The 57,671-nt window shown below is 55.5% G+C and carries 40 protein-coding genes (1 of these 40 running past the window's edge); 30 read left to right on the plus strand and 10 right to left on the minus strand.

Annotation, left to right across the window (positions count from 1 at the left end; translation table 11 throughout):
* Positions 1-1,118 precede the first annotated feature (1,118 nt).
* The 12 genes from dppA (at position 1,119) to RT340_RS01235 (ending at position 18,897) form a co-directional block, all read left to right on the plus strand.
* Complete coding sequence (dppA, locus tag RT340_RS01180; protein ID WP_034827775.1) at positions 1,119-2,729, plus strand: dipeptide ABC transporter periplasmic-binding protein DppA; 1,611 nt, start codon at positions 1,119-1,121, stop codon at positions 2,727-2,729.
* Between the two features lie 198 nt (positions 2,730-2,927).
* Complete coding sequence (gene dppB / locus RT340_RS01185) at positions 2,928-3,947, plus strand: dipeptide ABC transporter permease DppB (RefSeq protein WP_034827777.1); 1,020 nt, start codon at positions 2,928-2,930, stop codon at positions 3,945-3,947.
* Positions 3,948-3,957: 10 nt separating this feature from the next.
* Entirely contained in the window at positions 3,958-4,860 is a 903-nt protein-coding gene (gene dppC, locus RT340_RS01190) for a dipeptide ABC transporter permease DppC (protein ID WP_034827779.1), read from the plus strand.
* A gap of 12 nt (positions 4,861-4,872) precedes the next feature.
* Positions 4,873-5,859: a dipeptide ABC transporter ATP-binding protein gene (dppD, locus tag RT340_RS01195; RefSeq protein WP_038643846.1), complete on the plus strand. Its 987-nt coding sequence runs from the start codon at positions 4,873-4,875 to the stop codon at positions 5,857-5,859.
* Positions 5,849-6,856 (plus strand): dipeptide ABC transporter ATP-binding subunit DppF, encoded by a 1,008-nt coding sequence (dppF, locus tag RT340_RS01200; protein WP_160833351.1) that lies wholly within the window; start codon positions 5,849-5,851, stop codon positions 6,854-6,856. The genes dppD and dppF overlap by 11 nt, the downstream gene beginning before the upstream one ends.
* Positions 6,857-7,333: 477 nt before the next feature.
* Positions 7,334-8,122, plus strand: a complete 789-nt coding sequence (gene bcsO, locus RT340_RS01205; RefSeq protein ID WP_160833352.1) for a cellulose biosynthesis protein BcsO — start codon at positions 7,334-7,336, stop codon at positions 8,120-8,122.
* A complete protein-coding gene (gene bcsQ, locus RT340_RS01210) occupies positions 8,113-8,913 on the plus strand; it encodes a cellulose biosynthesis protein BcsQ (RefSeq protein ID WP_160833353.1) in 801 nt (266 codons plus the stop codon). Before bcsO ends, bcsQ (RT340_RS01210) begins: the two co-directional genes overlap by 10 nt.
* A 62-nt stretch (positions 8,914-8,975) precedes the next feature.
* Positions 8,976-11,081 (plus strand): UDP-forming cellulose synthase catalytic subunit, encoded by a 2,106-nt coding sequence (gene bcsA / locus RT340_RS01215; RefSeq protein WP_160868680.1) that lies wholly within the window; start codon positions 8,976-8,978, stop codon positions 11,079-11,081.
* Positions 11,078-13,621: a cellulose biosynthesis cyclic di-GMP-binding regulatory protein BcsB gene (gene bcsB, locus RT340_RS01220; protein WP_097118490.1), complete on the plus strand. Its 2,544-nt coding sequence runs from the start codon at positions 11,078-11,080 to the stop codon at positions 13,619-13,621. Before bcsA (RT340_RS01215) ends, bcsB (RT340_RS01220) begins: the two co-directional genes overlap by 4 nt.
* Before the next feature lie 11 nt (positions 13,622-13,632).
* Positions 13,633-17,436 (plus strand): cellulose biosynthesis protein BcsC, encoded by a 3,804-nt coding sequence (locus RT340_RS01225; protein ID WP_313373597.1) that lies wholly within the window; start codon positions 13,633-13,635, stop codon positions 17,434-17,436.
* A complete protein-coding gene (gene bcsD / locus RT340_RS01230; protein WP_034827794.1) occupies positions 17,437-17,883 on the plus strand; it encodes a cellulose biosynthesis protein BcsD in 447 nt (148 codons plus the stop codon).
* 9 nt (positions 17,884-17,892) lie between these two features.
* Entirely contained in the window at positions 17,893-18,897 is a 1,005-nt protein-coding gene (locus tag RT340_RS01235) for a glycosyl hydrolase family 8 (protein WP_160833357.1), read from the plus strand.
* 107 nt (positions 18,898-19,004) lie between these two features.
* On the opposite strand, the gene bcsC is transcribed toward RT340_RS01235, so the two are convergent.
* From bcsC to bcsR, 5 genes are read right to left on the minus strand one after another with little or no spacing between them, the layout of a single operon-like run.
* Positions 19,005-22,478: a cellulose synthase complex outer membrane protein BcsC gene (gene bcsC, locus RT340_RS01240; RefSeq protein WP_313373601.1), complete on the minus strand. Its 3,474-nt coding sequence runs from the start codon at positions 22,476-22,478 to the stop codon at positions 19,005-19,007.
* A complete protein-coding gene (gene bcsB, locus RT340_RS01245; protein ID WP_283216164.1) occupies positions 22,471-24,774 on the minus strand; it encodes a cellulose biosynthesis cyclic di-GMP-binding regulatory protein BcsB in 2,304 nt (767 codons plus the stop codon). Before bcsB (RT340_RS01245) ends, bcsC begins: the two co-directional genes overlap by 8 nt.
* Positions 24,775-24,783: 9 nt before the next feature.
* Entirely contained in the window at positions 24,784-27,399 is a 2,616-nt protein-coding gene (gene bcsA, locus RT340_RS01250) for a UDP-forming cellulose synthase catalytic subunit (protein ID WP_313373605.1), read from the minus strand.
* Positions 27,396-28,127, minus strand: coding sequence for a cellulose biosynthesis protein BcsQ (gene bcsQ / locus RT340_RS01255; protein ID WP_160833361.1), 732 nt, complete (start codon positions 28,125-28,127; stop codon positions 27,396-27,398). Before bcsQ (RT340_RS01255) ends, bcsA (RT340_RS01250) begins: the two co-directional genes overlap by 4 nt.
* Positions 28,127-28,321, minus strand: coding sequence for a cellulose biosynthesis protein BcsR (bcsR, locus tag RT340_RS01260; protein WP_313373608.1), 195 nt, complete (start codon positions 28,319-28,321; stop codon positions 28,127-28,129). Before bcsR ends, bcsQ (RT340_RS01255) begins: the two co-directional genes overlap by 1 nt.
* Positions 28,322-28,514: 193 nt before the next feature.
* Here bcsR and bcsE point away from each other — a divergent pair, with 193 nt between their 5' ends.
* The 6 genes from bcsE (at position 28,515) to RT340_RS01290 (ending at position 37,482) form a co-directional block, all read left to right on the plus strand.
* On the plus strand, positions 28,515-30,062 hold the full coding sequence (bcsE, locus tag RT340_RS01265; RefSeq protein WP_313373611.1) for a cellulose biosynthesis protein BcsE: 1,548 nt from the start codon (positions 28,515-28,517) through the stop codon (positions 30,060-30,062).
* Positions 30,062-30,250, plus strand: coding sequence for a cellulose biosynthesis protein BcsF (gene bcsF / locus RT340_RS01270; RefSeq protein WP_038643825.1), 189 nt, complete (start codon positions 30,062-30,064; stop codon positions 30,248-30,250). The genes bcsE and bcsF overlap by 1 nt, the downstream gene beginning before the upstream one ends.
* Positions 30,250-31,890 (plus strand): cellulose biosynthesis protein BcsG, encoded by a 1,641-nt coding sequence (bcsG, locus tag RT340_RS01275; protein ID WP_097118499.1) that lies wholly within the window; start codon positions 30,250-30,252, stop codon positions 31,888-31,890. Before bcsF ends, bcsG begins: the two co-directional genes overlap by 1 nt.
* Positions 31,891-32,198: 308 nt before the next feature.
* Positions 32,199-34,211 carry a biofilm formation regulator HmsP gene (gene hmsP / locus RT340_RS01280; RefSeq protein WP_182057602.1) on the plus strand — a complete coding sequence of 671 codons (2,013 nt, stop codon included), beginning with the start codon at positions 32,199-32,201 and terminating at the stop codon, positions 34,209-34,211.
* A gap of 230 nt (positions 34,212-34,441) precedes the next feature.
* Positions 34,442-35,722, plus strand: coding sequence for a dicarboxylate/amino acid:cation symporter (locus tag RT340_RS01285; RefSeq protein WP_034827821.1), 1,281 nt, complete (start codon positions 34,442-34,444; stop codon positions 35,720-35,722).
* A 245-nt stretch (positions 35,723-35,967) separates the two neighbouring features.
* Positions 35,968-37,482: a pitrilysin family protein gene (locus RT340_RS01290; RefSeq protein ID WP_313373614.1), complete on the plus strand. Its 1,515-nt coding sequence runs from the start codon at positions 35,968-35,970 to the stop codon at positions 37,480-37,482.
* A gap of 279 nt (positions 37,483-37,761) precedes the next feature.
* On the opposite strand, the gene RT340_RS01295 is transcribed toward RT340_RS01290, so the two are convergent.
* Both RT340_RS01295 and RT340_RS01300 read right to left on the minus strand, forming a co-directional pair.
* Positions 37,762-38,634: an alpha/beta hydrolase gene (locus RT340_RS01295; RefSeq protein WP_034827823.1), complete on the minus strand. Its 873-nt coding sequence runs from the start codon at positions 38,632-38,634 to the stop codon at positions 37,762-37,764.
* A gap of 434 nt (positions 38,635-39,068) precedes the next feature.
* Complete coding sequence (locus RT340_RS01300) at positions 39,069-40,001, minus strand: sugar kinase (protein ID WP_313373616.1); 933 nt, start codon at positions 39,999-40,001, stop codon at positions 39,069-39,071.
* 284 nt (positions 40,002-40,285) lie between these two features.
* On the opposite strand from RT340_RS01300, the gene pdeH reads away from it, so the two are divergent.
* Both pdeH and RT340_RS01310 read left to right on the plus strand, forming a co-directional pair.
* Positions 40,286-41,059, plus strand: a complete 774-nt coding sequence (pdeH, locus tag RT340_RS01305; RefSeq protein WP_038643818.1) for a cyclic-guanylate-specific phosphodiesterase — start codon at positions 40,286-40,288, stop codon at positions 41,057-41,059.
* Positions 41,060-41,120: 61 nt separating this feature from the next.
* Positions 41,121-43,181 (plus strand): AsmA family protein, encoded by a 2,061-nt coding sequence (locus RT340_RS01310; RefSeq protein WP_313373619.1) that lies wholly within the window; start codon positions 41,121-41,123, stop codon positions 43,179-43,181.
* On the opposite strand, the gene ppiC is transcribed toward RT340_RS01310, so the two are convergent.
* Positions 43,182-43,463 (minus strand): peptidylprolyl isomerase PpiC, encoded by a 282-nt coding sequence (gene ppiC / locus RT340_RS01315; protein WP_097118505.1) that lies wholly within the window; start codon positions 43,461-43,463, stop codon positions 43,182-43,184.
* A gap of 196 nt (positions 43,464-43,659) precedes the next feature.
* Here ppiC and rep point away from each other — a divergent pair, with 196 nt between their 5' ends.
* Complete coding sequence (gene rep / locus RT340_RS01320) at positions 43,660-45,681, plus strand: DNA helicase Rep (protein ID WP_313373621.1); 2,022 nt, start codon at positions 43,660-43,662, stop codon at positions 45,679-45,681.
* Between the two features lie 158 nt (positions 45,682-45,839).
* Here the strand turns inward: rep and gppA are convergent, their stop codons facing one another.
* Together gppA and rhlB are read right to left on the minus strand one after the other, a co-directional pair.
* The gene (gppA, locus tag RT340_RS01325) at positions 45,840-47,324 is read right to left on the minus strand and encodes a guanosine-5'-triphosphate,3'-diphosphate diphosphatase (RefSeq protein WP_097118507.1); all 1,485 of its coding nucleotides are present in this window, start codon (positions 47,322-47,324) and stop codon (positions 45,840-45,842) included.
* Between the two features lie 7 nt (positions 47,325-47,331).
* Positions 47,332-48,627: an ATP-dependent RNA helicase RhlB gene (rhlB, locus tag RT340_RS01330; RefSeq protein WP_038643814.1), complete on the minus strand. Its 1,296-nt coding sequence runs from the start codon at positions 48,625-48,627 to the stop codon at positions 47,332-47,334.
* Between the two features lie 116 nt (positions 48,628-48,743).
* Here rhlB and trxA point away from each other — a divergent pair, with 116 nt between their 5' ends.
* The 9 genes from trxA to rffC all read left to right on the plus strand — a co-directional run.
* On the plus strand, positions 48,744-49,076 hold the full coding sequence (gene trxA / locus RT340_RS01335) for a thioredoxin TrxA (protein WP_003851963.1): 333 nt from the start codon (positions 48,744-48,746) through the stop codon (positions 49,074-49,076).
* Between the two features lie 343 nt (positions 49,077-49,419).
* Complete coding sequence (rho, locus tag RT340_RS01340) at positions 49,420-50,679, plus strand: transcription termination factor Rho (RefSeq protein ID WP_034827837.1); 1,260 nt, start codon at positions 49,420-49,422, stop codon at positions 50,677-50,679.
* 278 nt (positions 50,680-50,957) lie between these two features.
* Entirely contained in the window at positions 50,958-52,034 is a 1,077-nt protein-coding gene (gene wecA, locus RT340_RS01345) for a UDP-N-acetylglucosamine--undecaprenyl-phosphate N-acetylglucosaminephosphotransferase (protein WP_097118545.1), read from the plus strand.
* A gap of 36 nt (positions 52,035-52,070) precedes the next feature.
* Positions 52,071-53,120, plus strand: a complete 1,050-nt coding sequence (gene wzzE, locus RT340_RS01350) for an ECA polysaccharide chain length modulation protein (protein WP_160833368.1) — start codon at positions 52,071-52,073, stop codon at positions 53,118-53,120.
* 10 nt (positions 53,121-53,130) lie between these two features.
* A complete protein-coding gene (gene wecB / locus RT340_RS01355) occupies positions 53,131-54,255 on the plus strand; it encodes a non-hydrolyzing UDP-N-acetylglucosamine 2-epimerase (RefSeq protein WP_034827841.1) in 1,125 nt (374 codons plus the stop codon).
* Positions 54,256-54,257: 2 nt separating this feature from the next.
* Complete coding sequence (wecC, locus tag RT340_RS01360) at positions 54,258-55,517, plus strand: UDP-N-acetyl-D-mannosamine dehydrogenase (RefSeq protein WP_313373627.1); 1,260 nt, start codon at positions 54,258-54,260, stop codon at positions 55,515-55,517.
* A complete protein-coding gene (gene rffG, locus RT340_RS01365) occupies positions 55,514-56,590 on the plus strand; it encodes a dTDP-glucose 4,6-dehydratase (protein ID WP_313373629.1) in 1,077 nt (358 codons plus the stop codon). Before wecC ends, rffG begins: the two co-directional genes overlap by 4 nt.
* Positions 56,591-56,613: 23 nt before the next feature.
* A complete protein-coding gene (gene rfbA / locus RT340_RS01370) occupies positions 56,614-57,495 on the plus strand; it encodes a glucose-1-phosphate thymidylyltransferase RfbA (RefSeq protein WP_097118511.1) in 882 nt (293 codons plus the stop codon).
* Positions 57,473-57,671, plus strand: the start of a protein-coding gene (gene rffC / locus RT340_RS01375) for a dTDP-4-amino-4,6-dideoxy-D-galactose acyltransferase (protein ID WP_313373632.1). 500 nt of this gene lie beyond the right edge of the window; only the first 199 of its 699 coding nucleotides appear in the window; it begins with the start codon at positions 57,473-57,475; its stop codon lies beyond the right edge, outside the window. Before rfbA ends, rffC begins: the two co-directional genes overlap by 23 nt.

Consider the following 57,671-nt stretch of genomic DNA (forward strand, 5'->3'; position numbering starts at 1 on the left):
ACACGCCATCCATGGCGTGTAACGCTTTACTCCGCGGCCCCGCATTCCCTCCTTCATCTGATTCTGTGCGCGCTTTTGGAAGTGAACATTTGGCTTTGTGTTTGTTGCCAGGGGCGGAGTTGTTAAGTTTGTGCGGGGTTTTAAAAGCGGAGCTGGTGCAGCCAGGAGTGAATACGGGGCCGCTGCGTAAAGTCGCTGTCTCGTCCCTGATCGCTCGACACACGCCATCCATGGCGTGTAACGCTTTACTCCGCGGCCCCGCATTCCCTCCTTCGTTTGATTCTGTGCTTGCTTTAGGAAGCGAACATTCGGCTTTGTGCGTGCTGTCATAAAGAAAACATGCTGTTGCTTAGATGCGTGCTGTTTTTCAAAACAGCGGCATCATTGCTGATGAGCGATGGGAAGGCGGCTCGGGGAGCAAAGCGTTCGCCGCAGGGATGCGGCGACCGAGGCTACAGGGATGTATTTACGCCGTCTTTGCGATCGAGCCGCCTTCCCTGAGCAGCGCACCATTTAAAAGCGATGCTGTTTGCACCTAACCTTAGAATTCACCCATCCCATCCGACAAATCACATTTACCCGCCATTATTCCCACTTTACCGACTCGACCCCTCACGCAATCAACCCTGCACGCTTAATTCGCGACACATTCTTCTTATGACCGATTAATGCTTTTTGCTGATTTCTTATGCCATTACACCAGCATATTTCGCTGCCAGAACGTCATAACGCACGGCGAATCGTTCAGTTATTCGACATTTACTAATAACTTTTGTGTGTTTTTTAGCGGTGATAATCACTGTCATTTGACTGTATAGCCAGACAATCACGCGGCATTGCGCGCTTTATCACCTTTTTAAATTTTGGCTCAGCGCAATAACCCTGTTTTTTATCGTTGCTTGCACTTACTCACACTCTGTGTAAATAACCCCACCTTGTATTGACGTTCTTTGCAACTGTTGACAAATTGATGCGTCAATAACATGCAGAGTAGGGCGATTCTGAGGAGCCATTGGCTATCGGATGACAAAAAAAACCACTCGCATGCTGCCCGAACCGCATAAAAAAATTCAGAGGTCGGGCGACGCACACAACATCACATCACAATGGAGCAAAACATGATCAACTCCCTGGCTAAATCCAGGATGCTGAAGGTCGGTCTTAGCCTGATTGCTATGACTGTTGCCGCGGGTGTCCAGGCGAAAACCCTCGTATATTGTTCAGAAGGTTCGCCGGAAGGCTTCAACCCACAGCTCTTCACATCGGGTACCACTTACGATGCCAGCTCCGTGCCGATCTACAACCGTCTGGTTGAGTTCAAAACCGGTACTACCGAGCTGCAGCCTGGCCTGGCTGAAAAATGGGACGTTAGCGAAGATGGTAAAACCTATACCTTCCATCTGCGTAAAGGCGTGAAGTGGCAAACCACCAAAGACTTTAAGCCAACGCGTACCTTCAACGCTGACGACGTCGTGTTCTCCTTCGAGCGCCAGCTCGACAAAAACAACAAGTACCACGGTGTATCGGGCGGCAGCTACGAATACTTCGAAGGTATGGATATGCCGAAGCTGATCGAGAAAATCGAGAAAGTTGACGACTACACCGTACGCTTCACCCTGAGCCGTCCTGAAGCACCGTTCATTGCTGACCTCGGCATGGACTTCGCCTCGATCCTGTCAAAAGAGTATGCGGACAACATGCTGAAAGCCGGCACGCCAGAGAAGCTGGACCTCAATCCAGTGGGCACCGGTCCATTCGTGCTGCAGCAGTATCAGAAAGATTCACGCATTCTGTATAAAGCCAACCCGGACTTCTGGGGCACCAAGCCGAAGATTGATCGTCTGGTATTCTCTATCACGCCTGATGCGTCTGTGCGTTACGCCAAACTGCAGAAGGGTGAGTGCCAGGTGATGCCGTACCCGAACCCGGCTGACATCGCCAGCATGAAGAAAGATGACAAAATTAACCTGATGGAGCAGCCTGGTCTGAACGTCGGTTACCTGTCATTCAACACCGAGAAAAAACCGCTGGATAACGTGAAAGTGCGTCAGGCACTGACCATGGCGGTGAACAAACAAGCCATCATCGACGCTGTGTATCAGGGCGCTGGCCAGGCCGCGAAAAACCTGATCCCACCAACAATGTGGGGCTACAACGACGATGTGAAAGATTACGCTTACGATCCTGCCAAAGCGAAAGAGCTGCTGAAAGAAGCCGGCATGCCGGATGGTTTCTCTATCGACCTGTGGGCGATGCCGGTACAGCGTCCTTACAACCCGAACGCCCGTCGTATGGCGGAAATGGTTCAGGCTGACTGGGCGAAAATTGGCGTGAAAGCCAAGATCGTCACCTTCGAGTGGGGCGAGTACCTGAAACGCGCCAAAGCCGGTGAACACCAGACTGTCATGATGGGCTGGACCGGTGACAATGGGGATCCGGACAACTTCTTCGCCACCCTGTTTAGCTGTGCCGCCGCCAAAGACGGCTCTAACTACTCACGCTGGTGCTACAAGCCGTTTGAAGATCTGATTCAGCCTGCACGTGCTGAAGCCGATCACAACAAACGTATTGAGCTCTACAAACAGGCTCAGGTAGTGATGCATGACCAGGCTCCGGCGCTGATTATTGCTCACTCCACCGTGTATGAGCCGGTGAGCAAGAAAGTGACTGGCTATGTGGTTGATCCATTAGGTAAACATCACTTCGAAAACGTCGATATCCAGGAATAACCTTTCGGATTATCGCGGTCTGGGCCAGCGCTGCTGGCCCTCGGGCGGCACCTTTGCCGCCCGGTCTCCGCACTTTTTTTCCGGCTAATTTCTTATATTGAAGCGCTTCTTGCGTCGCGTCCGGCATTGTCGGCTGCGTGTTGTGAGCAATGTAGTCCCTGGCGGCAACGCCACGGGAAATGACTGAGAATCCGGCTTATGCTGCAATTCATACTCCGACGTCTGGGCCTTGTCATCCCAACGTTCATCGGTATTACCTTACTGACCTTTGCGTTTGTCCATCTGATCCCCGGTGACCCGGTGCTGATCATGGCTGGCGAACGCGGTATCTCTCCCGAGCGTCACGCCCAGCTGATGGCCCAATTTGGCCTCGACCAGCCGATGTGGAAACAGTACATCACCTACATTAATGGTGTGCTGCACGGCGATCTCGGCATCTCGCTGAAAAGCCGCATCCCGGTATGGGATGAGTTCGTCCCTCGTTTCAAAGCCACGCTGGAACTCGGCATCTGCGCGATGCTCTTCGCGATTGCGGTGGGCATTCCGGTTGGCGTGCTGGCGGCGGTAAAACGCGGTTCGGTGTTTGACCACACTGCAGTGGGCATCTCCCTGACCGGTTACTCCATGCCGATTTTCTGGTGGGGCATCATGCTGATCATGCTGGTATCGGTGCAGCTCAACCTGACACCGGTATCCGGGCGTGTCAGTGACACGATTTTCCTTGATGACAGCCACCCACTCACCGGTTTTATGCTGATTGATACGCTGCTGTGGGGTGAAGAGGGCGATTTCAAAGATGCGGTGATGCACATGATTTTGCCGGCCATTGTGCTGGGCACTATCCCGCTGGCGGTGATCGTGCGTATGACGCGTTCTTCAATGCTGGAAGTGCTGGGTGAAGATTATATCCGCACTGCGCGCGCTAAAGGCCTGACGCGTATGCGCGTCATCGTAGTGCATGCACTGCGCAACGCGATGCTGCCGGTGGTAACGGTTATCGGTTTACAGGTCGGCACCCTGCTGGCCGGTGCGATTCTGACAGAAACCATCTTCTCGTGGCCGGGACTGGGTCGCTGGCTAATCGAAGCATTGCAGCGCCGTGACTATCCGGTGGTGCAGGGCGGCGTGTTGCTGGTGGCAATTCTGATCATCGTGGTCAACCTGCTGGTTGATCTGTTGTACGGCGTGGTCAATCCGCGCATTCGACATAAGAAATAAGGGGGGCATCATGACAACTGTTGATCCCGCAAGCGTAAGCGCTGCACCCAAGCCGATGACCCCGATTCAGGAATTCTGGCACTACTTCAAACGCAATAAAGGCGCGGTGATTGGCCTGGTTTACATCATTCTGATGCTGCTGATCGCCATCTTCGCCGATGTGCTGGCGCCGCATGCGCCGTCAGAGCAGTTCCGTGATGCGCTGCTGCATCCGCCGGTGTGGCAGGAAGGCGGCAGCTGGAAATTTATCTTTGGCACCGATGACGTGGGCCGTGATGTGCTGTCACGCCTGATGTTCGGCGCACGTTTATCGCTGCTGGTTGGCTGTCTGGTGGTAGTGCTGTCGCTGATCCTTGGCGTGGTGTTTGGTCTGATGGCAGGTTACCTCGGCGGCGTCGTCGACGCGGTGATCATGCGTCTGGTGGATATCATGCTGGCGCTGCCAAGCCTGCTGCTGGCATTGGTGCTGGTGGCGATTTTTGGTCCGTCGATTGTCAACGCCTCGCTGGCGATCACCTTCGTCGCGCTGCCGCACTATATCCGTCTTACGCGTGCTGCGGTGCTGGTGGAAGTGAATCGCGATTACGTCACCGCCTCCAGCGTGGCGGGTGCCGGTACGCTGCGCCAGATGTTCGTCAATATTCTGCCTAACTGCCTGGCACCGCTGATCGTGCAGGCGTCATTAGGTTTCTCCAACGCCATCCTCGATATGGCGGCGTTGGGCTTTCTCGGAATGGGGGCGCAACCGCCAACGCCGGAGTGGGGCACCATGCTCTCCGACGTGTTGCAGTATGCGCAAAGTGCCTGGTGGGTGGTGACGTTCCCTGGTGTCGTCATCCTGCTCACCGTGCTGGCATTCAACCTCATGGGCGATGGTTTGCGTGATGCACTCGACCCGAAACTCAAGCAGTAAAGAGGCACCGAGATGGCACTATTAAATGTAGAAAAACTGTCGGTGCACTTCGGCGACGAAAAAACACCGTTCCGTGCAGTAGACCGTATCAGCTACCAGGTTGAACAAGGCCAGGTGGTGGGGATTGTGGGTGAATCCGGCTCGGGTAAGTCGGTCAGCTCGCTGGCGATTATGGGCCTGATTGATTATCCCGGTCGTGTGATGGCGGAAAAGCTGGAGTTCAACCAGCGCGACTTGCAGAAGATCTCTGAAAAAGAGCGCCGCCAGTTGGTGGGCGCAGAAGTGGCGATGATCTTCCAGGACCCGATGACCAGCCTCAACCCGTGCTACACCGTGGGCTTCCAGATCATGGAAGCGCTGAAGGTGCATCAGGGCGGCAGCAAAAGCACGCGCCGTCAGCGTGCTATCGACCTGCTGGATCAGGTCGGTATTCCCGATCCGGCCTCTCGTCTTGATGTTTATCCGCATCAGTTGTCGGGCGGTATGAGCCAGCGCGTGATGATCGCGATGGCGATCGCCTGCAAACCCAAGCTGCTGATTGCTGATGAACCGACAACTGCACTGGATGTGACCATTCAGGCGCAAATCATCGAACTGCTGCTGGAGTTGCAGAAGCAGGAGAACATGGCGCTGATCCTGATTACCCACGATTTGGCGCTGGTGGCAGAAGCCGCGCAGCACATCATCGTGATGTACGCCGGACAGGTGGTGGAAAGCGGGAAAGCGGTGGATATCTTCAAAGCCCCGCGTCATCCCTACACCCAAGCGCTGCTGCGCGCGTTGCCGGAGTTTGCCGCAGATAAAGCGCGTCTGGCTTCGCTGCCGGGTGTGGTGCCGGGCAAATATGATCGTCCTACCGGCTGTCTGCTCAATCCGCGCTGTCCGTATGTGACCGAACGCTGCCGTCGTGAAGAACCTGAACTGCGTGACATTCCGGGTCGCCAGTCTAAATGCCATTTCCCACTGGATGATGCCGGGAGACCGACTTATGAGTCTTGATAACACTAAGCAGGATTACCTGCTGCAGGCGATCGACCTGAAAAAACACTACCCGGTGAAGAAAGGGCTGTTTGGCCAGGAGCGTCTGGTGAAAGCGCTGGATGGCGTCTCGTTCAACCTTGAACGCGGCAAAACGCTGGCGGTGGTCGGTGAGTCGGGCTGTGGTAAATCCACACTTGGTCGCTTGCTGACCATGATTGAAACGCCAACCGAGGGCCAGCTCTACTGGCATGGTCAGGATTTGCTGAAGCACGATCCGCAGGCGCAAAAGCTGCGTCGTCAGAAAATCCAGATCGTGTTCCAGAACCCGTATGGCTCACTCAATCCGCGTAAGAAAATCAGCCAGATTCTCGAAGAGCCGTTATTGATTAACACTTCGCTGAGTAAAGCGGAACGCCGTGAGAAGACGCTGGAGATGATGGCGAAGGTGGGCCTGAAAACCGAGCACTACGATCGCTATCCGCATATGTTCTCCGGTGGTCAGCGTCAGCGTATCGCCATTGCGCGTGGTTTGATGCTCGATCCCGATGTGCTGATTGCCGATGAACCGGTTTCTGCGCTCGACGTTTCCGTACGTGCGCAGGTGCTGAACCTGATGATGGATTTGCAGCAGGATTTGGGTTTGTCGTATGTGTTCATTTCTCATGATTTGTCGGTGGTGGAGCATATCGCTGACGAAGTGATGGTGATGTATTTAGGTCGTTGCGTTGAGCGCGGCGGTAAAGAGGCCATTTTCAGCAATCCGCGTCATCCTTATACGCAGGCCTTGTTGTCAGCCACGCCACGTTTGAATCCAGATGAGCGTCGTGAAAGGATTAAATTGACCGGCGAACTGCCAAGTCCACTCAATCCGCCGCCGGGCTGTGCGTTTAACGCGCGCTGCCGCCGCCGCTTTGGTACCTGCGTCCAGTTGCAGCCCAAACTTAAGCAATATGGCGAGCAGCAAATTGCCTGTTTCGCGGTGGATCAGGACGAGAATCAGCCAGTGGGCGTGTAATTAACAACGCCAGAAATGAATGAAGGCTCCTGCGGGAGCCTTTATTTTTTCCTGCGTTATACTTCAGGAATGCTAACAAGAAAAATGTTTCTGCCAGAACCGCCAGGAAATGTATTACTCCAGTGCATCAGTAATCGATTGGTCCTGATTAGGAGGGAGAATCGTTAAGGCAAATTCTGAATAGCGTCAGGATTATGTGAGTGTAATCACACAGCTGTTAAATCCGTAACTTGAACCACTTTCTCATCATATCAGTAGCTTAGGTGAATGTTTTTGCCGTTATTATTTCAGTTAATCGATATTAATAAATCTCCGGCCTTAAATATCTGCACGCTTTTTGCATTGCCAGATTTTCAATCATATTGATAAAAGTCTTTTGTTGAATACGCCGTTTTTATAATCAGAATTCTCTCACTCTCTTTTAATGTGTGTGATATATTCGCGGAAAATTCCCTCCCGCTTTTACAGGCTCTGATCATGAAGAATTACGACGATCTGCAGCGTTTTAAAGAAAAGACCAAAACGCTTGATATCGCTTTTAAGGACATGTCTGGGCAATCGCAGGAAGCGGATCACAGCCAGTGGGCGATCATACGCCAATTAGCGAACGATAATGAGCCAGACCTGGGTAGCGGCCAACGTATTGATCTGCCACAGCCACAGCCGATTCGCGGCAATGAGTTCAGCGCGCCCGCAGCGCCGATGCAGAGTGCGCCAGCAGCAATTTCCTCTGCGGCCAGCTCTTCACGCAGTTCAATTCCCGACAGCCTGGCGGCCACTGCGCCTACAGAACCTGCGCCATCCACGCCGCCTGCGGGAGTCTCATCACTTTTCCCGCCTGCACCAGCGGCTAAACCGGCGCCTTCTGTGATCTCACAGGCACCGAAAGCGACCCATGTTGAGCGGCAGGCCACGACGTCGCTGTTTCCACCGCCGCCAGCGAAACCGGCGGCTGCACCTTTATCTGCATCCGCACCTATCGCTGCGGTACCTACCGTGACGCCGGCTCCCGCACCTGTAGCGAACCCTGCTCCAGCGCCTTTAGACTCACCGATTGCCGCGACATCGGCTGAAGCGCCGCAGGCTACAACAACGTTCAGTGCGCCCGCGTCTACCTTCACCGCTCCGGTTGAACCGGCGCGTCCGGCAGCTTCTGCACCCTCACGTTTTGGTGCCCTGTTCCGCTCGCGTGCGACGGAACCTGCTCATCTTTCAAAAGAAACACCCTTAAAACCGCTATTGGAGAAGATTGCGCTATGCCGTTAGTTTGTGTGTGCTCGCCAAAAGGGGGAGTAGGGAAAACCACCATGGCGGCCAACCTTGCATGGAGCCTGGCTCGCGCTGGCAGCAAGGTGTTGGCAATCGATTTCGATGTCCAGAACGCCTTGCGTCTGCATTTTGGTGTGCCACTGCACGATGGTCGCGGCTTTGTTGCGCGTTCTGAAGAGCAGGCTGACTGGAGCCAATCCATCCTCACCACCGGCGGTAATATTTTCGTCATGCCTCATGGCGATGTGACCGAAGATCAGCGTGAGCGTTTTGAAGAGAACCTGATTAAAGATCCGCATTTCCTGCGCCGCGGTCTGGACACAGTTTTAAATTATCCGGGACTGGTGATTATTGCCGATTTCCCGCCAGGCCCCGGTCCTGCACTTAAAGCCATGGCCGCTTTGGCCGATATGCATCTAGTGGTGATGCTGGCAGATACCGCCTCGGTCTCTTTACTGCCGCAAATTGAAAATGACCGCATGATAGGTAAGCCGCTCAATAATAAGCGTGGTCACTATTTCGTACTTAATCAAAGTGACAATCGCCGCAATATTAGTCGCGAAGTCACCGGCTTTATGCAGCAGCGTTTGGGCGAAAATTTATTAGGCGTGGTGCATCGTGATGAAAGCGTCGCGGAAGCCAATGCTTCACAACAATCAGTTTATGATTTCAGCCCGGCATCAGCCGCAGCCTTTGATATTGAACTGGTGGCGAAGCGCGTAGCCAATATCCTGAATATTACTGTGGGTAACGGTGAAGTTCAGGCACCTATCCGCAGCCATTATTAATCGCCAGGCATTTGCCTGGCGGTATTAGCAATAATAACAACACAGCTTCTTTAGGGTGAATCATGAGTAAACTCGGGTTTTACCTGCTGCTGCTGGTGCTTGCACCTGTGGCTGCGGTAATCGTCATCACGCCTATGGACAGCCAAAAACAATATATTTTTGGCTTAATCAGCATCGGGATGATGTTTTTACTGGGCTTCAGCAAAAGCCGCAAAATAACTGTCATCATGGTTATCCTTTCTGCGCTGATGTCGACCCGATATATCTGGTGGCGCACCACGGAGACGCTGCAGTTTAATTCCGAGATTGAAGCGATTCTCGGCATCGGCTTATATCTGGCCGAACTGTATGTCTGGCTGATTCTGATTCTCGGCTTCCTGCAAACCACCTGGCCATTAAAACGCACCATTGAACCGTTGCCGGACGATACCAGCCTGTGGCCTACCGTTGACGTCTATGTCCCGACCTATAACGAAAGCCTCGACGTAGTGCGTGATACCGTGCTGGCGGCGCAGTGCATCGATTATCCGCGTGACAAGCTCAAGGTCTATCTGCTGGATGACGGCAAGCGCAGCGAGTTTGCGGTTTTTGCCGCCGATGTAGGGGTGGGCTATATCACCCGTGACGACAACAGTCATGCGAAAGCCGGTAACCTCAACCATGCGATGAAAATCACCAAGGGTGAGCTGATTTGCATCTTTGACTGTGACCACGTCGCCACCCGTACTTTCCTGCAGGCGACCGTCGGTCCGTTCCTGAACGATCCCAAGCTGGCGCTGTTGCAGACGCCACACTATTTCTATTCACCGGACCCGTTTGAACGTAACCTGCGTGCAGCGCGTACCATTCCGAACGAAGGCGCGCTGTTCTACGGCCCGGTTCAGCAGGGTAACGACAACTGGAACGCCACCTTCTTCTGCGGTTCCTGTGCGGTGATTCGCCGTAGCGCGCTGGAAGAGATTGGTGGATTTGCGGTTGAAACCGTGACCGAAGATGCGCACACCGCATTGAAAATGCAGCGCCTGGGTTGGGGGTCTGCCTTCCTGGCGATTCCGCTGGCTGCGGGTCTGGCCACCGAGCGTCTCGGTCTGCACGTGGTTCAGCGTAACCGCTGGGCGCGTGGCATGACGCAGATCTTCCGTGTGGATAATCCGCTGTTTGGCCGTGGTCTGAAATGGCAGCAGCGTCTCTGCTACCTCAACGCCATGCTGCACTTCCAGTTCGGTCTGCCGCGCGTGGCATTCCTGACCGCGCCGCTGGCGTACCTGCTGTTCAACCTGAACATCATTCACTCGTCGGCGTCGCTGATCTTCGCCTACGTATTACCGCATCTGGTGATGTCGCTGTACGTCAACTCCCGCATGAACGGCAAGTTCCGTTACACCTTCTGGGGTGAAATCTACGAAACCGTGATGTGCTTCCACCTTGTGATCCCGACGTTGCTGACCATGCTGGCACCAAAGCGCGGTAAATTTAACGTAACGGATAAGGGGGGCCTGCTGGACCAGGGCTTTTTCGATTTCCACATCGTCCGCCCCCATGTGATTGTCGCGGTACTGCTGACCATTGGTATCGTCGCGGGTGTGGTTCGTGCAACGGCACATGATTACTTCGGTGTTGATCCCTATGTTATCGCCCTCAACGTCGGCTGGGCGGTGTTCAGCCTGATCATCCTGATGGCGGCGATTGCCGTGGCGCGCGAAACCAAGCAGGTACGTAAAACCATTCGTATCGAAGTGCAGATTCCGGCGGTGATTCACTACGCCAGCGGTATCTCATCACGCACCCAAACCAGCGACCTGTCGATGGGCGGCGCGCAACTGGATGCGCCGGACAACCGTCATGAGCATGATGAAATTGAAGAGATTGATCTGCTGCTGAAATCCGGTGCCATCACTATTCCGGTGAGCAAAATCTCCGGCGATGAAGAGACCATTCGTCTGCGCTTTGGTGATATGCCGCTATCGCGTCGTCGTGAGCTGGTGCGTGTGGTACTGGCGCGCGCCGATGCGTGGATCCAGCCCGAGTATAAGCAGGACAACCCGCTGGTATCGTTGGGCACTATTATTCGTACCGTATTTGAGCTGTTCTGGCTGACCTGGAAAGATCGCCGTGAGAAGCATAAGCGTGAAAACCAGTCGGCAGTGAAAGAGGACAGCGCAGTATGAAGAATTTGACGCAAACGTTGCTGGCAAGCTCGCTGGCGACGGCGCTGATGCTCGCCCCGGCCTGGGCAGAAACCCCTGCGGTAACGCAGGATAGTTCGGCCTTGTCCAACGTGCCGCCACCGCAAGGCATCCAGAGTGAAGCGGATGCCCAGTTGCAGCAGGCGGCGGGTGCAACACCTTATGCGCCCACTGAAAATGCACCAGCAACTGAAAATACTGCCCCGGCTGCGACGGATATGCCAGCAGCCAACGCCACGAATTCGGCTGCACCACAGACGGAGCCGCCTGCTACCACGCCAGCGCCAGAGATGGTGCTGCCTGATGTGGCACCTGCAGCATCAGTCGCCGCACCCGTGGTTTCCGCTTCTGCGATGCTCAATCAACCTATCAGCAGCACCATTTCCGTGGCGCAGATGGGCCAGCCGCAGGGCATCACCTTAACGGGCGGTCAGCTGCAATCGGGCATCGTGTTTACTCTGCCGAGCGATGAAGTGATCACCAACGCGCGTCTGAATTTGTCGCTGCGCGTTTCAGCAGCACTGGCGGCGCGTAATACCTCGTTGCAGCTGATGCTGAATGGTCAGCCGCTGGGCACTTTGCCGCTGGGTTCAAGCGACAGCGATGTCAGCGACTATCAGCTGGATATTCCAGCGGCGATGGTGGTCTCAAGCAACAACCTCAGCTTCAAAATTAACGATGCCGACAAACTGCTGTGCGAAAAAGAGAGTGCACAGCAGTATCAGGTGTCGATTCTGCCTAAAACCACGCTGAGCCTCGAAGGCCAGCAGTTGAATATCGGCACCAGCCTGCGCAACTTCCCGCGTCCGTTTATGGATGCGCAGCGTATGACGCCAGCCAGCGTGACCTTTGGCTTTGCCGCCAATGCCACGCCGGACAGCATCAGCGCGGCGGCGTTAGTGGCATCATGGATGGGTATTCAATCGGACTATCGCGGCATTCGTTTCCCGGTGGTGCGTGGCGATCTGCCTGAGCACAACGGCATTTTGATTGGTCATCCCGGTGAGAAGATCGGTTCTGTGACTTTACCTGCCACCAACGGTCCGCTGTTGCAGGTGATTGATAACCCGAACAACCCGGTTTACAAACTGCTGTTAGTTGTCGGTGCGGATGATGCTCAGCTGCGTCAGGCGGCAAACCGTTTGACCACGCAACCGCTGGCGACCGATGCCAGCAGCCTGAACGTGCAGCCGCAGCCGATTGGCCTGCGTAAGCCGTATGACGCGCCGCGCTGGATCAATACCACTCGTCCGGTGCGGTTGAGCGAGCTGCTGCGTAAAGATCAGAGTCTGACCACCACCGGCATCTGGCATGATGCGCTGAGCGTGAACTTCCGCGCGGCACCCGATTTGTTCATGTGGGATGGCGACACTATTCCGGTCGAGCTGCACTACCGCTTCCCGTCGGAAAGCTGGATTGATGAGAACAAATCGTTCCTCAACGTGATGCTTAACGGCACCTTCCTGCGCAACCTGACCGTAAACAAAGTCGGCTTGCTGGAGAGCGCCTGGCATCGTCTTGGCGGCGACGCCCGTCAGGAGCACTACACCCTGAAGCTGGAGCCGTATCTGATTTACGGTGATAACCAGCTGGCGTTGTACTTCAACATCAAACCGAAAGCGGACGCGCCATGTGGTGTGTTGCTCAACAACAACATCAAGAGCCGCATCGAAGATGATTCGTGGATCGATCTGAGCCACACGCGTCACTTCACCATGCTGCCGAACCTGTCGTACTTCGTTGGCGCATCATTCCCGTTCTCGCGTCTGGCGGACTTCTCGCAGACCACCTTGCTGCTGCCAGAAAAACCGACCGATGCAGAGATCTCCACGCTGCTGGATATGTCTTCACGTGCGGGTAACGCGACCGGTGTACCGCTGGTGCAGAATCAGGTGCTGTTTGGTTTGCCAAATGGTGGCACTAACCTGACACGCCTGCAGGACAGTGATCTGCTGGCGGTGAGCACCACACAGAACAGTGAATTCAATCAGCAGATGCTGGCTAACACGCCTTATCAGACCAGCGGTAATACGTTGGGCGTGAAAGATCCGACGACCTGGGACAAGCTGCGTGGCTGGCTGACCGGCGACTGGAACCTTCAGCAGCTGGATGCCGATCGTTACTTCTCCTCCAACGAAGCGTGGCGTGGCTTTGTCAGCTACCGCTCGCCGTGGAATGCCGATCGCCTGGTGGTGATGACGGTGGCAACCAGCGATCAACAGCTGCTGCGTTTGCATGAAGATCTCAACTCGGCGCGCATTAACGCGGGCATTCGTGGCGATACCGCCATCATCACTGATGAAAACGGTATTCGCAGTTTCCGCGTCGGTCCACAGTTCCCGAGTGGCGAAATGCCGTGGTACATGATGGTGGTGTGGTATGCCAACCAGCATTCGGTGCTGATGGCGCTGGCCGCTCTGGTGCTGGCAACGCTGGTCGGCGGTAGCGCATGGGCGATGCTGAAGCGTCATGCATGGCGACGCCTCAACCCGAAAGCTGATAGCAAGTCCGGCAAGAAGTAAGGATAAAAACAATGAAAAAAAATCTGTTGAGTGCCGGTATTCGTCATGCCCTGATTCTGGGTGGGGCACTGGCGTTCTCTCAGCCGCTGCTGGCGGCGGAGAGCACCAATCCTGCGTTACAAGCGTTGTTTGATCAGGCGGCTTACTGGCATCAGAAAGCGCATGACGATTTGGCCAAATCTTCGCTGCAAAAAGTGTTGATGGTGGAACCCAACAACACTCAGGCGCTTTATTTGCTGGCGCTCTATTCCCAGCAGAGCGGCAGCAGCGCGGAAGCGGCGCAGTGGCGCGCGCGACTGAGTGCCGCATCGCCGAACGATCCGCACCTCACCGAACTGGATAATGCGCGTCAGCTGCAAACCATCCCACAGGCGCAGCTGTCGTTAGCGCGCCAGCAGGCCCGCAGTGGCAATATTGCAGCTTCGCTGCAAACCTGGCGCAATACCTTTAATGGTAATGAGCCACCACCGAGCGTGGCGGCGGAATATTACCTGACCATGGCCGGAGACCGCTCGCTGCTGCCGCAGGCGGTCGAAGCGCTGCGTCAATTCGCGGCCGATCATCCACAAGATACCGGCGCGAAGCTGGCACTCGGCAAAGCACTGACCTATCAGGAATCGACCCGTCGTCAGGGTATTGATCTGCTGGGCACGCTGGCGGATGGCAATAAAGACGCTGACCGTTCACTGCGCCAGGCGCTGCTGTGGCTCGAGCCGCAGGCGTCCGATGCTTCCCTGTACCAGACCTGGCAGCAGCGCCATCCGCAAGACAATGCGGTGATGGATTACTACCGTAAAAATGTTGGCGGCGCTGAGAAGGGGGCTGGCTTTACCGCACTGAACAGTGGTGACGTCAGCAACGCGCAGAACAACTTTGAGAAAGTGCTGCAGGCGAACCCGCAGGATGCCGATGCACTGGCAGGTATGGGCTATGTGGCTCAGCGTGCCGGGCGCTATGCCGAAGCGGCTGATTATCTGACGCGCGCCGCGCAGATGGGCGGCGATCAGAGCGAGACGCGCCAAAAGCAGGCAGCCGATGCGCGCTTCTATGCTCAACTGGCGACCGCGCAGCAGGCGCTGAAAAACGGTGACAGCGCGCAGGCATTGGCCTTGAGTGAACCCCTGGCGCAGGCCGATGGCGAGAAAGGCGTTTCAGCTAAGCTGTTCCGCGCGGACGTGCAGCGTCGCAACAATCAACTCGACCAGGCAGAACAAACTTATCGCTCTATCCTGCAAGCCGATCCGAACAACCGTAACGCCAAAGAAGGCCTGTTCTACGTGCTGCGTCAGCAGAATCGCAGTGCCGAAGCCAACACGCTGCTGGCTTCTCTGCCGGATAGCGTGCGCCAGAGCGTGGCCCCGCGCGGCAGCAGCACCGATCCGATTCGTGCGCAGGCTAAGCGTGAGCTGGCGGCGGGCAACAACAGCGCCGCGATAGCCACCTTGAACAGCGGTATTCAGCGCTTCCCGAATGATGGCTGGTTACGCCTCGACCTGGCGCGTATTTATCGCGCACAGGGCGATAATATGATGGCCGCCAATATCATGCAGCCGTCGATGCGCAGCGGCGCCAGCACGGCAGAGCTGTATGCTGGCGCATTGAACGCCAGCGAGAGCGGTGCCTGGCAGCAGGCGAGTTTACTGCTGTCACGCATACCGAACGGCAGCAAGAGCAGCGATATGCGCGAGCTGGCGCAGCGTGTGAACTTCAACCTGCAGATGACCACCGCCGATCAGTATCTGGCGCAGGGCTCGAATGCTGCAGCGGCGAATACCCTGCGTGCGCTGGCCTCGTCACCTCCGTCCAACCCGGTGGATGCCGGTAACCTGGCACAGAAGCTGGCGAAAGCGGGCGATCTCACCACCGCTGTCTCTGTGGTGCGCAGTAATATGCAGCGCGGCATTCAGGGGAATGCCGGTGATTACGCTGCACAGGTTGCGGTGCTCAACCAGGCGGGTCTGAATACCGAAGCGCAGAGCTTCCTCAGCAGCCCGGAGTTGCAGGCGCGCAGTACACCAACGCAGCTGGCGGGTATTCGCAACGGTTACGTGATCAACGAAGTGGATCGTCTGCGTGAGCAGAAGCAGTACGCCGCGGCTTACGACAAGCTGGTGGGCGCACTGCAGCACGATCCACAGAACCGCGATCTGATGTTCGCCATGGCGCGACTGTATCAGTCCGGCAAGATGAACAAAGAAGCGGGTGTGGTGTATGACTACCTGATGACCCAGGATACGCCAACGCAAGATGCGCGTACCGGTGCCATCAACGTGGCACTGGCGAATAATGACGTCAATAAAGCCAATACCCTGACACGTGGCCTGAACAATGAGCAGTCACCGGATCGCCAGCTGTTACTGGCGCGCGTGGCTGAAGCCAACGGCAATCACAGCCAGGCCATGAGCTATCTGCGCAGCGCGCGCGGGCAGTTGATTGGTCTGCAGGGTGCCACCAACGGTGATACGCCAAGCGTGGGTGGTCTGGCATTGGCGGATAACCCGTTCATCAACCGGGGTACTTCGCCGGTGGGGCGTTCTCCGTCTGCTTATGGCGCGGTGATGCCATGGCAATCGGCACCGGATGTCACCAGCAGCGCAACGGGGACCACGCTGGCCAGCAATACACCGGCAATCCAGCAGAGCCAGACGCTGCGCCAGATCGACAGTATGATGGACGATCTACAAGAGAAAACCGGCACCTGGATTCAGGGTGGCATGCAGGTACGTGGTCGTGACGGCGAATCGGGTCTGAGCAAACTGACCGAAGCCAAAGCGCCACTGACTTTCTCCACCGTCCCGTTTGGCGAATCGCGCTTTGACTTTACTATGACACCTGTCTCGCTCACGGCGGGCAGTGCGGCGGGCGACGCGTGGCGTCGTTTCGGCACCAATGCCCTGGTGCAGGGTAATGTGGTGGCGTCTGGCGATGCCAAAATTGACGATGTCCCGTCTTCATCCACTGATTCGCAGAAAGCCACCGGTGTTGAGCTGAACCTGGCATTGAAAGGCGACAGCTACAAGATCGACCTCGGCAGTACGCCACTGGGACAGGATTTGAGTACCCTGGTGGGGGGCGTGCAGTGGTCACCGAAACTCACTGACTTCCTGACGCTGATCCTCACCGGTGAACGTCGTGCGATGACCGACAGCCTGCTCTCCTATGTGGGCGTGGAAGATAAAACCAGCGGTAAGCGCTGGGGTCGCGTGACCAAAAACGGCGGTAATGCGTTGCTGAGCTACGATAACGGCGATGCCGGTTTCTACGTCGGCGGCGGCGCTTACAGCTACATTGGTGAAAACGTGGCGAGTAACAACAGCGTGCAGGCGACTGCCGGTGCGTATGTGCGTCCGTTCCACTACGACGATCGCGAGCTGAAGGTGGGCATGAGCCTGTCGTGGATGGATTACTCGAAAAACCTGAGTTACTTCAGCTACGGTCAGGGCGGTTACTTCAGCCCGCAGAACTATGCATCGGTCTCGTTCCCGATTGAGTTCTCCCGCAAGTTCGACGATCTGAAAGTGAACGTGGGCGGTTCGGTGGGTTATCAATCCTACAGCCAGGATAAGAGCGCTTACTTCCCGAACGATCCGACTTACCAGGCACAAATGCAGAGTCTGGCCGATCAGGGTTACGTGAAAAGCGCTTACTACAGCGGCGAGAGCAAGAACGGTATTGGCTACAACTTGCACGCCGGTGCGGATTACAAGATCAACAAAGATGTCACTGTGGGTGGGCAATTAGGCTACGACACCTTTGGCGATTACAACGAGAGCACAGCGAATCTGTACTTCCGTTATCTGTTCGGAGACAACTAAATGAGTGAGCAGGCAACCGCGCGCGTCAGCCATCCGCATCAGCCGGGTTGGTTTGATCTGGTCAGCGTGATGATTGAAGGGATGCTGGACAACGCGGGCGAGGAAGCCGAAGGCTTCCTCAACAATGTGGGCGCATCGCTGGCAGCGCGCTATCCTTTAGCGGAAGCGCGCACCGTGCAGGATCTGGAACGCGAGATGAATCTGCAACTGGCGCGCTTTAGTTGGGGGTTCACCCAGCTTCAGCCGCTGGAAAATGCCATTCTGATTCAGCATCATGCGCTGCCGCAGGGCGACAGCAAGGTGGGTGCAGAGCGCTGGCAGCTGGCGATGAGCGCCGTGCTGGCCGGTGTTTATTCACAGTGGCTGCAGGCACAGGGCGGCAGCGCTGCGGTGCCGGTTACCTTCGAAAAGAATGACGGCAACACGCTGCATTACCGATATCAATAGGATTGTTTGATGAGAGTCATGCGCTTCTGGCGTCAATGGATGCTGTGTTTCATGGTGATGTTTTTCAGCGCCCAGGCTGCTGCAGATGGCTGGAGCACCTTCAAAGGCCGCTTTATGAGCGGCGATGGACGTATCAGTGATACGGCCAACAATAATGTCAGCCATACCGAAGGTCAGGGTTATGGCATGCTGCTGGCCGTCGCGAACGACGACCGCACCACGTTTGATCTGCTGTGGAAGTGGACGCGCACTCATCTGCGTAATCCGCAAAACGATCTGTTCTACTGGCGTTACACGCCGGGTGCTTCAGACCCGATTGCCGACAAGAACAATGCCTCTGATGGCGATGTGCTGATTGCGTGGGCACTGCAGCGCGCAGGCCAAAAGTGGGGCGGTGATTATCAGTCAACTTCTGACCGTATTCAGCGCGCCATCGTCAAACAAAACGTGATCACGTTTGGCGGCCACACGTTGATGTTGCCAGGCGCACAGGGCTTCAATAAAAACAGCTATGTGGTGCTGAATCCCTCGTATTTCCTGTTTGCCGCCTGGCAGGAGTTTGCTGACCGCAGTCACCTGCGCGTGTGGAATAACCTGATCGATGACGGCATGGAACTGCTCGGTGATATGCATTTTGGCAAAACCGGTCTGCCGCTCGATTGGGTGGCGCTGAATGCCGATGGTTCAGTGGCACCGGCAGTGGGTTACTCCAATCGCTTTAGCTACGATGCGATTCGTATTCCGCTCAATATCTGGTGGTATGATCCACAAAGCCTGCGTCTGGTGCCGTTCCAGCGCGTCTGGCAGGGCTATGGTCGCCAGACGACACCGGCCTGGTTTGATGTGCTCGCCAACACCCCTGCGCCATACAATATGGACGGCGGCTTGCTGGCGATTCGCGATCTGACCCTGAATCAAACCGGTTATCTCAGCGATCGTTTAGCGCCGGATCAGAACTACTTCTCCGCCAGCTTGCAGTTACTGACCTGGCTGGCGTATCAGGAAAAGCGTTAGATATTTCGCGATACATCGCGTTGTCAGCTCATAGCGCAGTTTTTGTAGCAGTGCTACGTACTACGCAATTGAAAGGGCCGCACTTCATCAGCGAAGTGCGGCTTTTTTTATTTGAAGTCCGCATACGGCTCAAGCGGTTGTGGTGGCATATCCATATCGCCATTCCAGCCGCCCATTGAATAACGCATGTAGATCAAGCCGTGACTCGGGGTGTAATCCTTGGCTTGCTGAATATCCATCGCGAGACCGACTGACCAGTGCGGCGTGATGCGTCGTTCTACCACTGCTTGCAGGGTGTAACCAAAACCGTTGCCGGAACTGCTGTCGGAGGTCGGGTTGGAAGCCAGCGTAAAGCCAGGATTGACCGGATAACGCTGCTGACCGTCGGTTTGCGATTGTGACCAGGAGACCGAGCCGCTCAGATCAAACGACCAGTTATCGGTGCGTTGACGATAAGTGACCGGCACCGCCAGCGAGAAGTACTGCTGCGGACTGTAATAGCCGCCCTGGCCAAAGGTGTAATCGCTCAGGTCTTTCTGGTAATGCCACAGCATGCTGTTAAGGCCCACGGTGGCGCGGCGATTGTCTTCGTTGATCAGCTTGTAGTAGTAACCGGCCATCAGGCGTTCACGGCTGTTGTCCGCCACGTTCTCACCGGTGATTTGATGGGCGCTGATATCGGCCCATACGCCATTCGCGCCGCCCTGATCATAACTCAGTCCCACCGAACCACCGGTTGCCACCACGCCGCCCCAGGTTTTACCGCCGTTGGCCGACGGATCGCGTGCACCGGCATAGGCCAGCAGCGAGCTGGAGATCGGTCGGCGTGAAGCGGTGAACGTCACGCCAATATCTTCCACGTCGGTTTTCCAGCTCAGACCGCCCACCCAGTTAGTGACTTCAAAGCCGAGCGGTGTGGTGCCGATATCGCCAGACCAGCGATCGTTATGCCAGCCAACGCCTATCGCCGTGCCTTCATCACGCTGGGTAAAGTCGCGGCTACAGCCACCGGAGTTATCATCATTACAGCTACCAAAGCGTTCGCTGTGGCTGCCATTGCTGGTGGCGAAGGTGCCTGCCGATACCAGCACATGATCGACGCGTAAAAAGCTGCGCCCGTCGGCCAGCGGTGTCTCCGCCTGCATCATGGTGGTATGCGCGGTGAAATCGGAGATACCGCCGGTGCCTTTATCGCGCGAATAATCCTGTTCGAGCGTGAAGGTGGTGTCCTGCTGACGATAGAGATCAGCGGCATCGCTGCGAATACCGCGCTTCAACCAGTCATCACTGGCGTCATTACGCGTCAGGCGGGTATAGCTGTCGTTATCCTGCGGCACGTCGCGGGTGATGCCGCTGGCGGCCATCGCCAGGCGATAATCCTGCTGCGCTGCATCCGGCTGTTGCTGCTGAGTTTCCAGACGTGCCGCATCGCGATAGACCAATGCTTTGCTTTGCGACGGGGCTTCTTTGGCGGCGCGCATTTTTAAATCATTGAACAGCTGCTGCGCATGCGCCGTATCGCCGCTGTTTTGCCATGCCAGCGCCACGCGGCGTCCGCTGTTGATATTTTGCTGCGCCACGCTGGCGGGTAAAGCCTGCAGCGCTGTGCGTGCTTCGTCTTTGCGCTTCAGGGCGATAAGGGCTTCGATACGGCCCAGTGCTGCATCATTGTTGGTTGCATCCTGCTGCAGTACGTGTTGGTAACTCGCCAGCGCCGATTTCGCGTCGCCGCGTTCCAGAGCCCAATCCGCCAGGGTGATATCACGTCGCGTCGAGGCCGGTTGCTGCTGCAACAGTGCCAGCGCGGCAGATTCATTGCCGTTGGCGCGCAGCTCACTGGCGCGGGCGTAGACTTTATCCTGCGTTAAGCGGCCCGCCAGCTCGTGCATATTGCTGTCCCAACGCGTTTCCGGCAGGCGATGCAGTGCCGCCAGTGCCGCATCATCCTGATCGCCGGACGAGAGCCACAGCGCCCAGGCATAGAGCGCGGCGGGTTCCTGCGCGTGCTGACGCACCATGGCATCCATCACCTGGGCGCCTTGTGCTTCTTCGCCACTGCTGCGTAGCGCACCGGCTAAACGATATGAGAGCCAGATATCGTTGGGGTTATCCTGCGCGGCCTGGCGATATTTCACCACCGCCTGATGCCATTGACCTTGCTGCGCCAGCGCATCCGCTTCAGCCCGCAGGCTGTCGCTGCGCAGTGAACGCAACGTCTCCGCCAGCGACCGCTGTTGCGCGGTGGGCAGGGCATTGATAAACGCCATCGCGCGAGCCGGTGACTGCTGCTGATACAGCGCTGCCAGTCGGCGCACGGCGGTGGTATTGCTGCGATCCAGGCGCAGCGCCTGTTGCCAGTACTGTTCGGCCTGCGCGTCGTTTTTGCGCGCCTGCGCGACATCACCGAGGCCAATCAATGCCCAGCTGTCACGGTTATCAATGGCCTGCGCACTGCGATACTGGTGTTCCGCACCGGTCACATCGCCTTTTTTTAGCGCGTCGTCACCGTTGTTGATCGCCAGCCAGTAGCGGTTGGTTTGCAACAGTGATTGCCACTTGCCAATCTGGGTGCTGGCCTGTCCGGCCTGAATCGCTTTCTGCAGCCAGCCGATCGCCGCTGCGCGGTTATTGGCTCGCGCCTGCGCCTGACCCATCGCGCCCATCAGTTCGGCATCATTCGGGTTGGCTTTCAGCGCGGCGCTGAGTGACGCGATGGCACCTGCGCCTCCACCAGCATCGACCAGCGCCAGCCCGCGCATGCGTTGACGATAAGCGGGATCGGCCAGCAGCTTCTGCTGTCGGGCCAGTTCTTCCTCGCCGCGCTGTTGCGCATCACCGGAAGTGAATACCTGCAGATACTGCTTCAGACTGGCAACCGTGCTGTCTGACACCGGCTGATTTTGAATCTGTTGCAGCCAGAGTTCGGAGGCGGCATCACGCCCGCCGTCACGATTGGCCAGACGACGCAGCTGCACCAGCGCCTCGCCTGGCTGATTGTTATCAAACGCCATGCGCGCCAGTTGCAGTTCAACCCCAATATTGCCGGGATAACGCGCTTCCAGCGCCTGCAACTGGCGATAAGCGGTGGGCTGCTGACCGGGTAAACGTGCCACCAGTCGCCAGTATTCCAGTTCAGTATTCACATCCGGGAACACGCCGTGGAACAAGGCATCCCAGGCCGTTTTAGCTTCTTCAACGCGACCCGCGGTGGCCAGCAAACGCGCCTGCTGCAGTTGCTGGCGCCCTTCAGCGCTCATCAGACGCAGGCCGGTTTCCGATTCACGCGTCGCCACGTCATTGGGCGCGACCTTCTTCAGTTCATCCAGCAGCGTCTGTGCTTTTGCCTGATCGCCCTGACGCAGTGCCATGCGAATTTGCGCTGCCAGCACCTGCGGATTATCAGGGTCGATTTTTTCCAGGCGATAAAGCGACTGCTGCACCAAATCATACTTGTTGGTGGATTCACCGGTGCGAATCTGCATCAGCAGCCAGGCCACTGGTGACACCTGAGGGCCCTCGGCAGCCATGCCGGAGCCCGCCAGGATAGTGGCAATCAGCAGACCGAGTGGCAGTTTATTCATCGTCTTCCAGCTCGGCCAGGCGGCGACGGCTCACCATGCGCATCAGGCGCCATGCCATCAGTGCAAACAGTATCACCACCACCACGGCACAAATCGCCAGCCACACCGGATGCGTTGCCAGCAGATTCCACAGGCGCTCCCACCATGGAAGATGGCCGACGAAGTAGGTATCGCCGACGCGCACGCTGGTGACGCCCGATTCTCGCACAACGGTGGCAGAACCGAACACGGCAGCGCGCTTGCCGCTATCGAGCAGGGCATTATTCAGCAGATCCCAGCCGCGCGGGCTGTCGGCCAGCAGCGCAACCACGCTGCGCTGATCGTTAAACGGCGACTGGAAGCTGACGATGGCACCCATCGGGCCGCGTGAGCGGATACCGGTCTGGCTCTCTACCGCACGATCGCTGGCGGACACCGGTACGTTCTGCGCGGTAATCGGGCGTGATGGCATGTTGATCCAGCTACGCGCCGCATCCGCCAGCAGGTTGATCTTTTTGTCATCCTGCAGATCCTGCGGAATGCCGCCGATCATGAGCAGGTCTGCGTCTTTATCTTTTGCCTGGTTCCAGTCATCGCTCATCTGCACGCGCAACGCCGGATAGCCGGTCTGGGCACCGATGGCGCCCAGTGCGTTCAGCATCGTGCTCACTTCACCGTTCACGGGCTTCGGCTGTACTAACACCAGCGTCTGCGCCAAATCGGCATAACGGCTGTAAGGGAAACCGGCGTTGGCGTATGCACCCAGTGAAGGCATTTCGATGTAGTGGCGATAGCCGGAGAAGTCGATGCTGGAGTTGTCATCGATCACCACATGGTGGCCCACCGCGGTGACGGTTTCGCAACGGCCGTCGGCGGTGCCACCAATAAAGGTGTTGGCGTAATCAAAGCTGAAGCGCAGTTGGTTGACCACGCCGAGGCGCAGCGCCGGGATGGTCAACTGGCGGTTGCTGTCCTGCAGGCCTTGCATCAGCGGAATGCGCATGATCTGCTGGCCTGCCGTGTCTTTCGGCGTCAGCGGGTAATCCTGCATGAATTGATTGTTCAGATGCACCGCCAGGCGCGAGCCATCTTGCTGGATCGGCGAGGTGTAGCGGTAAATCAGATCCATGTCGATGCCGCGTGCGCGGACCAGGAACAGGTCCGGCGGCAGGTTCAGCGTCAGACTGATCGGGTTCGGTTGCAAACCATCGGCCTGCAGCTGGTTCTGATACTGCGTCAGCTCGGCAAACGTGGTGCGGCGATCGGTGCGCACCCAGTTTGGCGCATCATAGGCCTGACGCGGTGCCAGCATTTTCACACTGTCGATGGTTGAGGTATCCCCGCGCAGCAGCAGTTCGCCTTGCGCAATACCTTCGACGGCGGTCAGCAAATCGTTGTCATCGCGGCCGAGAATCAGCAGCATTTTTTCGTAGGGATTGTCCGGCTGGCTCACCATTTCCACCGTGGGTTTCTCCACCGGTGGCAGATCTTTCAGGAAGTCCGGGCGATGATCGTTGGTGGCAAACACCACCGCATGCTGTTCTTTTGGTAACTGGTTATACAGGACCGGAAAGGATTGACCACGCCACTGTGCTTTGCTGCCGAACCACGAAGCCAGAATCCCTGCGGCACGCTGCTGCAGCAGGTTAGGCTGATTGCTGAACACCATTGGCAATTGCAGTGGGCGGCTGTCGCGGGCATCAAAGAACGGTTCCGGGAAGTGCGACAGGTCGTTCTTTAACGGCAGCTTTTGCAGCGTCAGGTCGAGTTTGCTTTCTTTACCGATATCCATCCAGATGGTGCTGTTGGCCGGGTTTTCACACACGTTGGCGTAATGACCCACCAGTTCGAGGCGCACGCGGTTAAAGTCACCGATAAAGCGCGGATCGATCGGCAACTGAGTTTGATTTTCTTTGCCCAGCTGATCGGCGGTCACGGTGACCAGTCCCACCAATTCGTCGTTGAGATAGACCTTGAGTTGCGACAGCGTCGGAATCAGCGCCGGTGAAGGACGATAGCTGAGCGTCAGCATGGCGCGTGTCACCACTTCATCACTGCGCACGCCGAACTCAATCTGGCTGGTGGGCTCGGTGCCGCGCAGCGTCATGCTGCCCGGCGGCGGCGCGACCTGATTAAACAGCAGTTGGCTGTCGCGCAGCGGGGCATTGGCATCCAGCGGCTGGCTGACGACCGGCAGCGGTATCTGTGCACTGGCGCGCGGTGCTTCAGGGGCAGAAGGCTGCGGTGCGGCCTGTGCCAGCGTTGCAGTGCCCAGCAGCAGGGCAGTAAACCAGCTCAGTTTTCTCGTCATGGTCATATCATCAACTTATGAAAAATCGGTTTTGATTGCCGCAGGTGCGCGGCTAATGCCCTGCGGCAGCAGTGTTGCCAGCCAGCTCACCAGGGAAGTCAGTGCACGGAAAAGACGGCGCAGCGGAGCAGGGCCATACTCCGCCAGACGCAGGTAACCTTTGAAACCCAGCACCATAATATCGGCCAGACTTTGCACCGGTTTATCTTCAGGGAAGCCGTCTTGCCACAGTGCCCAGGTATCGGCGCGGGCGAAGGTGCACTGAATAAATTCAATATGCTGTTGGGTAGTGAGCTGATGCAGGCGAATACCGGCGCGTCGGCCAAATACGCGTTGTACCTGGCACGGGAAGCTGAATTCCTGCTGGCCACGGCGCAGCAGCAGCCACACGGGCTCATCCTCTTTTAGCGCATCCGCTTCACGCAGTTCGACGCCGACACCGCCATCGGAATAGTCGCGCAGGGTGCACGGCACCATATGGCCATCCTCACGCGCAATGGCGGCGGGCATGGCGATCTCCACACGGTGCGCTTCACGAATCTGGCGCGCTTCCACCGAAACCGCCACGGCACCGCCGAGAATAATCATGTTGTACACCACCCACACCAGGCTGACCCAGATGGTGAGCATCTCGTTGGCCGGGCCATACGCCATGCGCCAGAACGCCATGCCGATACCCGCGATATTCAACAGCACCAGCATCATATACGGCTTGGTGATCACCCAATCGAGATGGCGCTCTTCGACCAGGCCACCTTTGGCTGTGACGTTGAACTTGCCTTTGTGCGGGTTAAACAGCGCAACGGTGGTGGGGCGCGCGATATACCACGCCAGCACGGTTTCATACACTTCACTCCAGAACGAGTGACGCCAGCGTCCCTGAATGCGCGAGTTAGTCAGGCTGGTGTGCAGCATGTGCGGTAGCACATAGATGGCGATCGCCAGCGCCGGCGCGTAGATGATGTAGGCGTGGCATAGCAGAAACGCCAGCGGTGCCAGCAGGAAGATCAGACGTGGAATCCCGGCGAGGAAGTGCAGCATAGCGTTGGCGTAGCACAGGCGTTGCACCAGCTTTAAGCCTTTACCCATCAACGGGTTATCGAGACGGAAAATCTGCACCATGCCGCGTGCCCAGCGAATACGCTGGCCAATGTGCGCCGACAAACTTTCGGTGGCGAGGCCCGCCGCCTGCGGAATACGAATATAGGCAGAGGTGTAACCCTGACGATGCAGACGCAGCGAGGTGTGCGCATCTTCGGTTACGGTTTCCACCGCTATGCCGCCAATCTCATCCAGCGCGGCGCGGCGCAATACGGCGCAAGAGCCGCAGAAGAACGCCGCATCCCAGGTATCGTTACCGTCCTGCACCAGGCCGTAGAACAGCGAGCCTTCATTGGGTGTCTGGCGGAAGCGACCGAGGTTACGCTCGAAGGGATCGGGCGAGAAGAAGTGGTGCGGCGTTTGCAGCATCGCAAGGCGGTGATCCTTCAGGAACCAGCCCATGGTCATCTGCAGGAATGAGCGCGTCGGTACGTGGTCACAGTCAAAAATCGCCACGTAATCGCTGCGGCAGGCCACTTTCAATGCGTGATTGATGTTGCCAGCTTTGGCATGTTGATGGGTAGGGCGCACCACGTAATTGATGCCCACGCTGGCGGCAAATTCGCGAAACTCCTCGCGGCTGCCGTCATCCAGAAGGTAGATGTTGAGCTTGTCCTGCGGCCAGTCGATGCCCATCGCGGCATAAATGGTTGGTTTCACCACGCTCAGCGGTTCGTTGTAGGTGGGCACCAGGATATCGACGCTGGGCCAGGAAGTGATCTCGGGTGGCATGGAGACCGGCTGGCGATTGAGTGGCCACAGCGTCTGGAAATAGCCCAGTACCAGCACCGTCCATGAGTAGGTTTCAGCGCCAATCAGCAGCAGACCGAATGTCAGACTCAGCGGATCGTCCCAGTTCAGGGTTTCAGTGTAGCGCCACCATAAATAACGACAGGAAATGGTGAGTGACAGCACAATCAGCATGATAGTAGAGAGGCGGCCCGGCACGCGGCGCACCATCATCGCCAGGCCCCACAGCAGCAGTACAAAGACAAATTGCGTGGTGATGCCAAATGGCTGTGAAATACACAACAGCGCCAGCAGGCTGGCGACAATCGCCGCGACCATAAACAGCAGCTGGCGTACACGCGGTGGTAGTTTCTGCAACTGCTGTTCGGTACGCAGATGAATGCCCGTTTTCGCTATGTGCGCGGGAAGCGCTCCCAGCCACTGATAAAAATGCTGACGCCAGCGGAACAGGGGGCCAAACGCGTTAAACCGTTTACGCTCGCTGCGTGCGCTGTTGTCGAGCGGTAACACCAGCATCAGCCACAGGCTCTGCATGGCGTAACGCACAACGTCTAACGGGCGTGGACGTAGCGGCGAGATTTGCGGATAGTATCGCTGACGCTGTTGCAGCAAGCGCTGCCAGCCGGGCATTTCCAGCCGCAGCAGCGACCAGGCGAGCACGCACCATAGCAGATGCAACATCACGGTTAAGCGGCCCGCGCCGTGCTGGCGCGCCACGCGGGCACGGCTTTGCAGCGCCTGCCAGGCCTGAGGTATCAGCAGCCAGCGCAACGGATTCACGCCGCACCGCCCGCAACGTTCAGCAATAGCCAGTTCGCCAGCGTATTGATTTCTTCGCTCGCCAGCGCATGAGGACGATATTCGCCCACCGGTTGTTTCATCATCAAGGCTTCTGCCAGTGCTTCATCGCGGTGAATCACCTGCGGAATCAGATTCTTTAGCGTGCGCAGCCACAGTTGATGCAGATCCTGTTGCAGCTGACTGTTGGCGTTGAATTGATTGATCAGAAACAGCGTGTGCGGCAAAAAACGCGGATGGTGCAACCGCAACTGGCAGTTAGCATCCAGCGATAGCACCTGCAACAGGCGATCGGCGTGGAGGGCGAAGGATCGTTGCCACGGCAGCAGATCCGCTGGAAGGTCGAGGATCACCCAGCGATAGTGTGATTTCAGGGCCGGCAACGCCTTCAGCAACGGCGTGGCGAACGAGGTGTCGGCGTTTTGCAGACTTGAGCACTGCTGAGAGGTTAATGCGCCAAACGGCAGGAAATCGAGACCGGTTTGATAGCGCTGCGCGCACTGCTGCCACGGCTGCTGTTCCAGCAGTGCGGGAACCCAGCCCTGGGTGTGATTGAGCGGCAAGTTAAAATGGGCAGCCAGTTGATTCGAATCAGAAAAGTCGATGACCAGCACCGACTCCTGTAAAGCATTGAGCGCCCAGCCAAGTGCCGCACTGAGTGATGTTGCGCCACAACCGCCGCGCAAACCTTGTAAGGCAATGACCGGCATTAGCGTTCAGGCTCCTGGTCGGCGGATAATTCACGCAGCAGCGGCCAGCGCGTCAGCAGACTATTCAGTCGCTCTTCGCGGGCAATATCAATGTAACGAAATGCCTTAAGGGAAAAGGCTTCGCTCAGGGTATTAATGTCATCCTGATCTTCAGTGGTAGACGCGATCAGCGAAAAGGCATTCTTTGTTTTCATTACTTTTTGCCACCAAAAAACAGCAATGGATGAATTGTGGTTCTATTTTTTGTAAAGTTTAAACCCGGAAAAATGCGCAGACTATGTAAAAATCGATATCATTTGAGATAGCGCAGGTTTTAATTATTTCAGCAGTTCCAATCGTTGCCGTCTATATTAAACTAGCCTGGATTGTTCTGATCGCGAAACAAATATGAAAAATCGCTATGCGCTTGGCCTACAACAGGTTCAGCAGGAATTAGTTAACCTGCAAAATCCGGGGTTTTATTGGATTACCAGTCAGCGTCAGGAAGACGCGCGGGTACTGCTGCGTCAGGTGGTGAGCCATCAACAGGCGGCAACCCTGGTCAGTTCAGATGAGAAGCCTCAGTCTTTACTTACGCCGGACCCACTGACGGGCCCAGCGCGCATTCCCTTATTTTCGCTGCCGGCCAATAAACCCGGCCTGCAGCATCTGGAGAATGATTTCGCGCGTGTACTGAATAGCCGCAGTGGTTTAGTGCTGTTTTACAGCAATGCAGCGCTGTGGAGTAAATTATCCGAGGATGAACTCACGCTCTGGGTGAAACGCATGCGACGATTGTTAATCAAAAAACAAATCACGCTGCTACTGATCACTTCGGGGGCGTCAATTATTCATCTGCGTAATCATCTACAGCGTTATTTTCGCCAACTTGATGGTGTCGCACATTTAGAATTTCAACAGGATAGCTGGCAATATCGAATTAACTGGTGGTATTCCGCAGACAAATTACTGGCTGACCGTGCAATTCGATTGAGTTGTAATGAGAATCAATTCATTGCCATTAATGAAGTGGAACAAACTACGCCGCTTAGCCTCAATGATGAAAATCAGTTTCTGGCACAGGAAGGGGTGCTGGAAGGTGCGCCGCCGCTCTCCAGCCAGTGGCAACTGTTTAGCGACAATGAGAGCGTATTCTCGCGTGCCCAGCAGGCCAACGCTGCCACGGTCATTTTTAGCCTGGCCCATAACCAGGATATCAATGCCCTGGCAAAAATGGTCCATAGCTTGCGCCGCTCACGCGGTAACGCATTAAAGATTGTGGTGCGCGAAATTAGTACCAGTCTTAGGTATAGCGATGAGCGGTTATTGCTGGCGTGTGGTGTCAATGCCATCGTGCCCGGTGCACAAACGCTGTCACGCTTTCTCACCACGCTGGAAGGGATTCAGGGCCAGCAGTTTACGCGTCATGTTCCGGCCAACTTGCCCGCGCTGATGCAGGCATTACAGCCGCTGCAGCAAAAAGGGTATTTGCAGCTGGAGCCGTTCTGCGCGGCGGTACAGCAGCTGATGAGCAATACGCTGCTGCCGGAAAACGACAAGGGGCTGATGGTGGCATTGCGCCCGGTGCCGCAGCTGAAACCTGAGCAGATTCTGACGCTGTGTAAACCGCGTCGTTTTGGTGATTTGGTGACGCTGATTAACGATCGCATCTATCTGTTTCTATCATCCTGCCGCTTCAACGATTTGGATATCGCGTTGAAATCGATTTTCTCACTGCCGCACGATGAGTTGTTCAGTAATCGCGTGGTGTGGTTCGAGGACAACCAGATTTTGTCGGAAGTGCATAAGATTCGCCAGCTGACGCCGGTGGCGCAGCGTGAAGTGCCGATGGCACCGATTGAGGCCCCGCGGGCAAACAAGGTGTCCGCTTCTGACCTGCGTGGGGCGCAAACCCCGCAGCCTATTATTCTCAATCTCGATGGAGATCGCCGCTGATGACACTGATGGATTGGGTGCAGGTGGCGATCCTGCTGTTATTAATTTTACTGTTCCTGAAATCGTTGTTTGTGCGCTGGTTACCGCGCAGTAGCACCAGCCTGCTGATGCGTCTGCTGCCACCGCGTGCGCTGAAGTCGGAAGGGCAGTGGCAACGCAAATCTGCTAAAACGGATACCAAACCGTAATGAGTAATAACAAACCTTCGACGCTGCACGCTTCGTGGTGGCGCGGTCTCGGCGGCTGGAATTTCTACTTCCTGATCAAATTTGGTCTGTTGTGGTACGGCTACCTTAATTTTCATGCGCTGAGCAATCTGGTGTTCCTGGCGTGGCTGCTGTTCCCGCTGCCGTCACGTCGTTTGCATCGTGTGCGTCACTGGGTATCCTTGCCGATTGGCTTTGCGCTGTTCTGGCATGACACCTGGCTGCCGGGGCTGGAATCGATCATGAGCCAGGGTAGCCAGGTCGCGGGCTTCTCCTCAGCTTATCTGCTCGATCTGCTGGAGCGCTTTATCAACTGGCAAATGATTGGCGCAGGCTTTGTGCTGCTGGTGATCTATATGTTCGTGGCGCAGTGGATCCGCGTCACGGTGCTGGTTTCTCTGATGCTGATCTGGCTTAACGTGCTGACCATTGCCGGACCGGCGATGAATCTGCTGCCAACCAAAGCGGCGACACCGGAAGTGGCATTGAATAACCCTCCAGCCGCGACCAAAGCACCGGAGGGACTGGACCAGTCTGCACCACCGACCAGTGCCAATCTGACCTCCTGGCTCAATCGTTTCTACGACAGTGAGCGCCAGCGCGCCACCCATTTTCCGGATGCGCTGCCCGCGGATTCTCAGCCGTTTGATATTTTAGTGATCAACATCTGTTCGCTGTCATGGTCGGACATGGATGTGGCCCAGTTACGCGACCATCCATTGTGGAAGCATTTTGATATCCTGCTGGACAACTACAACTCTGCCACCGGCTACAGCGGTCCGGCAGGGATTCGTTTGCTGCGCGCCAGCTGCGGCCAGACTTCACACTCCAATCTGTATAAGGCCACCGACCAGCGCTGCTACCTGTTTGATAACCTGGCGAAGCTGGGCTTTAAGCAGGAACTGATGATGGATCATACCGGCGTGTTTGGTAACTATCTCAAAGAGCTGCGTGAAGAGGGCAATTTGCAGGCACCGCTGATGTCACAAGCGGGAATTGCGCCAGAATTGACCTCCTTTGATGGTTCGCCAGTGTTCAATGACGGGCAATTGATGCAGCGCTGGCTCGACGATCGGACTAAAAGCAGCGATGCGCGCAGTGCCACCTTCTACAACCTGATTCCGTTGCATGACGGCACGCGCGAGTTGGGCAGCACGCGCACCGCTGACTGGCAGCCGCGCGCTAAAATGCTGTTTGATCAGCTGGATACATTCCTGACCAATCTGGAGAAATCAGGACGCCGCGTGATGGTGCTGGTGGTACCGGAGCACGGTGCTGCGCTGCAGGGCGATAAAATGCAGATGTCCGGTCTGCGTGATATTCCCAGCCCGAGCATTACGCATGTGCCGGTGGGCATTAAGTTTGTCGGGATGAAAGCGCCACACCAGGGACAGCCGTTGAGCATTGATACACCAACCAGTCTGCTGGCGATTTCCGAGATCATTTCCCGCGTGGTGGATGGTCAGGTGTTTAACGCGCCGAACGTCAATATGTCGGTGTTAGCGGATAATTTGCCGCAATCACCGGTGGTGTCCGAGAATGATAATGCGGTGGTGATGATGTATCAGGGCAAACCCTGGATTCGCCTGAACGGCGGCGATTGGGTGCCCTATCCGCAATAATCTCTCAATGGCGGTGCAGCAGGTTGCACCGCCAAATTCGGTGCACAATTCCTAATCACCGATTTATCTCGTGTTTCCCGCCTCTTTTCGACTTTATCCCGGCGCAAATCAAGGCTGACCTGCGATATACTCGCTGCGCATTTCATCTATACCCGTCATTCTTCAAGTTGCAGGTGCGTTGGCTGTGCTCATTTACCCCAGTCACTTACCTGAGTAAGCTCCTGGGGATTCATTCCCTTGCCGCCTGCCTGCACCTTGAATAATTTAGGGTATTCATAGTCGATTTAAGTGGTCGGGAGAGGGTTTTGTTGCGCGTCAGTCGCTCGTTAACGATAAAACAGATGGCAACGGTGTCCGCCGTGGCGATGGTTACCATCAGCATCTTTATCGTCATCCAGTTATTCCACTTTGTGCAGCAGCGCAGAATCGATTACGCCCAGCAGATGGAAAATATCGCCCATACGGTGCGCCAGCCGTTGTCGGAGGCGGTGCTGAAAGGGGATATTCCGCAAGCCGAACGCATCCTGAATACGCTGAAACCGGCGGGCATTCTGTCGCGCGCCGATGTGGTATTGCCGAATGCGTTTCAGGCGCTGCACGCCGATTTTGTGCCGGAAAAACCGGTACCGCGCTTCGTGGCACGTCTGTTTGAACTGCCGGTGCAAATCACGCTGCCGCTTTATTCGGTAGAGCGTACTGGGCTGCCGAAGCCTATCGCCTATCTGGTGCTGCAGGCCGACTCTTCGCGGGTATACCAGTTCCTGCTCAGCACGCTCTCGACCATGATCACCACCTATTTGCTGCTGGCGCTGATACTTTCGGTGTCGATTAGCTGGTGTATCAATCGCCTGATCGTCCATCCTTTGAGAAGTTTGTCGCGTGATTTGCAGGAGTTGCCACCGCAGGCCATTCTCACGCACAAGCTCGACCTGCCGCATAATCATCGCGACGATGAAATCGGCATGCTGATCCGCAGCTACAACCGCAATCAGCAGGTGCTGGAGTCGATTCATGATGAAATGAGTCGCATGACCACCCATTTTGCTGTCACCGATCTGCCTAACCGCGCCCTGTTCCTCGCGTTGCTGGATCAGCACGCCAGCCATCGCCATAGCCGTCAGCCATGGGGATTGATGGTGATCCGTATCGAAACACTGCAGGAAGCCAACGGCGTACTGAGTGATGAGCAGCGCGATACGCTGATGCTGACGCTGGTAGAGAAAATTCGCAGCACCGTTGACGATCACACGTTACTGGCACAAACCGGGCCGAGCGATTTCGCGCTGCTGATGAAGCGCGCGCACAACCCGTTCCGCGCCATGCGTCTGGCGCGCAACCTGATGATTCGCATTAACCAGCCGGTGAACCTGCATCAACTTCAGCTGCGTCCAAACGCCAGTATTGGCCTGGCGCTGCATGATGACAGTGTCGTCAGTGCCAGCGAGCAACTCGACCGCGCGACCTCGGCAATGATGTCGGCGCGTCATCAGGGCAAAAACCAGATTCTGTTCTTTGATCCGGCGCTGACTGAGCGGGCGCAAAAACGCCTGACGCAGGAGCACGATATCCTGCAGGGGTTGCAGGATGGTCAATTTGCACTTTATCTGCAGCCGCAAATCAATATGCAAACCGGTGAGCTGGCGGGCGCGGAAGCGCTATTGCGTATGCGTATGCCGGATGGCAGCTATGGTTTGTCAGAAGAGTTTATCGCCAGCGCGGAAGAGATTGGGGTGATTTCCGCGATTGGGCGCTGGGTGTTTGAAGAAGCCTGCCGCATCCTTGCCGCGTGGCAGAAGCTCGGCATCAATATTCCGCTGAGCGTCAATATATCGGCAGTTCAGTTGCGTGACCCCAGCATGGTGAGCCATTTGCAAGGCTTGCTGGAGCGCCATCGTATTGCACCCGGCAATTTCGTGCTGGAAATTACCGAAACCGCGCAGATTGGCGATGCCGAGCAAGCGATTTCGCTGCTGCGTTCACTGCAGCAAACCGGCGTGGCCGTGGCGCTGGATGATTTTGGCATGGGTTACTCCAATCTCAATTACCTGCATCAGTTTAAAGCGCTGCCGGTGAACAAGCTGAAGATGGACCGCAGTTTTGTCGCGGCGCTACCGGATGATGACACCATGGTGCGTATTGTCGCGGCGATTGCGGACATCATTCATCTGGATGTTATTGCTGAAGGCGTGGAAACCGATGAGCAGCGAGACTGGCTGCTGGCACGCGGAATTACTATAGGGCAAGGCTACTTATACGCTGAAGCGCTCCCTCTTAACGTCTTCAACCAACGCTGGCTTGACAGCTCGTCACATCCTGAATAATCACATTGTTTATTGATTTTCCTCACGAAATTGCAGTCAGATAGTTTGCTGAAGCGTTTCAGTTCATAGTTAGAGTTTTGTAACTTTTGTAAGGAATGTAAGGGTATATTAATCCTGTTATCGGAGTGTTATTTTCCCGCAATCGGTAAGGTTTTTCGCTTCCAGGCGGCTTGCCGCATGCGATCTCCATAATAATGGCGGTGAATTCCGTCTATACCTGGACACCTGTTATGAAACTGTTCAAAAGCCTCTACTTCCAGGTGCTGGTTGCCATCGGCATCGGCGTCCTGTTAGGTCACTACTATCCTGAGTTAGGCGCGCAAATGAAGCCGCTTGGCGATGGTTTCGTTAAGCTGATCAAGATGATCATCGCCCCCGTGATTTTCTGTACGGTGGTGACCGGTATTGCCGGCATGGAGAGCATGAAAGCAGTTGGACGGACTGGCGCAGTTGCGCTGCTCTACTTTGAAATTGTCAGCACCATCGCACTGATTATTGGCCTGGTCGTGGTTAATGTGGTGCAGCCGGGCGCGGGGATGAACGTTGATCCCGCGACTTTGGATGCCAAAGCCGTGGCGGTTTACGCCCAACAGGCGCAAGAACAGGGTGTTGTTGCCTTCTTGCTTGATATTATCCCGGGTAGCGTGATCGGTGCCTTTGCCAGCGGTAATATCCTGCAAGTGCTGCTGTTCGCCATTCTGTTTGGTTTTGCCCTGCATCGTCTGGGTAACGCCGGTACTGTGATGTTCAACGTCATTGAGAGCTTCTCCAAAGTGATCTTCGGCGTTATCAATATGATTATGCGCCTTGCGCCGATCGGTGCCTTCGGTGCCATGGCGTTTACCATTGGTAAATACGGTGTGGGCTCACTGGTGCAGCTCGGTCAGCTGATTATCTGCTTCTACATCACCTGCGTGCTGTTTGTGGTGGTGGTGTTAGGTTTGATTGCACGCTGGGCCGGCTTCAACATCTTCAAATTTGTTGCCTACATCAAAGAAGAGCTGCTGATCGTGCTGGGTACCTCTTCATCTGAATCTGCGCTGCCGCGCATGCTGGATAAGATGGAGAAGCTGGGTTGTAAGAAATCGGTGGTGGGTCTCGTTATTCCAACGGGATACTCTTTTAACCTTGATGGCACCTCGATTTACCTGACCATGGCGGCGGTATTCATTGCCCAGGCCACCAATGCGCACATGGATATCTTCCACCAGATCACGTTGTTAGTGGTGCTGCTGCTCTCCTCAAAAGGCGCAGCGGGCGTGACCGGCAGTGGCTTTATCGTGCTGGCGGCCACCTTGTCTGCAGTCGGACATTTGCCGGTAGCGGGTCTGGCGCTGATTCTGGGTATCGACCGCTTTATGTCCGAAGCGCGTGCATTGACCAACCTGGTGGGTAACGGCGTGGCGACGGTTGTCGTGGCGAAGTGGGTCGGTCAGCTGGATGAGAAGCAGATGAAAGCGACGCTTTCTTCAGCGAAAAAGGTCAATAACGCCTCACAAACCAGCGTCTGATCGTCTATTTGCGTTAATTTCCCGAGAAATGCCCGCTGTCGCTTGCCCTGACAGCGGGCATTTGCATAATAAACCCCATTGATTTTTTTCCCGATTTTTTACCTCGTTGCGCGACATCCTGACCTTCCTGTGGTCAAAGAGTCTGTTCTTCATTAAACGTGGCGGCTATGGGCCGCGCCGGTCACCAAAGATGTGACCGTACATGTCGCGATAACGAGCGTTGATCTGTTTATGTAGGGGTTCACATGCAGGGCACCAGAATTCGACTTTTGGTTGGCGGATTAATCCTTGCGGCATCCGGCTTTGGCGCGCACGCCGAGACACTCCAGCCCGATCCCGCGTGGCAGGAAGGCAAACTGGACAATGGTTTTAGCTGGCAGTTACTCACCACGCCACAACGTCCAAGCGATCGTATTGAATTACGTCTGATTGTTAACACCGGTTCACTGGTGGAGAGCGCTCAGCAAACCGGTTTCAGCCATCTGATACCGCGTCTGGCAATGGTGCACAACACCGCGCTGGATACCAATCAACAGCGTTCACTGTGGCAGCAAGCCATGGATCCGCAACGCCCGTTGCCGCCAGCGATCTCATCGTACGATTACACCCAATACAACCTGAGCTTGCCCAACAACCGCCCGGAGCTGCTGAAAGAAGCGCTGAACTGGCTGGCGGCGACCGCAGGGAAAATGACCATCAATGAGCAGGTGGTATCAACCGCGCTGACCGCGACCGATCCGATTGCCACCTGGCCGCCAAATACCCAGGATGTCTGGTGGCGCTATCGCCTGAAGGGTTCAGCGATGCTGGCGCACGATCCGGGCGAGCAGCCGCGTGCGCCGGTGGATATTGCACAGCTCAACAGCTTCTATCAGCAGTGGTACACGCCGGATGGCATGACCCTGTATGTGGTGGGCAACGTTGACAGCCGCAGCATGGCAGAACAAATCAACAAAACCTTCTCCGCGCTGAAGGGGAAACGGGTTGCGCCCGCAGCGCTGCCTACGCTCTCTCCTTTGCCGCATCAGCCTGTCAACCTGGTGAATGGCGGGATGAGTCAGGATCGCCTGTCTCTGGTGTGGGATACGCCGTGGCAACCGATTCGTGACTCACAGAACTTACAGCACTATTGGCAGAGCGATTTGGCGCGTGAAGCGCTGTTCTGGCATGTGCAACGCGCTCTGGCGGACAGCAAAGCACAGAGCGTGCAGGTGGGCTTTGATTGCCGCGTGCTTTACCAGCGTGCGCAGTGTTCCATCAACATGGACAGCCCGAACGCATCGCTGGCGCAGAACATGAACCAGGTGGCGAAAGAACTGGCGGCAGTACGTGATAAAGGGTTACCGCAGGATGAGTTTGATGCGCTGATGGCGCAGAAGCTGCTGGAACTGAATAAGCTGTTCGCCACCTATGCGCGCACAGATACCGATATCTTGATGGGGCAGCGTCTGCGCTCGCAGCAAAATGCGGTGGTGGATATCGCGCCGGAGCAGTATCAAAAGCTGCGTCAGGCGTTTCTCAGTGGGTTGACGCGTGACCAGCTGAATCAGGAATTGCGCCAGCAGCTGACGCAGGAACTGACGATGGTGCTGATTCAACCCCAAGGTGAAGCTGAGACCAACGTGAAGATGCTGCAGGACGACTGGGATAAAGTGATGAAGGTACCGGATGCGCCTGCGGCACCGGCGGCTTCTGATGAAGCTAAACCGGAAAGTAACGGCAGCGCGAGCGCGGCCGACCCGGCTCAACCCTCGTCATGACGCAGGATTTATCATTCATGGCCGAGTCATAAAGTCTTATGATTCATGGCATATGAGATCGCCAAAAAAATTTGAGTAGCAGCACAAAAGTGCCTTGAGGCGCTTTTGAACATCACATCCATGCAGCCACGTCGCTGCGTTTCAGGGCATGAATTATCCCTGAAATAATTTGAGCCGCATTAAGGCGGCAAGTATGTTCATCGCCAGTCACTGACTTAAGCCGGTGACTGGGGTGACTGCGTGCAGCCAGCGCCGCTGCGGTTCAAATTATGAAGGGGATTATGTCTTAGCGCGTAGCCATTCGGTGACCAGCATCGGCCAACTGGCGAGGGGCAGATCCGCGACGCCGCGAATGCCAAATCCATGGCCGCCTTTCTGATAAAAGTGAATTTCCACCGGCACCTTGTGCTCACGCAGGGCGCTGAAAAACACCATGCTGTTGTTTACCGAAACCGCGTCATCATCGCTAGCGTGAATCAGCAGCGTGGGCGGTGTCTGCGCATGTACGCGCGTTTCCATGGAATACGCATCAATCAACCTCTGATCCGGCCATGCGCCGAGCAGGCGAGTGCGCGAGCTTTCGTGTGCCAGACCGTCGCGCATGCTTATCACCGGGTAGAGTAGCACCATGGCATCTGGACGTGGCGAGAAGCTGTCGGCCTGATCCTGCACTGGATAAATTTTCTCACCAAAGCGCGTCCCCAGGCTGGCAGCCACGTGCCCACCCGCTGAGAAGCCCATCATCACAATGTATTTGCCGTTCATGCCGCGCTGCGCACGATCGCGCAACACGCGCACCGCACGTTGTGCATCGGCCAGTGGGGCATCGGGACCTTCGTGATGGCCATCGTAAGGCAGGCGATAAGTCATCACTGCCAGCGTATACCCCATCGATGTGAAGAACGTGGCGAGGGCACTGCCTTCACGGTCAATCAGCACTCGCTGATAGCCGCCGCCGGGCGCCACCAGCAGCGTTATGCCGTTGGAGGTTTCCGGGTGCCAGATTGCCATTTCAGGGCAACGCACGCCGGTCGCGGCGCGGTCATAAGGTTCGTACTCTTTGGCGAGATCGACGATTTGCGGTTGAGCGCGCGAATCACTCGCGCCTGGCGCATCACCGTGTGGCCAGATATTAATGATTTCTGTGTGCATAAATCAGTCCTGAGCGAGTCGTGTTGTCATTATTTTGTTCGCGGCCGGATTAACAGCGTCCTGCTGTTGTTGATTAAAACATGGTCTGTTTTCGCGCTGGCGTCCAGCCGAAAACCCACCATTTCTGCAGTTTCGGACTATGCCTGGCGGCCCGATTTCTGTCCGTAATCTATTGAATTTAAATTGATATGGTAAGGGTTACTAAACTGGCGTAGGCGGATATGAGCCAAAGATGGATCGCTGGCGAGGTTAGTTAAAATTCACAGTGTAATCTCGGGATTTAAGGCAAATTATCCTGTGCATTGTGTAAGTCGTGATTATCAAATCAACAGCGGCAAAGTGAACGACTGGCGCCCTGCATCGTGCCAACGGATATCCAGCGGCGCCACGCGTCGTGCCTGAAATAGTGCCGCTGGGAAATGTTGAGGGGAGGGTTATTGCGGCATAGCGCTTAAAGGGATAATGGCTCCGCGATGCTGGATCACCGTGCTGGCGGTGAGATGACCGCGCGCGGCCGCATCTACTGCCCTCCCTCCGGCTAAACGTACAGCCAGATAACCGGCGCTGAAAGAGTCGCCTGCGGCAGTGGTGTCGATCACCTTCTCTTTTGCCAGCTTGATGGCGGGCACTTCACGCAGCGGCTCATCGCCTATCGCCACTAAACAGGAATTGGCACCGCGTTTGATGGCAATTTCCTGCACACCGGCTTCGCGCGTGCGTGCAATCACTGCGTCCAGCGGCTGTTCACCCCACAGCAGGTGCTCATCATCCAGCGTCAGGAAGGCGATATCGGTGTGATGCAGCATCTCGGCATAAGCCTGTTGCGCGCTGGATTTGTCTGCCCACAGACGTGGACGATAATTGTTATCGAAAATGACCTTGCCACCGTTTTGGCGACAGGCGCTGAGCAGTGCCATCAGTTTCTCTCGGCTGGTGGCCGGCAGAATCGCCAGGCTTATACCGCTGAGATAGAGGTAATCGTAGTGGGCCAACTGGGCGCAAATCGCGTCAGAGTCTGGGCCATCCAGCCAGAAGCGCGCAGCGGCATCATTGCGCCAATACCAGAAGGTGCGCTCGCCGTGTTCGTCGGTTTCAATGAAGTAGAGGCCCGGCATTTTATTGTCGAGGCGCTGAATGAGCTGGGTGTGAACCTGCTCCTGCTGCCAGGCAGCGATCATCTGGTCACTGAAACTGTCGGTGCCCAGCGCGGTGACATAGTCCACCCGCAACTGCTGGCTATCTGACTGGCGTGCCAGATAAACCGCCGTGTTTAGCGTGTCGCCGCCAAAACCACGTTTGATGTTCTCACCTTTTTCGGACAGCTCAATCATGCATTCGCCAATGATGGCAATGTTCTTCTGCGTCATGGTCTTCGGCCTGTAGTGAATTCTGCCCTCGAGTCTCGCGTCTGGTATGGCAGCTGTCAATGGTTTTTAAAACGATGTTTTAATTTAACTTAAGGTGCCTGCACCCACTTTCCACGGCGATTTAACGGACAAAGCGCCGCTTGTTTTGCCGATTAAGCCTGAAACGCGCTGATACACTCAACTGCTCGTGAGGTGGCTGAGACCAATAAAGTTATCGTGTTACTCGCCGATACTTGCCGCTGAGAAACAATTTGCAGGCACCCACCACCTACCAGGAAAAAACCATGGTGATGAACAATTTAAGTCATCGGCTGCCTATTTCAATTGAACTGGAGCAACAACAGGAAACGCGTTTCTTCTGGCAGCAGTGCCAACGATTCTATACTTTCCAGCCGATTTACCAGGTCTCCGGCCGTTTACTGGCTATTGAATTACTGACTGCGGTGACACACCCCTCCGCACCAGAGAAAAGGTTGTCGCCCGAAACCTATTTTGATGCGCTGACTATCGCGCAGCGCCTTGATGTCGTCGAGGAACAGCTTGAGCTGTTATTACAGTGGTCACACTTTTTCAGTCAGCGTCAGCTGGTGGCCTCGGTGAATATTGATGGTCCGACGCTGTTAGCCATTGAGCAGCATGACGATATCCGCCAGTTGATTACGCAACTCCCCTGGGTGCGATTTGAACTCACGGAGCACCACGCATTGCCGCAGGAAGAGATGGTGGCGAAGATGCCTGAACTGGGCCCGCTGTGGCTCGATGACTTTGGATCCGGCATGGCAAACTTCTCTGCGCTGACTGAGCTGCGCTATGACTACATTAAACTGTCGCGCGAACTGTTCATGCTGCTGCGCTCTACCGATGAAGGCCGCTCGCTGTTCTCCATGCTACTGGCGTTGATCAATCGCTATTGCAACGGCGTTATTGTTGAAGGCGTGGAGACCGAAGAGGAGTGGCAGCAGGTACGCAATTCACCTGCAATGGCGGCACAAGGCTATTTCTTCTCGCGGCCTGTTCCCTTCAGCACGCTGGAATCCCTGGCGCTCGAGCTTCCCTGATCCCGATCCGCAACGTCTCGACTACAGTTATGTGAGACGTTGAGGGCAAGGAGGAAGCAGAATGTCACGTACGGGAAAAGTCCTGAGTTGGGTTTTCGGGATTTTATTGTTGTTGGTTGTGGTGGTGGTGGTGATTATCGCCACGTTTGACTGGAACCGCCTGAAGCCAACCATCAACCAAAAAGTCTCCACTGAGTTAAACCGGCCTTTCGCCATTCGGGGCGATCTGGGTGTTGCCTGGGTGCGCAATCGCGAAGAACCCGGTTGGCGCAGTTGGGTGCCGTGGCCGCAGGTGCATGCTGATGACATTATGCTGGGCAATCCGCCGAATATTCCCGATGTCACCATGGTGCATTTGCAGCGCGTTGAAGCTACGCTTGCGCCGCTGGCGCTCCTGCGTAAACAGGTTTATTTGCCGTGGATTAAAATGCAGCTGCCCGATGCGCGGCTGGTGCAGACGGCGGATAAAAAGAATAACTGGACCTTCAACTTAGCCAGCAGCGAGAACAGCGATGCCAATGCGCCGCCTTCTGCCTGGTCTTTCCGCCTCGATAATATCCTGTTCGATAAAGGCCAGATTCGTTATCGCGATGCCATCAATAAAGCCGATGTGACCGTCACCCTTAATCCACTGGGCAAACCGGTGCCTTACGCGCAGGTAGCGGGCGGTAACGACCAGCAGAAAGGCGCGGGCGATTTTGTCTTTGGCTGGCAGGCGGAGGGGACATACAACGATCAGAAACTGACTGGCGACGGCAAGATCGGCGGCATGCTCTCGTTGCGCAGCAAAACCACACCGTTCCCACTGCAAGTTGATTTGCGCAACGGCACCACGCGCGTGCGCGTTGACGGGACGTTGCAGGATCCTTTAAATCTCGGCGGGCTGGATGTGCGTCTGCGCTTTGCTGGCGATACGCTGGCGAATCTGTACGGTTTAACCGGCGTGCTGCTTCCTGATACGCCGCCGTACGAAACTGACGGCCATTTGATCGCGCGCTTCAATGAAGAGAAAGGGCCGCTGTTCCGTTACGAAAACTTCAATGGGCATATTGGCGATAGCGATATTCACGGCTCGCTGGCTTATCACCAGGTGAAACCGCGCCCAACGTTGACCGGAGAATTAACCTCGAACCAGTTGCGCATGGCGGATTTAGGCCCGCTGATTGGCGTAAATTCGGGCAAGGGCAGTGAGAAAACCCAGCAGGCTAAAGCCCAGCGTGGTGACGCTTCGACTCAACCGGCCGATCGCGTGCTGCCACATGACAAGTTTGATACCAAAAACTGGGACGTGATGGATGCGGATGTGAAATTCAGCGGAAAACGCATCGAACACAGCAGCAAGCTGCCGCTTAGCGACCTTTATACCCATCTGCAGTTGAAAAACGGTGACCTGCTGCTCGATCCGCTGCGCTTCGGCATGGCGGGCGGTAGTATCAACTCCACCATTCATCTGGAAGGGGATAAAAGCCCGATGCGCGGTCGCGCGGATTTGCATGCGCGTAAGCTGCAACTGCGTCAGCTGTTCCCGAATGTCACGGCGATGCAGCGTAGCCTGGGTCAGTTAAACGGCGATGCCAGCCTGAGCGGTACCGGCAACTCGGTGGCGGATATTCTGGGGACCAGCAACGGCGAGCTGAAACTGCTGATGAATGACGGATTGATCAGCCGTAGTCTGATGGAAATTGCCGGCCTGAATGTCGGTAACTATGTGGTCGGCAAACTGTTTGGCGATGATGAGGTGCGCATCAACTGTGCCGCCACCGATCTCAATATCCGTCAGGGTCTCGCCACGCCGAAAGTGTTTGTGCTGGATACGGAGAATGCGGTGATTAATGTCACCGGCAACGTTAACTTTGCCAATGAAAGGCTGGACTTATCCATTAATCCAGAGAGCAAAGGCATTCGTATCATCACCTTGCGATCGCCACTGTATGTGCGTGGCACCTTCAAAAATCCGGATGCGGGAGTGAAAGCCGGGCCGCTGATCGCACGTGGCGCTGCTGCGGTGGCGCTGGGCGCAGTGGTGGCGCCGGCCGCCGCACTGCTGGCACTGATTTCACCCAGTGATACAGATGCCAACCAGTGCAGCAACGTGTTGCAGCAGATGAAAAGTAAAAAGTGATCAGTTGCGCCACAGAACTTTGATGATGTGATAACCAAAGGCGGTTTTCACCGGCCCGTAAGGTTGCAATAGCGGGCAGGAGAACACCGCCTTATCAAAGGTGGGCACCATCTGGCCTTTACGGAATTCACCCAGATCGCCGCCGTTACGTCCCGATGGACAGGTGGAGTGTTTTTTTGCCAGCTGCTGGAAGTTTGCGCCCTTTTCCAGTTGGGCCAGCAGGGATTTGGCCTGCGCTTCATCCTTGACGAGGATGTGCAAAGCTGCCGCGGTTTTCGCCATGTTGGTGTCTCTGTATGTATGTATAATGTTCGGCGCATTATATCCCCGTCCTACTTCAAATTGCAGGTGCGTTGGCTGCGTATGCTTGATACGGTGACTGATTGAGTCAGTTACCGGGAGTCGCTCACCTGTCCATATTCCTGCCATGCGAAATCGTCAGGGGATCTCCTTTTCATTAGTTGAGTGATATTCCGTTATGCGTTTAAACCCCGGCCAACAACGTGCTGTCGAATTTGTCACCGGTCCCTGCCTGGTGCTGGCCGGTGCAGGCTCGGGTAAGACCCGCGTCATCACCAATAAAATCGCCCATCTGATCCGCGAGTGTGGCTATCAGGCGCGCCATATCGCGGCCGTCACCTTCACCAATAAAGCCTCGCGTGAGATGAAGGAGCGTGTCGCGCAAACCCTCGGGCGCAAAGAGGCGCGCGGCCTGATGATCTCCACCTTCCATACGTTGGGACTGGAGATCATCAAACGTGAATACAAAGCGTTAGGAATGAAAGCGAGCTTCTCGCTGTTCGACGATCAAGATCAGCTGGCGCTGTTGAAAGACCTCACTAAACAGTGGCTGGAGGAAGACAAAACGCTGTTGCAGCAGCTGATCTCCACCATTTCCAACTGGAAGAATGATCTGGTCGATCCGCAGGGTGCGGCTGGCCTGGCCAAATCCCAGCGCGACCAGATTTTTGCCCACTGCTATCAGCTGTACGACCAGCATCTGAAATCCTGCAACGTACTGGATTTCGACGATTTGATTGCGCTGCCGACGCTGTTGCTGCAACGCAATCAGGAAGTGCGCGAGCGCTGGCAGCAGCGTATTCGCTATTTATTAGTTGATGAGTATCAGGATACCAACACCAGCCAGTATGAGCTGGTGAAACTGCTGGTGGGCGCGCGGGCGCGTTTCACCGTGGTCGGTGATGATGACCAGTCAATTTACTCCTGGCGTGGCGCACGACCGCAAAACCTGGTGTTGCTGAAAGAGGACTTTCCGACGCTGGAAGTGGTGAAACTGGAGCAGAACTATCGCTCAACCCAGCGCATTTTGAAGTCAGCTAACATCCTGATTGCCAATAATCCGCATGTGTTTGAGAAGCGCCTGTTCTCCGAGCTGGGTGAGGGCAGCGAGCTGAAGGTGCTGAGTGCCAACAATGAAGATCATGAGGCCGAAAGGGTCGCCGGTGAGTTGATTGCTCATCACTTCGTTAATAAAACCGCCTATAAAGATTATGCAATTCTCTATCGCGGCAACCATCAGTCACGCGTCTTTGAAAAGCAGCTGATGCAGAACCGTATTCCTTATCGCATCTCTGGTGGCACCTCGTTTTTCTCGCGCCCGGAAATCAAAGATTTGCTGGCCTATCTGCGCGTACTGACCAATCAGGAAGACGACAGTGCTTTCCTGCGTATCGTTAACACGCCGCGCCGTGAGATTGGGCCTGCCACGCTGCAGAAGCTGGGTGAATGGGCCAACTTGCGCAATAAAAGTCTGTTCAATGCCAGCTTCGATATGGGGCTGCAACAGACGCTGAGCGGGCGCGGACTGGAGCATCTGCAGCGTTTTACTCAATGGCTGAATGAGATTATCCAGCTGACGGAACGCGAACCGGTGAATGCGGTACGCGATCTGATTCGCGGTGTCGATTATGAAAGCTGGTTGGTTGAGACCTCGCCAAGCCCCAAAGCCGCCGAAATGCGCATGAAAAACGTCAACACGCTTTTCCAGTGGATGACCGAGATGCTGGAAGGTGACGAACTCAATGAGCCGATGACGTTGGCGCAGGTGGTGACGCGCTTTACGCTGCGCGACATGATGGAACGCGGCGAGAGCGATGAGGAGAGCGATCAGGTGCAATTGATGACCTTGCACGCCTCCAAAGGGTTGGAGTTCCCGTATGTTTATCTGGTCGGTATGGAAGAGGGGTTGTTACCGCATCAGAGCAGCATTGATGAGAACAACATCGAAGAGGAACGCCGTCTGGCCTATGTGGGCATTACCCGCGCGCAAAAAGAGCTGACCTTTACCCTGTGCCGTGAACGTCGTCAGTATGGCGAACTGGTGCGTCCGGAACCGAGCCGCTTCCTGATGGAGTTGCCGCAGGATGATGTGGTGTGGGAGCGCGAGAAAAAGGTGATCAGCGCCGAGGAGCGGGTGAAAACCGGGCAGACGCGCGTCGCGGGCTTACGTGCGATGCTGGAGAATGCGAAGAAGGGGTAAATCCCCCGCCGTTCGTTCAGGCCAGGCCTGTAGCGATAACCGTTGCGAGCGTAGCGGAGGCAAGACGAAAAGCTCCCGGCAAAGCGGAGTTCACATGCCGTCAATGAGCATTTGACGGGAGCTTTTCAACGCAGCATCAGCAAGCGCAGCAGGTTTGATTAAGAGATAGTCAGCAACCAGTGCACATAAGACTGGTAATGACTCTCTTGTTCCAGCAACTCGGCACGCAGCGGATGCGCATCCAGCCAGCCAGCAGGGAGTGTCAGGTGCAGCGCATCATCATCCGCCTGTAAACGAACCGCAGGCAGCGTGTCATCGCGACGACGGCTGGAGAAAATAATCGCCAGACGCAGTAAACGGCTTAAGCGTTCCGCCATACGTGGTGGCACAGCGTTCTGCTGCGTCAGTAAAGCGAGATCGATACTGCCACTCTGATTCTGCAGCAGGCAGGCGAGCATTTTTTTCTGTGCGGGCGTAAAACCAGGAAGATCGAGATGGCGAATCAGGTAAGCGGCGTGCTGGGGTGCCTGGCGGAAATCGACGCTCAGGCCTATTTCGTGAATTGAACAGGCGCTCAGCAGCAGATCGCGACATCGGTTATCCAGCTTCCAGACAGTGCTCACCTGGCGGAAAAAGCTTTCAGCCAGCTGACGCACGCGGCTTGCCTGCTCCACATCGATAGAGAAGCGGCGCTGGACGTTTTGCAACGTGCGGCTACGAATGTCGCGGTCAATCGGCAGATGCAGCATGCCGTACACCAACCCCTCACGCAGTGCGCCACCGGCCAGCGTCATGCTGTCGATGCTTAGTTCATGGAAGATAGCGATTAGAATCGACAGGCCGCTGGGGAATACCAGCGCGCGCTCGAGTGTCAATCCTTCGATTTCCAGCTCTTCCAGCTTGCCGCACTGAATCGCACGCTGTTTTAGCTGCTGCAGCTTGCTCAGGGTGATGCGTTCATCCATACCCTGCGCAACCATAATTTCCTGCAGTGCCTGCACGGTGCCAGAAGCACCGACGCAGATCTGCCAGCCTTTTTCGCGCAGTGCCGCCGCGACCGGACGAATCATGTCACGGGCCGCTAATTCAGCCTGCTCGAAATTCTCTTTCGCCAGGTGACGATCGCCAAAGTAGCGTTCCAGCCAGGTGACGCAGCCCATCGACAAACTAAACAACGTGGTTGCGTGCGAACCCTCGCCGGTGACCAGCTCGGTGCTGCCGCCGCCGATATCCACCACCAGGCGCTGATCAGAGCCTCCGGTAGTGTGGGCAACACCTTGATAAATAAGGCGTGCTTCTTCCTCGCCGCTGATGACATTCACCGGGCAGCCAAGAATTTCTTCGGCGTGAGTCAGGAAGTCCTGGGCATTTTCAGCAATACGCAGCGTAGCCGTGGCGACTACGCGGATTTGCTCGGGGGGAATATCTTGCAGCTGTTCAGAGAAGAGTTTCAGACATTGCCAGCCACGCTGCATCGCCTCGGCGGAGAGGTGATTGGCTTTGTCCAGACCGGCAGCCAGACGTACCTTACGCTTTATACGCGCAATGGTCTGAATACTGCCGGACACTTCGCGCACCACCAACATATGAAAGCTGTTAGAGCCTAAATCAATCGCAGCATAAAGTGACGATGCGCTCAGCATGGTGTGCTTAACTCGAACGTTTACGGTTGTTATTGCGCGGCGCGCCGCTACGACGGTTGCTGTTGTTCCCGCCACGGCGTGGGCCGTTTCCAGAACGGCTGCGCTGCAGACGTTTCGGCGGAGGCAGCTCACTCATCAGTGCTTCACTGCTGTACTTACTCACCGGAATACCGTGACCAATGTACTCTTCAATCGCTGGCAGGTTCAGTGCGTACTCTTCGCACGCCAGGCTGATGGAGTGTCCGCTGGCACCCGCGCGGCCGGTACGACCGATGCGATGCACGTAGTCTTCACGGTCGTCAGGCAGATCGTAGTTGAACACGTGGGTCACTGCAGGAATGTGCAGACCTCGCGCCGCAACGTCAGTCGCGACCAGAATATCCACATCACCTTTGGTGAAGTCATCCAGAATACGCAGACGTTTTTTCTGTGCCACATCGCCCGTCAGCAGACCTACACGGTGACCGTCCGCGGCCAGATGGCCCCAGATATCTTCACAGCGGTGTTTGGTGTTGGCGAAGATGATGGCGCGGTCGGGCCACTCTTCTTCGATCAAGGTTTGCAGCAGACGCATCTTCTCTTCATTCGAAGGGTAGAAAAGTTCTTCTTTGATGCGGTGGCCGGTTTTCTGCTCCGGTTCCACTTCCACGTATTCAGCGTTGTTCATATGTTCGAACGCCAGTTCACGTACGCGGTAAGAGAGGGTCGCCGAGAACAACATGCTCAGACGCTGGGTGGCCGGCGGCATGCGGCGGAACAACCAACGGATATCTTTAATAAAGCCAAGATCGAACATGCGATCGGCTTCATCCAGAACCACGACCTGAATGGCGCCGAGGTTGATGTGATTTTGTTTCGCATAGTCGATGAGGCGACCGGTGGTGCCCACCAGGATATCGACGCCATCGGCCAACACTTTCAGCTGTTTGTCGTAGCCGTCACCGCCATAAGCCAGACCCAGTTTCAGACCCGTGACTTTCGACAGTGGCTCTGCATCGGCATGGATCTGCACAGCAAGTTCACGCGTCGGGGCCATGATCAGCGCACGTGGCTGATTAATCTGGCGGCCTTCAGCGGCTGGATGAGAAAGAAGATGATGAAACGTTGACGTCAGGAACGCCATCGTTTTGCCGGTACCGGTTTGCGCCTGACCCGCAACATCACGCCCTGAAAGCGCAAAAGGCAGTGCCAACGCCTGAATAGGCGTGCAGTTAGAAAAGCCTTTGGTATCAAGGGCTTCAACCACCTGTGGGTGCAGGGCGAAGTCGGAAAACTTCTGTTCAGTTAAGTGTGTTTTGCTCATAGTGTGGTAGAATATCAGCTTACTAGCGCTTTACGAAAGCGTATCCGATGAAATAAAGTCAACCTACGTTGGTATATTTTACGCCAATTCGCCAGGCACAATCTTTGGAGTTAAACATGAGCAGCGATAAAATCGTTCACTTGACCGATGACAGTTTCGACACTGACGTGCTGAAAGCCGACGGTGTCACTCTGGTAGATTTCTGGGCTGAATGGTGTGGTCCTTGCAAAATGATCGCCCCAATTCTCGACGAAGTCGCAGAAGAGTACGACGGTAAGCTTACCATCGCCAAGTTGAACATTGATGACAACCCGGGCACTGCGCCTAAATATGGCATTCGTGGTATCCCGACACTGCTGCTGTTCAAGAACGGTGAAGTGGCTGCGACCAAAGTAGGCGCCTTGTCTAAAGGCCAGCTGAAAGAGTTCCTGAACGCTAACCTGGCCTAAGCCCGGCGCGGTGTTGTTCCGCAGTGGTGAATTTTTTCGCCACTGCTGGACGTCTCCCTTCAGGCGTGTTAAGTTGACCTCACTGCATTACGCACTTACCTTGTAGTTTGCATCTAAAGTTTTCCCTTGTCAGACCCTGCTCGCATTGAACGTTATCGTGGTTTGGCAATCTGATGACTAGCACATTCGGCATCACCTTTCGACCATCTCTTCGTTTCCTATCGCCACATCAGACGATAATTGTCGAGCAGAGTTGAAAAAGAGCCATTAACGGCATGGAATTTTTGCCATACCACCCACGACAATCATTTCGAGAATTACCCCGAGTTTAAGAACCCTCACTATGAATCTTACCGAATTAAAAAACACGCCGGTTTCTGAGCTGATTACCCTCGGCGAAAATATGGGTCTGGAAAACCAGGCACGTATGCGTAAACAGGATATTATTTTCTCTATCCTTAAACAGCATGCGAAAAGTGGCGAAGACATCTTTGGTGATGGTGTGCTGGAGATATTGCAGGACGGATTTGGTTTCCTCCGCTCTGGAGACAGCTCCTACCTCGCCGGTCCCGATGATATCTACGTTTCTCCCAGCCAAATCCGCCGCTTCAACCTCCGCACTGGTGACACCATTTCTGGTAAAATTCGCCCGCCAAAAGAGGGTGAACGTTACTTTGCGCTGTTGAAAGTTAACGAAGTTAACTACGACAAGCCTGAAAACGCGCGTAATAAGATTCTGTTCGAAAACCTCACGCCACTGCACGCAAACAATCGTCTGCGTATGGAGCGCGGTAATGGCTCAACCGAAGATTTGACCGCTCGCGTACTGGATCTGGCATCGCCGATCGGTCGCGGTCAGCGTGGTCTGATCGTGGCACCACCGAAAGCCGGTAAAACCATGCTGCTGCAGAACATCGCACAGAGCATTGCGTACAACTATCCGGATTGCGTGCTGATGGTGCTGCTGATTGACGAGCGTCCGGAAGAAGTGACCGAGATGCAGCGTCTGGTGAAAGGCGAAGTCATCGCATCCACCTTCGACGAACCGGCTTCACGCCACGTTCAGGTCGCTGAGATGGTGATCGAGAAGGCTAAGCGCCTGGTCGAGCACAAGAAAGACGTTATTATCCTGCTTGACTCCATCACCCGTCTGGCGCGTGCTTACAACACCGTGGTACCGGCTTCCGGTAAAGTGTTGACCGGTGGTGTGGACGCCAACGCCCTGCATCGTCCGAAGCGTTTCTTCGGTGCAGCACGTAACGTGGAAGAGGGCGGCAGCCTGACCATCATCGCGACTGCGCTGGTTGATACCGGTTCGAAGATGGACGAAGTGATTTACGAAGAATTTAAAGGTACAGGTAACATGGAACTGCACCTGTCGCGTAAAATTGCTGAAAAACGTGTCTTCCCAGCGATTGATTACAACCGCTCCGGTACCCGTAAAGAAGAACTCCTCACCACGCAGGAAGAGCTGCAGAAAATGTGGATCCTGCGCAAAATCATCCATCCAATGGGTGAAATTGATGCGATGGAGTTCCTCATCAATAAGCTGGCGATGACCAAAACCAACGACGAATTCTTCGATATGATGAAGCGTTCGTAAGTTGGCGATATTGAATCGCTAAGCGAAGCGATTCTTTCGCACAATTTGCCAGGATTTATTGCTAACGCCACGTCTTAACGTGGCGTTTTTCATTTATGGGCATTAGGATTAGCCCAGTCAGGAAGAAATATAATGATTGTGCCAGAAAGGTGCTGGTTTTTTCAGCAATCAGACTTTTCTCAGGCAGAATTCGGACAAAGGATATACGGCAATGGCAAGAATCTTGCTTATTGTTGTCGATGATTTTAGCTGAGAGCGTTAACGTGAATTTACTCACTATGAGTACTGAGCTTGGTTTTGTTTTTCTGTTTACTTTAGTGTTCCTATTTTTTGCCCGTAAAGCCGCTAAAAAAATTGGGCTGGTAGACACACCTAATTCAAGAAAACGACACCATGGCGCCATTCCGTTAGTGGGTGGGATCTCCGTTTATGCGGGGATTTGCTTTGCTTTCTCTATTTCAGATTATTATTTACCCCATGCGGCACTCTATTTAAGTTGCGCAGGGGTGCTGGTGCTGGTGGGTGCACTGGACGATCGGTTCGATATCAGCGTTAAAATCCGCGCATTAGTACAAGCGGCGGTGGCCATCGTGATGATGGTCGGCTCAAAACTGTATCTGCTGAGCCTCGGATTTATCATTGGTCCGGTGGAATTGGTTGTTGGACCATTTGGCTATGTACTTACACTGTTCGCCGTTTGGGCGGCCATTAACGCCTTTAACATGGTGGATGGCATTGATGGCTTACTGGGTGGGCTGGCCAGTGTGACCTTTGCCGCCATGGGCATCATCCTCTTTTTCGACGGGCAAACCAGTCTTGCGATGTGGTGTTTCGCCATGATCGCCGCCACCATCCCCTATATTTTGCTCAATCTGGGTCTGATTGGCCGCCGCTATAAAGTGTTTATGGGCGATGCAGGCAGCACCATGATTGGCTTCACCATTATCTGGATCCTGCTGGAAACCACCCAGGGTTTGAGCCATCCGATTACGCCGGTCACGGCACTGTGGCTGATCGCCATTCCGCTGATGGACATGGTGGCAATTATGTATCGCCGCCTGCGTAAGGGGATGAGTCCGTTTTCAGCTGACCGCCAGCACATTCACCATTTGATCATGCGTGCCGGTTTCACTTCGCGTCAGGCCTTTGTGCTGATTACCGTGGCTGCAGCGCTGTTGGCCGGTATTGGTGTGCTGGGCGAATACCTTGCCTTCATCCCCGAGTGGGTGATGCTGGTGCTGTTCCTGATGGCCTTTTTCCTTTACGGCTATTGCCTTAAACATGCCTGGCGTGTGGCGCGCAAAATCCGTCGTATTAAACGCCGCTGGCAAAGCAGTGGCGAAGATAAAAAATAAATTACCCCGATTAGTACCCCGATAAGGACTTTTGTTATGACCTCTGTCGTTGTGGAGAACGAACTGGATGTGCGCGGCCTTGGCTGCACGCTGTGGCGCGGCAAGCGCTGGATCATCGGCTTTGCGCTGCTGTTTGCCTTATTGGCATGGCTCGCCTCGATGCTGATGAAACAAGCATGGAGCACTACCGCCGTTACCGATCGTCCAACGGTTAACATGCTGGGTGACTTCTTCGTGCAGCAGCAATTCCTCAATAATCTCGATGTGCGTAACAACACGCTCAATCTCAACACGCCCGCCCCAACGGTGATGGATGAGGTCTATCAGGAGTTCACTATGCAGTTGGCCTCCTGGGACACGCGCCGTGATTTCTGGCAGCAGACCGATTACTTCAAAAGTCGCAAAAGTGGCAACGCGCACAACGATGCCGCGCTGCTGGATGATTTGATTACTAATATTCAGTTCACGCCTGCGGATACGGCGCATAACACGCTGGATAACATTAAGCTGATTGCTGAAACCGCCGGCGATGCAAATAACCTGCTGCGTCAATATATCGCCTATGCCAGCGAACGCGCGGCGCGCCATTTGAATGCGGAGTTGAAGGGTGCATGGCAGGCGCGCAGCGCGCAGCTGCAGGCACAGGTTCATCGCCAGCAGGAAGTGGCACAGGCGGTGTTTGATCGCCAGCGTCAACGTATTGAACAGGCCTTAAAGGTCGCTAGTCAGCAGGGCATCAAAGAAAACCGTGCACCGGCTATTGGCGAAGCGCTGCCTGACAGCGATCGCTTCCTGCTCGGGCAGCAAATGCTGCAGGCTCAGCTCGATACATTGCAAGCCAGCGGGCCCGCTTACGATTTGAGCTATGATCAGAACAGAGCGATGCTGGGCACGTTGCAGGCAGGCGCGCAGTTGGATAAGCCCTTCCAGACTTACCGCTATCTGCGCACGCCTGAAGAGCCGGTGTCGCGCGACAGTCCGCGCCGAATGTTTATGATGATCATGTGGGGCGTCATTGGCGCGCTGGTGGGTGCAGGTGTGGCGCTGGTGCGCCGTCCTCGTCCGACGTCACCAACGAGCCATTAAGAGAAGCCACGTGAAAGTTCTGACCGTATTTGGCACGCGTCCTGAGGCGATAAAAATGGCCCCGCTGGTGCAGGCACTGGCGCAGGACCCGGCGTTTGAATCGCGCTTGTGCGTGACCGCGCAGCATCGTGAAATGCTCGATCAGGTGCTGCGGCTGTTCAAGCTGCAGCCCGATTACGATCTCAATATCATGCGCCCGGAACAGGGGCTGACGGAGATCACCAGCCGCATTTTGCAGGGGATGAAAACGGTGCTCGCCGATTTTCAGCCCGATGTGGTGCTGGTGCACGGTGATACCACCACCACTTTTGCTGCTAGCTTAGCCGCTTTTTATCATCAGATTCCGGTGGGGCACGTCGAAGCAGGATTGCGCACCGGCAACCTGATGTCGCCCTGGCCGGAAGAGGCTAACCGCACCTTAACCGGTCATCTGGCGAGCTACCATTTCACCCCAACCGAGAGTTCGCGGCAGAATCTGCTGCGTGAAAATTTGCCGGATGACTGTATCGTTGTTACCGGCAATACGGTGATTGATGCGCTGCTATGGGTGCGCGATCGGGTGCTGGATGATGGCGATCTGAATGCACGTCTTGCAGCACGTTATCCGTTCCTTGATGCGGATAAAAAACTGATTCTGGTCACCGGCCATCGTCGTGAAAGCTTTGGCGGCGGTTTTGAACGCATTTGCAGCGCGCTGGCGCAGATTGCACGTCAGCATCCGCAGGCGCAAATCGTCTATCCGGTTCACCTCAATCCCAACGTCAGCGAGCCGGTAAATCGTATCCTGAGTGGTATCGACAATATCATTTTGATTGAGCCACAGGAGTATCTACCTTTTGTCTGGCTGATGAACCGTTCCTGGCTGATCCTCACCGATTCCGGTGGTATTCAGGAAGAAGCGCCATCGTTGGGCAAACCTGTTCTGGTCATGCGTGATACGACTGAGCGTCCGGAAGCGGTGGATGCGGGCACAGTAAAACTGGTCGGTACCGATATCAACCGGATTGTCGAAGAAGTCAGCCTGCTGCTGCAGGACGAGGAAGCCTGGCAGAGGATGAGTCGCGCGCACAATCCGTATGGCGATGGACAAGCCTGCTCGCGCATCCTGCAGGCACTGAAACAACACAGAGTATAATTATGCGTTTTAAAACCATTTCCGTTATCGGACTGGGCTACATTGGGCTGCCAACGGCGGCCGTTTTTGCCTCAAAGGGAAAAAAAGTGATCGGCGTGGATATCAATGTCCGCGCGGTCGAGACCATTAATCGCGGCGACATTCACATTGTCGAGCCGGAGTTAGGTGACGTGGTGCGTGAAGCCGTGCAGGCAGGTTTTCTGCGAGCTACCACGCAAGCCGAAGCTGCGGATGCCTTCTTAATCGCCGTACCTACGCCGTTTATCGGCGATCATCAGCCGGACCTGAGCTATGTACAGGCAGCCGCGTTGTCGATTGCACCGGTGCTGAAAACGGGTGATTTGGTGATCCTCGAATCGACCTCACCGGTTGGCGCGACCGAACAGATGGCCGCCTGGCTGGCGGAGGCACGTCCTGACCTGCGTTTCCCGCAGCACGGTGATAACTGTGACGTGTTTATCGCTTACTGCCCGGAGCGCGTGCTGCCCGGCAAAGTGATGGTAGAGCTGCTGGAAAATGACCGTGTGATTGGCGGCATGACGCCTGCGTGCTCAGCACGGGCCAGCGAACTGTATCGCATCTTCCTGCGCGGCGAATGTGTGGAAACCAACGCGCGTACTGCCGAGATGTGCAAACTCACGGAGAACAGCTTCCGCGATGTGAATATTGCGTTTGCCAATGAGCTATCGCTGATTTGTGCGGAACAGAAGATCAACGTGTGGGAGTTGATTGCGCTGGCGAACCGCCATCCACGCGTCAACATTCTGCAGCCCGGACCAGGTGTTGGTGGCCACTGTATCGCTGTCGATCCCTGGTTTATCGTGGCGCAAAATCCGGAACTGGCGCGTCTGATTCGTACCGCGCGTGAAGTGAATGATGCGAAACCGACGTGGGTGTTAGATCAGGTCAAACAGCAGTTGGCGGATTGCCTGACTGCCAGCGGCAAACGTGCTTCTGAGGTGACGATTGCCTGCTTCGGCCTGGCATTTAAACCGAACATTGATGATTTGCGCGAGAGCCCGGCAATGACAGTGGCGCACCTGATTGCCGAGTGGCACAGCGGCAGCACGCTGGTGGTAGAACCGCATGTGGCAGACATTCCTGCGCGACTGGCCCATGAAGCGGCTCTGGTTTCCACCCAGGATGCATTGCAGCAAGCAGATATCATCGTGATGCTGGTTGATCACGCGCAGTTCCGCGCTATCGATGCCAGCGAGATCACGCAGCAGTGGATTATCGATACCAAAGGTGTCTGGCGATGAAACAGTTCCTGGTGACAGGTGGCGCAGGCTTTATTGGGTCCGCACTGGTGCGATTTCTGATTGAGCAAACCGACCATCAGGTGGTGGTGGTGGATAAACTCAGCTACGCAGGCAATTTAGCCTCTCTGGCTTCAATACAGAATGATGCGCGCTATGCCTTTGAGCAGGTGGATATTTGCGACCGAGCCGAACTGGATCGTGTCATGGCCCAATATCAACCGGATTGCATTATGCATCTGGCCGCAGAAAGCCATGTGGATCGCTCGATTGATGGCCCGATTGCCTTCATCGAAACCAATATCGTGGGCACCTATCAGTTACTGGAAGCCGCACGCCATTACTGGAATGGTATGGCGGATGAGCGTAAAAAAGGCTTTATCTTCCATCACATTTCCACTGACGAAGTGTTTGGCGATTTGCATGGCAGCGATGATTTCTTTACCGAAACCACGCCGTATGCGCCCAGCAGCCCTTATTCAGCGACGAAAGCCAGCAGCGATCATTTGGTTCGCGCCTGGTTACGCACTTACGGCTTGCCGATCATCGTCACCAACTGTTCGAACAATTATGGCCCTTATCACTTTCCTGAAAAATTGATTCCACTGACTATCATCAATGCGTTGGCGGGTAAGCCTTTGCCGGTGTATGGCAACGGCAGCCAGATTCGCGATTGGCTGTATGTAGAGGATCATGCGCGAGCACTCTACAGTGTGGTGAGCAGCGGCAAAGTGGGTGAAACCTATAATATTGGTGGTCACAACGAACGCCGTAATATTGAGGTGGTGGAAACCCTGTGCGATCTGCTGGACGAACTGGCGCCGCAGCAGCGCGCCACGCATCTGACGCGCTATCGAGATCTGATCACTTTTGTCACCGATCGTCCCGGTCACGATCTGCGTTACGCCATTGATGCCAGCAAAATTGCGCGTGAATTAGGCTGGATGCCGCAGGAAACCTTCGAAAGTGGAATTCGCAAAACCGTGCAGTGGTATTTGGCAAACCCACAGTGGTGGCAGGCGATTCTCAACGGTAGCTATCGTGGTGAGCGGTTGGGTTTAAACACGCCGCGCTGAGGCGCAATACAGGAGCAGCAACGATGAAAGGTATCATCCTGGCGGGCGGTTCGGGCACGCGTTTGCACCCTATTACTCGCGCTATCTCAAAGCAGCTACTGCCAGTTTACGACAAGCCGATGATTTACTATCCGCTGTCGGTGCTGATGCTGGCGGGGATCCGCGAGGTCCTGATTATCACCACGCCGGAAGATCGCGCGCACTTCGAGCGTTTGCTCGGTGATGGCAGCGAGTTCGGCCTGCAGCTAGAGTATGCTGAGCAACCCAGCCCTGATGGTTTGGCGCAGGCGTTTATCATTGGTGAGTCCTTCATTGGCAATGACAGCTGCTGTCTGGTGCTGGGCGACAACCTCTATTTTGGCCAGGGCTTCAGTCCGAAACTGAAAAAAGTGGCTGCGCGCAGTAGCGGTGCGACGGTGTTTGCCTATCAGGTGATGGATCCCGAGCGGTTTGGTGTGGTGGAATTTGATGACGACTTCAATGCGCTTTCCATCGAGGAGAAGCCGCAGCAACCCAAATCACGTTGGGCGGTAACCGGCCTCTACTTCTACGACAATCGCGTGGTGGAGTTTGCCAAACAGGTGCAGCCTTCTGCACGGGGCGAGCTGGAAATCACCGCGATTAACCAGATGTATCTTGAGCAGGGTGAACTCTCTGTCGAGTTGCTGGGACGCGGTTTTGCCTGGCTGGATACCGGTACACACGACAGTCTGATTGAAGCGAGTATGTTTGTGCAGACCGTGGAGAAACGTCAGGGCTTTAAAATTGCCTGTCTGGAAGAGATTGCGTGGCGCAACGGTTGGCTAAGTGACGAACAGTTGCTGGCGGCGGCGCAAGCGTTGACCAAAACTGGCTACGGCCAATACCTGATGGATGTTCTCCATGCCCGTCCGCGTCAGTATTAACCCCCTCGAGTGGGAAAGCGATTTCTTTGGCGTGAACAGTGCGCGTATCGACCTGGATGGCGACTTCACCCTTGCCGACGCGCTGCAACAGCCAGATACGTTGTGGCAGGCCAAAGTGCCCGCCGAGCGCACCGACGCCATTGATGCCTTAAGCCAGCACGGTTTTCAGTTGGTGG

The organism is Pantoea sp. CTOTU50773 (assembly GCF_032082325.1).
In the GTDB taxonomy this organism is placed as follows: Bacteria; Pseudomonadota; Gammaproteobacteria; order Enterobacterales; family Enterobacteriaceae; genus Pantoea; species Pantoea communis.

Coding starts and splice junctions, on each gene's coding strand:
- RT340_RS01285 (WP_034827821.1), top strand. CDS start 34,442: ATGAAACTGTTCAAAAGCCTCTACTTCCAGGTGCTGGTTGCCATCGGC.
- bcsO (WP_160833352.1), top strand. CDS start 7,334: ATGAAGAATTACGACGATCTGCAGCGTTTTAAAGAAAAGACCAAAACG.
- dppF (WP_160833351.1), top strand. CDS start 5,849: ATGAGTCTTGATAACACTAAGCAGGATTACCTGCTGCAGGCGATCGAC.
- wecC (WP_313373627.1), top strand. CDS start 54,258: ATGCGTTTTAAAACCATTTCCGTTATCGGACTGGGCTACATTGGGCTG.
- dppA (WP_034827775.1), top strand. CDS start 1,119: ATGATCAACTCCCTGGCTAAATCCAGGATGCTGAAGGTCGGTCTTAGC.
- RT340_RS01300 (WP_313373616.1), bottom strand. CDS start 40,001: ATGACGCAGAAGAACATTGCCATCATTGGCGAATGCATGATTGAGCTG.
- bcsG (WP_097118499.1), top strand. CDS start 30,250: ATGAGTAATAACAAACCTTCGACGCTGCACGCTTCGTGGTGGCGCGGT.
- dppC (WP_034827779.1), top strand. CDS start 3,958: ATGACAACTGTTGATCCCGCAAGCGTAAGCGCTGCACCCAAGCCGATG.
- bcsR (WP_313373608.1), bottom strand. CDS start 28,321: ATGAAAACAAAGAATGCCTTTTCGCTGATCGCGTCTACCACTGAAGAT.
- bcsB (WP_097118490.1), top strand. CDS start 11,078: ATGAAGAATTTGACGCAAACGTTGCTGGCAAGCTCGCTGGCGACGGCG.
- bcsQ (WP_160833353.1), top strand. CDS start 8,113: ATGCCGTTAGTTTGTGTGTGCTCGCCAAAAGGGGGAGTAGGGAAAACC.
- rho (WP_034827837.1), top strand. CDS start 49,420: ATGAATCTTACCGAATTAAAAAACACGCCGGTTTCTGAGCTGATTACC.
- gppA (WP_097118507.1), bottom strand. CDS start 47,324: ATGCTGAGCGCATCGTCACTTTATGCTGCGATTGATTTAGGCTCTAAC.
- rfbA (WP_097118511.1), top strand. CDS start 56,614: ATGAAAGGTATCATCCTGGCGGGCGGTTCGGGCACGCGTTTGCACCCT.
- rep (WP_313373621.1), top strand. CDS start 43,660: ATGCGTTTAAACCCCGGCCAACAACGTGCTGTCGAATTTGTCACCGGT.
- bcsB (WP_283216164.1), bottom strand. CDS start 24,774: ATGACCATGACGAGAAAACTGAGCTGGTTTACTGCCCTGCTGCTGGGC.
- bcsQ (WP_160833361.1), bottom strand. CDS start 28,127: ATGCCGGTCATTGCCTTACAAGGTTTGCGCGGCGGTTGTGGCGCAACA.
- rhlB (WP_038643814.1), bottom strand. CDS start 48,627: ATGAGCAAAACACACTTAACTGAACAGAAGTTTTCCGACTTCGCCCTG.
- RT340_RS01310 (WP_313373619.1), top strand. CDS start 41,121: ATGTCACGTACGGGAAAAGTCCTGAGTTGGGTTTTCGGGATTTTATTG.
- RT340_RS01295 (WP_034827823.1), bottom strand. CDS start 38,634: ATGCACACAGAAATCATTAATATCTGGCCACACGGTGATGCGCCAGGC.
- RT340_RS01235 (WP_160833357.1), top strand. CDS start 17,893: ATGAGAGTCATGCGCTTCTGGCGTCAATGGATGCTGTGTTTCATGGTG.
- wecA (WP_097118545.1), top strand. CDS start 50,958: ATGAGTACTGAGCTTGGTTTTGTTTTTCTGTTTACTTTAGTGTTCCTA.
- pdeH (WP_038643818.1), top strand. CDS start 40,286: ATGGTGATGAACAATTTAAGTCATCGGCTGCCTATTTCAATTGAACTG.
- dppD (WP_038643846.1), top strand. CDS start 4,873: ATGGCACTATTAAATGTAGAAAAACTGTCGGTGCACTTCGGCGACGAA.
- bcsA (WP_160868680.1), top strand. CDS start 8,976: ATGAGTAAACTCGGGTTTTACCTGCTGCTGCTGGTGCTTGCACCTGTG.
- trxA (WP_003851963.1), top strand. CDS start 48,744: ATGAGCAGCGATAAAATCGTTCACTTGACCGATGACAGTTTCGACACT.
- bcsF (WP_038643825.1), top strand. CDS start 30,062: ATGACACTGATGGATTGGGTGCAGGTGGCGATCCTGCTGTTATTAATT.
- wzzE (WP_160833368.1), top strand. CDS start 52,071: ATGACCTCTGTCGTTGTGGAGAACGAACTGGATGTGCGCGGCCTTGGC.
- bcsC (WP_313373601.1), bottom strand. CDS start 22,478: ATGAATAAACTGCCACTCGGTCTGCTGATTGCCACTATCCTGGCGGGC.
- dppB (WP_034827777.1), top strand. CDS start 2,928: ATGCTGCAATTCATACTCCGACGTCTGGGCCTTGTCATCCCAACGTTC.
- RT340_RS01290 (WP_313373614.1), top strand. CDS start 35,968: ATGCAGGGCACCAGAATTCGACTTTTGGTTGGCGGATTAATCCTTGCG.
- bcsE (WP_313373611.1), top strand. CDS start 28,515: ATGAAAAATCGCTATGCGCTTGGCCTACAACAGGTTCAGCAGGAATTA.
- rffG (WP_313373629.1), top strand. CDS start 55,514: ATGAAACAGTTCCTGGTGACAGGTGGCGCAGGCTTTATTGGGTCCGCA.
- bcsD (WP_034827794.1), top strand. CDS start 17,437: ATGAGTGAGCAGGCAACCGCGCGCGTCAGCCATCCGCATCAGCCGGGT.
- RT340_RS01225 (WP_313373597.1), top strand. CDS start 13,633: ATGAAAAAAAATCTGTTGAGTGCCGGTATTCGTCATGCCCTGATTCTG.
- ppiC (WP_097118505.1), bottom strand. CDS start 43,463: ATGGCGAAAACCGCGGCAGCTTTGCACATCCTCGTCAAGGATGAAGCG.